41 protein-coding genes and 8 pseudogenes (2 of these 49 cut by a window edge) are annotated in these 57,671 nt (G+C 42.2%); 22 read left to right on the plus strand and 27 right to left on the minus strand.

Going from position 1 to position 57,671, the window contains the following annotated elements; all coding sequences use genetic code 11:
- Together ADJ77_RS09860 and ADJ77_RS14505 are read right to left on the minus strand one after the other, a co-directional pair.
- A protein-coding gene (locus ADJ77_RS09860) for an ISL3 family transposase (RefSeq protein WP_167336715.1) crosses the window boundary here: on the minus strand, positions 1 to 328 show its 5' end (the start). Its footprint begins 602 nt before the window's first position; the window shows 328 of its 930 coding nt (coding positions 1–328); the start codon lies at positions 326 to 328; its stop codon lies beyond the left edge, outside the window.
- Positions 277 to 408 carry a hypothetical protein gene (locus ADJ77_RS14505; protein WP_081784473.1) on the minus strand — a complete coding sequence of 44 codons (132 nt, stop codon included), beginning with the start codon at positions 406 to 408 and terminating at the stop codon, positions 277 to 279. The genes ADJ77_RS09860 and ADJ77_RS14505 overlap by 52 nt, the downstream gene beginning before the upstream one ends.
- 24 nt (positions 409 to 432) lie before the next feature.
- On the opposite strand from ADJ77_RS14505, the gene ADJ77_RS13495 reads away from it, so the two are divergent.
- On the plus strand, positions 433 to 663 hold the full coding sequence (locus tag ADJ77_RS13495) for a hypothetical protein (protein WP_082224165.1): 231 nt from the start codon (positions 433 to 435) through the stop codon (positions 661 to 663).
- 413 nt (positions 664 to 1,076) lie between these two features.
- On the opposite strand, the pseudogene ADJ77_RS09870 reads toward ADJ77_RS13495, so the two are convergent.
- Positions 1,077 to 1,496 (minus strand): annotated as a pseudogene (locus tag ADJ77_RS09870) (IS1380 family transposase); the annotation flags it as partial.
- Between the two features lie 125 nt (positions 1,497 to 1,621).
- On the opposite strand from ADJ77_RS09870, the pseudogene ADJ77_RS09875 reads away from it, so the two are divergent.
- A pseudogene (locus ADJ77_RS09875) lies at positions 1,622 to 2,326 on the plus strand (IS66 family transposase); the annotation flags it as partial.
- Between the two features lie 167 nt (positions 2,327 to 2,493).
- On the opposite strand, the gene imm40 reads toward ADJ77_RS09875, so the two are convergent.
- Complete coding sequence (gene imm40 / locus ADJ77_RS09880) at positions 2,494 to 2,847, minus strand: Imm40 family immunity protein (RefSeq protein WP_025079250.1); 354 nt, start codon at positions 2,845 to 2,847, stop codon at positions 2,494 to 2,496.
- A 211-nt stretch (positions 2,848 to 3,058) separates the two neighbouring features.
- Entirely contained in the window at positions 3,059 to 4,804 is a 1,746-nt protein-coding gene (locus tag ADJ77_RS09885) for a phospho-sugar mutase (RefSeq protein WP_025079249.1), read from the minus strand.
- 188 nt (positions 4,805 to 4,992) lie between these two features.
- Between ADJ77_RS09885 and ADJ77_RS09890 the strand changes: the two genes are divergently transcribed.
- The 3 genes and pseudogenes from ADJ77_RS09890 (at position 4,993) to htpG (ending at position 9,508) form a co-directional block, all read left to right on the plus strand.
- Positions 4,993 to 5,343, plus strand: coding sequence for a DUF4491 family protein (locus tag ADJ77_RS09890; RefSeq protein ID WP_025079248.1), 351 nt, complete (start codon positions 4,993 to 4,995; stop codon positions 5,341 to 5,343).
- Between the two features lie 253 nt (positions 5,344 to 5,596).
- A pseudogene (locus tag ADJ77_RS09895) lies at positions 5,597 to 7,260 on the plus strand (IS1182 family transposase).
- Between the two features lie 193 nt (positions 7,261 to 7,453).
- Entirely contained in the window at positions 7,454 to 9,508 is a 2,055-nt protein-coding gene (gene htpG / locus ADJ77_RS09900) for a molecular chaperone HtpG (RefSeq protein WP_025079076.1), read from the plus strand.
- Positions 9,509 to 9,806: 298 nt separating this feature from the next.
- Here htpG and rho read toward each other — a convergent pair whose 3' ends face one another.
- Both rho and ADJ77_RS09910 read right to left on the minus strand, forming a co-directional pair.
- A complete protein-coding gene (rho, locus tag ADJ77_RS09905) occupies positions 9,807 to 11,765 on the minus strand; it encodes a transcription termination factor Rho (RefSeq protein ID WP_025079075.1) in 1,959 nt (652 codons plus the stop codon).
- A 411-nt stretch (positions 11,766 to 12,176) separates the two neighbouring features.
- A complete protein-coding gene (locus ADJ77_RS09910; protein ID WP_025079074.1) occupies positions 12,177 to 13,694 on the minus strand; it encodes a DUF4301 family protein in 1,518 nt (505 codons plus the stop codon).
- A 142-nt stretch (positions 13,695 to 13,836) separates the two neighbouring features.
- On the opposite strand from ADJ77_RS09910, the gene ADJ77_RS09915 reads away from it, so the two are divergent.
- On the plus strand, positions 13,837 to 16,047 hold the full coding sequence (locus ADJ77_RS09915; RefSeq protein ID WP_050696363.1) for a RelA/SpoT family protein: 2,211 nt from the start codon (positions 13,837 to 13,839) through the stop codon (positions 16,045 to 16,047).
- Positions 16,048 to 16,433: 386 nt separating this feature from the next.
- On the opposite strand, the gene ADJ77_RS09920 is transcribed toward ADJ77_RS09915, so the two are convergent.
- Positions 16,434 to 17,597 (minus strand): penicillin-binding transpeptidase domain-containing protein, encoded by a 1,164-nt coding sequence (locus ADJ77_RS09920; RefSeq protein ID WP_025079073.1) that lies wholly within the window; start codon positions 17,595 to 17,597, stop codon positions 16,434 to 16,436.
- A gap of 250 nt (positions 17,598 to 17,847) precedes the next feature.
- Positions 17,848 to 18,558, minus strand: coding sequence for a glycoside hydrolase family 25 protein (locus ADJ77_RS09925; protein ID WP_025079072.1), 711 nt, complete (start codon positions 18,556 to 18,558; stop codon positions 17,848 to 17,850).
- A gap of 167 nt (positions 18,559 to 18,725) precedes the next feature.
- Here ADJ77_RS09925 and ADJ77_RS09930 point away from each other — a divergent pair, with 167 nt between their 5' ends.
- The 6 genes from ADJ77_RS09930 (at position 18,726) to ADJ77_RS09955 (ending at position 26,411) form a co-directional block, all read left to right on the plus strand.
- Positions 18,726 to 19,670 carry a serine O-acetyltransferase gene (locus tag ADJ77_RS09930; protein ID WP_025079071.1) on the plus strand — a complete coding sequence of 315 codons (945 nt, stop codon included), beginning with the start codon at positions 18,726 to 18,728 and terminating at the stop codon, positions 19,668 to 19,670.
- 139 nt (positions 19,671 to 19,809) lie between these two features.
- A complete protein-coding gene (locus ADJ77_RS09935) occupies positions 19,810 to 21,357 on the plus strand; it encodes a THUMP domain-containing class I SAM-dependent RNA methyltransferase (RefSeq protein ID WP_025079070.1) in 1,548 nt (515 codons plus the stop codon).
- Complete coding sequence (locus ADJ77_RS09940) at positions 21,347 to 23,575, plus strand: S9 family peptidase (RefSeq protein ID WP_025079069.1); 2,229 nt, start codon at positions 21,347 to 21,349, stop codon at positions 23,573 to 23,575. The genes ADJ77_RS09935 and ADJ77_RS09940 overlap by 11 nt, the downstream gene beginning before the upstream one ends.
- Before the next feature lie 109 nt (positions 23,576 to 23,684).
- Positions 23,685 to 24,953 carry a phosphoribosylamine--glycine ligase gene (gene purD / locus ADJ77_RS09945; protein ID WP_050696364.1) on the plus strand — a complete coding sequence of 423 codons (1,269 nt, stop codon included), beginning with the start codon at positions 23,685 to 23,687 and terminating at the stop codon, positions 24,951 to 24,953.
- 88 nt (positions 24,954 to 25,041) lie between these two features.
- Positions 25,042 to 25,986 (plus strand): hypothetical protein, encoded by a 945-nt coding sequence (locus ADJ77_RS09950; protein WP_025079068.1) that lies wholly within the window; start codon positions 25,042 to 25,044, stop codon positions 25,984 to 25,986.
- Positions 25,959 to 26,411, plus strand: a complete 453-nt coding sequence (locus ADJ77_RS09955; protein WP_025079067.1) for a YqaA family protein — start codon at positions 25,959 to 25,961, stop codon at positions 26,409 to 26,411. The genes ADJ77_RS09950 and ADJ77_RS09955 overlap by 28 nt, the downstream gene beginning before the upstream one ends.
- Before the next feature lie 24 nt (positions 26,412 to 26,435).
- On the opposite strand, the gene ADJ77_RS14235 is transcribed toward ADJ77_RS09955, so the two are convergent.
- From ADJ77_RS14235 to ADJ77_RS09980, 5 genes are all read right to left on the minus strand, one after another.
- Positions 26,436 to 27,131: a transposase gene (locus tag ADJ77_RS14235; protein WP_244148589.1), complete on the minus strand. Its 696-nt coding sequence runs from the start codon at positions 27,129 to 27,131 to the stop codon at positions 26,436 to 26,438.
- On the minus strand, positions 27,125 to 27,412 hold the full coding sequence (locus ADJ77_RS14240; RefSeq protein WP_025079065.1) for a hypothetical protein: 288 nt from the start codon (positions 27,410 to 27,412) through the stop codon (positions 27,125 to 27,127). The genes ADJ77_RS14235 and ADJ77_RS14240 overlap by 7 nt, the downstream gene beginning before the upstream one ends.
- Positions 27,387 to 27,626 carry a hypothetical protein gene (locus ADJ77_RS14245; RefSeq protein ID WP_234398172.1) on the minus strand — a complete coding sequence of 80 codons (240 nt, stop codon included), beginning with the start codon at positions 27,624 to 27,626 and terminating at the stop codon, positions 27,387 to 27,389. Before ADJ77_RS14245 ends, ADJ77_RS14240 begins: the two co-directional genes overlap by 26 nt.
- A gap of 491 nt (positions 27,627 to 28,117) precedes the next feature.
- Positions 28,118 to 28,666 (minus strand): hypothetical protein, encoded by a 549-nt coding sequence (locus tag ADJ77_RS09975; RefSeq protein ID WP_025079063.1) that lies wholly within the window; start codon positions 28,664 to 28,666, stop codon positions 28,118 to 28,120.
- A 58-nt stretch (positions 28,667 to 28,724) separates the two neighbouring features.
- Positions 28,725 to 29,192, minus strand: coding sequence for a DUF3997 domain-containing protein (locus ADJ77_RS09980; RefSeq protein ID WP_042741078.1), 468 nt, complete (start codon positions 29,190 to 29,192; stop codon positions 28,725 to 28,727).
- A 169-nt stretch (positions 29,193 to 29,361) separates the two neighbouring features.
- Here ADJ77_RS09980 and ADJ77_RS09985 point away from each other — a divergent pair.
- A pseudogene (locus ADJ77_RS09985) lies at positions 29,362 to 29,782 on the plus strand (IS1380 family transposase); the annotation flags it as partial.
- A gap of 1,322 nt (positions 29,783 to 31,104) precedes the next feature.
- Here the strand turns inward: ADJ77_RS09985 and ADJ77_RS09990 are convergent.
- The 3 genes and pseudogenes from ADJ77_RS09990 to ADJ77_RS10000 all read right to left on the minus strand — a co-directional run bounded on the left by ADJ77_RS09990 (position 31,105) and on the right by ADJ77_RS10000 (position 34,867).
- Complete coding sequence (locus ADJ77_RS09990) at positions 31,105 to 32,652, minus strand: MBOAT family O-acyltransferase (RefSeq protein WP_025079222.1); 1,548 nt, start codon at positions 32,650 to 32,652, stop codon at positions 31,105 to 31,107.
- 45 nt (positions 32,653 to 32,697) lie between these two features.
- The gene (locus ADJ77_RS09995; protein ID WP_050696365.1) at positions 32,698 to 34,101 is read right to left on the minus strand and encodes a GDSL-type esterase/lipase family protein; all 1,404 of its coding nucleotides are present in this window, start codon (positions 34,099 to 34,101) and stop codon (positions 32,698 to 32,700) included.
- 119 nt (positions 34,102 to 34,220) lie between these two features.
- Positions 34,221 to 34,867, minus strand: a pseudogene (locus ADJ77_RS10000) (TetR/AcrR family transcriptional regulator).
- A 187-nt stretch (positions 34,868 to 35,054) separates the two neighbouring features.
- Between ADJ77_RS10000 and ADJ77_RS10005 the strand changes: the two are divergent.
- A complete protein-coding gene (locus ADJ77_RS10005) occupies positions 35,055 to 37,340 on the plus strand; it encodes an NADP-dependent malic enzyme (protein ID WP_050696366.1) in 2,286 nt (761 codons plus the stop codon).
- 1,399 nt (positions 37,341 to 38,739) lie between these two features.
- Here ADJ77_RS10005 and ADJ77_RS10015 read toward each other — a convergent pair.
- Genes ADJ77_RS10015 through ADJ77_RS10025 form a run of 3 tightly spaced genes read right to left on the minus strand, consistent with a single transcriptional unit; the run spans position 38,740 to position 40,894 of the window.
- On the minus strand, positions 38,740 to 39,450 hold the full coding sequence (locus tag ADJ77_RS10015) for a DUF2461 domain-containing protein (protein ID WP_025079182.1): 711 nt from the start codon (positions 39,448 to 39,450) through the stop codon (positions 38,740 to 38,742).
- A gap of 21 nt (positions 39,451 to 39,471) precedes the next feature.
- Positions 39,472 to 40,119, minus strand: coding sequence for an endonuclease III (nth, locus tag ADJ77_RS10020; RefSeq protein ID WP_025079181.1), 648 nt, complete (start codon positions 40,117 to 40,119; stop codon positions 39,472 to 39,474).
- A gap of 49 nt (positions 40,120 to 40,168) precedes the next feature.
- Positions 40,169 to 40,894 carry a Type 1 glutamine amidotransferase-like domain-containing protein gene (locus ADJ77_RS10025; RefSeq protein WP_025079180.1) on the minus strand — a complete coding sequence of 242 codons (726 nt, stop codon included), beginning with the start codon at positions 40,892 to 40,894 and terminating at the stop codon, positions 40,169 to 40,171.
- Between the two features lie 104 nt (positions 40,895 to 40,998).
- Between ADJ77_RS10025 and ADJ77_RS10030 the strand changes: the two genes are divergently transcribed.
- Together ADJ77_RS10030 and ADJ77_RS10035 are read left to right on the plus strand one after the other, a co-directional pair.
- The gene (locus tag ADJ77_RS10030) at positions 40,999 to 41,220 is read left to right on the plus strand and encodes a hypothetical protein (protein WP_025079179.1); all 222 of its coding nucleotides are present in this window, start codon (positions 40,999 to 41,001) and stop codon (positions 41,218 to 41,220) included.
- Between the two features lie 310 nt (positions 41,221 to 41,530).
- Positions 41,531 to 42,199, plus strand: coding sequence for a DUF1919 domain-containing protein (locus ADJ77_RS10035; protein ID WP_025079178.1), 669 nt, complete (start codon positions 41,531 to 41,533; stop codon positions 42,197 to 42,199).
- Positions 42,200 to 42,492: 293 nt separating this feature from the next.
- On the opposite strand, the gene ADJ77_RS10040 is transcribed toward ADJ77_RS10035, so the two are convergent.
- From ADJ77_RS10040 to ADJ77_RS10050, 3 genes and pseudogenes are all read right to left on the minus strand, one after another.
- Positions 42,493 to 44,157: an AMP-binding protein gene (locus ADJ77_RS10040; RefSeq protein WP_050696367.1), complete on the minus strand. Its 1,665-nt coding sequence runs from the start codon at positions 44,155 to 44,157 to the stop codon at positions 42,493 to 42,495.
- Positions 44,158 to 45,227: 1,070 nt separating this feature from the next.
- A pseudogene (locus ADJ77_RS14445) lies at positions 45,228 to 45,922 on the minus strand (IS1380 family transposase); the annotation flags it as partial.
- A 583-nt stretch (positions 45,923 to 46,505) separates the two neighbouring features.
- Positions 46,506 to 46,723, minus strand: a pseudogene (locus ADJ77_RS10050) (IS1380 family transposase); the annotation flags it as partial.
- Positions 46,724 to 46,887: 164 nt separating this feature from the next.
- Between ADJ77_RS10050 and ADJ77_RS13840 the strand changes: the two are divergent.
- The 3 genes from ADJ77_RS13840 to ADJ77_RS10065 all read left to right on the plus strand — a co-directional run bounded on the left by ADJ77_RS13840 (position 46,888) and on the right by ADJ77_RS10065 (position 49,183).
- Positions 46,888 to 47,595 carry a DUF6630 family protein gene (locus ADJ77_RS13840; protein WP_050696368.1) on the plus strand — a complete coding sequence of 236 codons (708 nt, stop codon included), beginning with the start codon at positions 46,888 to 46,890 and terminating at the stop codon, positions 47,593 to 47,595.
- Positions 47,596 to 47,634: 39 nt separating this feature from the next.
- A complete protein-coding gene (locus tag ADJ77_RS10060; RefSeq protein WP_025079189.1) occupies positions 47,635 to 48,429 on the plus strand; it encodes a Cof-type HAD-IIB family hydrolase in 795 nt (264 codons plus the stop codon).
- Positions 48,430 to 48,550: 121 nt separating this feature from the next.
- Positions 48,551 to 49,183 carry a cation diffusion facilitator family transporter gene (locus tag ADJ77_RS10065; protein WP_025079190.1) on the plus strand — a complete coding sequence of 211 codons (633 nt, stop codon included), beginning with the start codon at positions 48,551 to 48,553 and terminating at the stop codon, positions 49,181 to 49,183.
- A 372-nt stretch (positions 49,184 to 49,555) separates the two neighbouring features.
- Here ADJ77_RS10065 and ADJ77_RS10070 read toward each other — a convergent pair whose 3' ends face one another.
- Positions 49,556 to 51,547 carry a dipeptidyl-peptidase 3 family protein gene (locus tag ADJ77_RS10070; RefSeq protein ID WP_025079191.1) on the minus strand — a complete coding sequence of 664 codons (1,992 nt, stop codon included), beginning with the start codon at positions 51,545 to 51,547 and terminating at the stop codon, positions 49,556 to 49,558.
- Between the two features lie 19 nt (positions 51,548 to 51,566).
- On the minus strand, positions 51,567 to 52,025 hold the full coding sequence (locus ADJ77_RS10075; protein ID WP_025079192.1) for a helix-turn-helix domain-containing protein: 459 nt from the start codon (positions 52,023 to 52,025) through the stop codon (positions 51,567 to 51,569).
- A 222-nt stretch (positions 52,026 to 52,247) separates the two neighbouring features.
- On the opposite strand from ADJ77_RS10075, the pseudogene ADJ77_RS14605 reads away from it, so the two are divergent.
- Positions 52,248 to 53,101, plus strand: a pseudogene (locus ADJ77_RS14605) (IS1595 family transposase); the annotation flags it as partial.
- A gap of 208 nt (positions 53,102 to 53,309) precedes the next feature.
- Positions 53,310 to 54,503: a transposase gene (locus ADJ77_RS10090; RefSeq protein WP_234398189.1), complete on the plus strand. Its 1,194-nt coding sequence runs from the start codon at positions 53,310 to 53,312 to the stop codon at positions 54,501 to 54,503.
- Between the two features lie 200 nt (positions 54,504 to 54,703).
- Here ADJ77_RS10090 and ADJ77_RS10095 read toward each other — a convergent pair whose 3' ends face one another.
- Positions 54,704 to 55,078 (minus strand): hypothetical protein, encoded by a 375-nt coding sequence (locus ADJ77_RS10095; RefSeq protein WP_050696371.1) that lies wholly within the window; start codon positions 55,076 to 55,078, stop codon positions 54,704 to 54,706.
- A 338-nt stretch (positions 55,079 to 55,416) separates the two neighbouring features.
- The gene (locus ADJ77_RS10100; RefSeq protein WP_050696372.1) at positions 55,417 to 56,718 is read right to left on the minus strand and encodes an IS1380 family transposase; all 1,302 of its coding nucleotides are present in this window, start codon (positions 56,716 to 56,718) and stop codon (positions 55,417 to 55,419) included.
- A gap of 706 nt (positions 56,719 to 57,424) precedes the next feature.
- Between ADJ77_RS10100 and ADJ77_RS10105 the strand changes: the two genes are divergently transcribed.
- A protein-coding gene (locus ADJ77_RS10105) for a hypothetical protein (protein ID WP_234398093.1) crosses the window boundary here: on the plus strand, positions 57,425 to 57,671 show its 5' portion. It continues 242 nt past the right edge of the window; only the first 247 of its 489 coding nucleotides appear in the window; the start codon lies at positions 57,425 to 57,427; its stop codon lies off the right edge, out of view.

Genomic DNA, 57,671 nt, shown 5'->3' on the forward strand with positions numbered 1-57,671 from the left:
TGAAAGCCTTGGTGCACAGATTCTCAACACTTTTCCTGGTGCGCCCGCCCTCTACTTCGATGACATTTCCTGTATCTCCGTCATAGAGCATACTCACATACTCATGCCCCCGTCGGATTGACTTCTCATCCATACAGACATGCTCATGGATGTGCCTGTCGTCACGCCGATTCAATCCCCGTTCAACAGCTCGTTGCATCACTCCATGTACTTGGTCAAAGGACAGGCGAAGAAGACGTGCAGTCTTTGTCTGATTCTTGGTGGACAGTAATGTTTCTACCGTTTTTTTTCCATCAACCAAGACAGCCGGGAGTTCGGCATTGCCCACGGAACGGGGACGCTCTTGATTCCGTCTCCATCCCGGTATCGGGGGACTCGGGCTTCAAGAATCGTCTTGTACTGCCACATGTCCAAGTGCCTCCAACTCCGTTCGTGACGGAAGTCAAATATAGGGAATTCCTTCCCATCAACATGGATGGTGTCATGGCGATATTTGAAATGCGTAGATTGGAAACAGAACCAAAGGCTTATACACCTGTATGGTATGACTATCCAAAATCAGACGGTCTCACAAAAAAGGATAAAGTGCAAGATAAGAATGCAGAAAAGGCAAATACTTACTATGCCCTTCCGTCTTCTACAAACAACTTATTCCCATACTAACCGCTATTTGTAAACTATTTTCATGCAACCCAAAACCAATACATGGTCTCTTGGCTTTGAAAAGACGCCCAATTGACTTGCAATAGACACCCTTTTGAGGTCTAACTAACGCCCTTTTGAAGTCCAATTAAGCACCTTTTCTTACATGACCCTATAACTAACGGATTTTCTGCAGGTTGCAAACTTGCTTTTTATGCGTGTTATTGCCTTTATCTGTAGGTATTTTATCCGAAATTATGTCATGATTTTTCAATCTGCTGCCTGCTGTTTCAAAGTATTGGTATGAAAAGGTTTTCTGCATCGGAGGATGATAATAAAGTAGGTAGCCAAGACAGTCTCTTGACTATGTTTTATTTAATGAACAACTCCAGTTCTTCCGTTAAAGCTATACGAAAAGTGTCCACACATTTAACGGAAGAACCCTTTATAAGCCCCATTCTCCGTATCATCCGTAAAAGTAAGGTATTCAGCTTCTCTGCAGTGTTGAACCTGTAAGACCTGCCAGAGGTTTCGCTCTTATAGACAATATTCTCTTCGGCAAGCTCCTTCAGTCCGCGCCCCACGGTGTCGGCACAGGGTAACAGCGTAGCAGGTCTCTGCCTGAACTGTCCTGTAAGCGCATTGATGTCCTCAAGACAATCCCCACCGCAAAGGCAGCTGAAGAAGAGAGAGCCCAGAATGCTTCCATGGCTGAATGCCTTGCCGCTGCATCCGCATCTGCCCAACACGGATTCGGTAAGTTTTTCAAAGCCCAACTTTGAAAAAACGTCCATGATGTGATAAATTCCTCCGAAGGAAGTGATATTCTCGTTTTTAATTGCTACCTTTGTCATGTCAGATTTTTGCTTGCTTGTTATGTTTGTTGCACTAAGATAGGTGAAAATTCTGACATATCCAAGTGTTTTGAGGACTTTGTTTCTCTGGCACTTGGATTTCTCACAAGAAATAATGCTGCGGAATTAAGGAGATTAAAGAATATATCAAGTCATCAGCAGTAGTTGGTTTCGATGAGAGTGGCTTGTACTGTAACAAAAGACTCGATTGGGCATGGATTGCACAGACTATTTATTACACATTGCTTTTCCGTGCTAATGGAAGAGGGTCGAAGGTATTAGCAGACAAATTTGGCGATAGCCTGGAACGAATGACTGCCGTTACCGACCGCCATAGCGCATACTTTGCACTCCGTTTCCTCAATCATCAGGTATGTCTTGCCCACTTGCTTCGCGAATTGCAATATCTTTCAGAGTTGAACACCGAGCAGGAGTGGTCCGGGAAAGTAACCAGTCTGTTCCGTGAAGCCATTCACGAGCGGAACGCCAATCCGAACGACGTCATAGACAAGGTGTCATGGATTGAACGTTTAGACAATCTGCTCAAACAGAATATAGAGGGGCTTGGTAAAAAGTTCATTACGTTCAAAAAAGGCCTGGTCAAATGCAGGGACTACATTTTCAGTTTCCTTGAAAATCCGATGATACCCTCTGACAATAATGGAAGCGAACGGGGAATACGCAAGCTGAAAATCAAACTGAAGAACTCCTGTACATTTCGTTCCGACTTCGGAGCAGACGCTTTTCTTGAACTTCATTCGATTGTAGAAACAGCTAAGAAACACGACAAAACTCCATATAATGCGATTCAAGCCTTATTTAAGGTTTGATAAATTGATATGCACTGTATATATTTGGTTATCGCTGAATAGTTACCACCACACAGAATGATATTTCTCAACTCTGCGTTCAGATTCTACTTTAACTTTCATTCCGCAACTGTGCCTGAACCAACTTATCAACCAAAAACTGCATTGCCTTTTCGAAATGTATTCGATTATTCTAATTGGTCTTCTATGACAAAGGAAAATAAGGTCCTATCACAAGAATGATTTTTGTAAGTCTTTATGTAAGATTCAGATTTATTACAACTGTTTTGCACATAATTGTAATATGACTCACTTGGAGTTCTATCATAATACCAAGTGTCATCTAAGCCCTTTATTGTAGAATCATTCCAACTATATACATCACCACCTAAGATTGGAATCGATAAAAGTTTGCATAGTTGCACTATTTTAAGTGCTTCATGGTCTGGAAAAGCATAACCTTCAATACCTAAATGCTTCAAGGAATAATATTCGGAAATATCATTATCTTGAATAATTGAAATTATATCATTCTTTTTCATTTAAAGGAACTAAATAATCTATGCCTTGAAAGGCTAAAATATCAAATAGCGTAGCCCACTAAAAGAGACTAAAAGCTATCCAAAGATTTATATATAAAAAGGCGTAGAACACAAAAAACAGGAATTCCACAAAAAAAACATTATAGAAACTCCTGTTTTAATTTATAATATCAAGCCCTCTCAAATATTATCAAAGGCTAAGAACAGACAATTACAAACCCAGGCTCTTCTTGATAGCCTCAATCTTTGCACCTACACGCTGCTCGCAAGCAGGGAAATCAGAAGCTGAGTTCATTGTATCCTTAATCTCAAGATAGAACTTAATCTTTGGCTCAGTACCTGATGGGCGTACACTCACCTTAGTTCCATCTGTGCAGAACCACTGGAGAACATTGCTTGTATCAGGCATATCCATCTTCTCCTTAGAGCCGTCAGCCTTTGTAATCTCGAGGCTCTGGAAGTCCTTACAAAAGTCGATGACACTACCGCCAAGCTCCTTCGGAGGATTAGAACGGAAGTTCTTCATCATCTGCTGAATCTCGTCAGCACCACTCTTACCCGGACGTTCAACGTTGATGGTGAATTCATGGCTATAGCCATACTCCATATAGATATCCATAAGAATATCATACAATGTCTTGCCATGATCCTTTGCGTATGCACAAATCTCAGCCAATAAAGAACAAGCACTAACAGCATCCTTATCACGAACAAAGTCTTCCGCAAGGAAACCATAGCTTTCCTCACCACCACCAATATACTGCTGTTTGCCCTCTGAGATTGCAATCTCACGTGCAATCCACTTGAAACCAGTGTAGCAATCTCGCATCTCTACGTTCTGCTTCTCAGCAATCTTACGGATAACCTCTGTTGTTACGATGGTCTTCACGATGAAGTCTGTTGGCTTCATCGTGCCTACAGCCTGACGATTGGTGATGATATACCACAGGAAAAGCAGACAAGTCTGGTTACCGTTAATCAGTACCCACTCGCCATCGCTGTTCTTGCAAGCCATACCTACACGGTCAGCATCAGGATCGGAAGCCATCAGAATATCAGCGTCAAGTGCCTTTGCGTCACGTAGACCGAGTGTCAAAGCCTCTGCTATCTCCGGATTCGGACGGTCAACGGTCGGGAAGTTACCATCCTTTACCATCTGCTCCTTCACGCAATGAACATTGTCAAAGCCCCACAACTCTAATGAGCGTGGAATCATTACGCGACCTGCACCGTGCAAAGGAGTATAGACAATCTTCAAATCGTGCTGGTTCTTAATTACCTGCGGGTCTATACTGATGGTCTTTACCTGCTCAAGGTAAGCCTTGTCTATATCCTCACCGATAATCTCAATCAGTTCCTTGTTTCCCTCAAACTTGACATCCTCAACCTTAACCTTGTTTACTTCGTCGATAATGCCCTTGTCATGTGGTGCAAGTACCTGTGCACCATCATCCCAGTAAGCCTTATAACCGTTATACTCACGTGGGTTATGACTTGCTGTGATGTTCACACCAGCCTGTGCCTTCAAGTAGCGTACTGCAAATGAACACTCTGGAGTAGGACGGAGGTCCTCGAAGAGGTACACCTTAATGCCATTAGCAGAGAAGATGTTTGCAACAGTCTCAGCAAAGAGACGTGAATTGTTACGGCAGTCGTGGCAAACAACAACGCTGATTTGCTCCTTATCCTTGAAGTTAATCTTCAGATAATTGGCAAACCCCTGAGTAGCCATACCAACGGTATAGATATTCATGCGGTTAGAGCCTGCACCCATAATACCACGGAGTCCACCTGTTCCGAACTCTAAATCTTTATAGAAACTTTCAATAAGGTCTGCTTTATCCTCATTGTTAATCATAGCCTCAACGGCTGAACGGGTCTCTTCATCGAAAGCAGGAGACAACCACTGTCTTGCTTTTCCTTCGCATTGTGCGATAAGTGTCTGATTATTGTCCATAATTTAAGTTTTTCTTATTTAATACTTGTATCTGCAAATGTAATCAATTATTCTGAGAAACTCACTTCCAAGTAGAGATTTTTTTGTATTTTTGCACCTACTTAAACCAGAAATTTTGCAGAAAGCAATATGCTCTGGAGTTTTTCCCTCAATATTGAATTAGATTTAATCTTAAAACTTAGACAGAAATGGAACTGAATTTTGAAGGCATCCTTCTCGCTGTAGGTACGTTCTTGATTATCGGACTTTGTCATCCGTTAGTAATAAAAACAGAGTATTATTTCGGTACAAGACCTTGGTGGGTATGGCTTGTTTCCGGCATTGCATGCTGTGTTGCAGCCTTGTTTGTACAGAGTATTTTCTGGTCGGCTCTTCTCGGTGTCCTCGGTGCTTCATTACTTTGGGGGATTGGAGAGCTCTTCTCACAAGAGAAACGGGTGCTCAAAGGTTGGTTCCCTATGAATCCTAAACGCAAGGAGTATTACAAGAAACTTGGCAAAAATGAGCATTCGTGCCCTACCTGCAAGGATAAGAATTAGTAACATTCAAGTTATAGAGTGACCTATCGGTTGGTAAAATACAAGTTTACCAACTATCCAGTCAACCCTAATAGGACTGTAACAAGACACTTGGATTCCATCCATAATCAACATAAGAAATACACTTACTCAAAGAGGGTGTGTCAAAATGTACACATCCTCTTTTTTATGTACAAAGCCCCGACTTTCTCAAGCCAGGGCTTTGCTATTTCCTAAAGTTTTTGTACCTTTAGGCATACAAAAAAATCTCATTATGGCAAAGGTACACTTTCGTTCTTACATACACAATAAAATGATTCTTTTTCCTCAAAGAATTGATAAGGATATTGCAGAAGATGTCCCTGTTCGTCTTCTGAATGCCTTGGTGGATAACCTTATGTTGGATAATGTTTACAAGCTCTACAAGCCCAGTGGACGTAATCCATATCATCCGCAAATGATGCTTAAGGTAGTTCTTTATGCCTATATGAACAACATCTATTCCTGCCGTCGCATGGAGTCGCTTCTCAAGCGAGATGTCCATTTCATCTATCTGGCAGGATATGAACAGCCCGACTTCGCTACCATCAACCGTTTTCGCAATCGTGTGAAAAAGGAAATCAACAATATCTTCACACAGGTCGTATTGATACTTGCAGCCAAAGGTCTGATAAGTCTTGACGTTGAATATATTGATGGCACAAAGATAGAATCGAAAGCCAACAAGTATACTTTCGTTTGGAGAAAAACCGTAGAGAGAAGAACCGTGCCAGGTTGCAGGAACAAATACGCACACTCCTGCTTCAGGTTGACGATGTCATAGCGCAGGACAATGCAGCAAAGAAAGAAGGTGTCGGGTTCACCGCAGACCTGCTCAGTGAGATATCCGAGGAGTTGAACAAGTCTTTGGAATCAGTCCCTGAGCCTGAGACAAAAGAAGAAAAGCAGGCTATAAGAGCCAAGAAGAAACAGCTTAAGGAGCTTGAGAAGAAACGTAACAAACTCCAGGAGTACGACCAGCACCTTGAGATTATGGGCGAGAGGAGTTCTTACAGCAAGACTGACTCTGATGCCACGTTTATGCATATGAAGGAGGATGCTGTGCGGAACGGACAAACCAAGCCGGGATATAATCTGCAGATAGCAACGGAGAACCAGTTCATCACCGACTTTGCACTCTATGCCAATCGTACCGATACACTCACACTACCTTCATTCCTGGAGTCTTTCAACTCATGTTACAATCATTATGCCAAGACAGTCGTAGCCGATTCGGGGTATGGTTCCGAGGAGAACTATCTGTTCATGGACACACATAATATTGAAGCTTACGTAAAATACAACTACTTCCACAAAGAGCAGCGTCCACGTTATACACCTAATCCCTTCAGTCCTGCAGGTCTTTATTATGACAAGGAACAGGATTTCCACGTCTGTCCGATGGGACAGCACATGAGGCGTATTGGTATGAAGCGTTCCATCAACTCCAATGGATTCGTTACTTACAGCGTACGTTATCAGGCAGAACGCTGAGAGGGCTGTCCGCTGAGAGGCTTATGCTTCAAGGCAAGAGGAAACAGGACCATAGAAGTAAACCACCAGCTACAGCAATATGAACAAAAGGCACGGGAACTACTGACCTCCAAGGAAGGCATCAGGCATCGAGGACAAAGGTGCATGGAACCAGAAGCTGTTTTTGGACAAACAGAATATAACAAAGCCTACAAGCGGTTTGGACATTTTGGGAAAGACAAGGTCAATATGGACTTTGCCTTCTTTGCCATTGCGTTTAACATAGGAAAAATGTGCAGGAAAACCAATCTCAGGGAACTAAAAGCCCCTATGGAGGTACTTTTAGTCAACTTTAGATGCCATATAGGAGTTCGCATAGGCTATTTGAAGCCCAACAAACAAATTTATTTGAAATTAGCAGCATAGCTGCAGTAAATAACGAATTATGCGACAGACGAAGTAAAGGGGGATAAAAAAGAAGGTGTATCAATTTTGACACACCCTCGTGTTTTTTATCACTTTGAGTGAATAATTCAGTGGAGTAGTAGCAGCTTTTTATCATGGCACGGAGTTTGTTACATACAACGAAGAAAATAGAAAACAATTAAATTATATTGCTATGCAAAAAGGAAATATCGGGGTTACAACAGAGAATATCTTCCCCGTAATCAAAAAGTTCTTGTATTCAGATCATGAGATTTTCTTGCGCGAGATGGTTTCAAATGCTGTCGATGCTACGCAGAAACTAAAGACACTCGCAGCAACTGGTGACTTCAAGGGAGAACAAGGTGATTTGAGTGTTCGCATCAGTCTGGATGAGGCAGCAGGAACATTAACTATCAGCGACCGTGGTATCGGTATGACTGCTGAAGAGATTGAAAAGTATATCAATCAGATTGCTTTCTCTGGTGTCAATGACTTCCTTGAGAAGTATCAGGATAAAGCAGAGGCTATCATCGGTCATTTCGGACTTGGTTTCTATTCTTCCTTCATGGTTGCAAAGAAGGTTGAAATCATCACAAAGAGCTATAAAGAAGGCAGCAAGGCTGTAAAATGGAGCTGTGACGGTAGCCCAGAGTACACACTTGAAGATGTTGAAAAGGAAAATCGTGGTAGTGACATTGTACTATACATTGACGATGATTGCAAGGAATTCCTGCAGAAATCAAAGATTGAAGAACTGCTGAGCAAGTATTGTAAGTTCATGGCAGTTCCTGTTGTCTTTGGTAAGAAGACAGAGTGGAAAGATGGAAAGACCGTTGATACAGAGGAAGATAATGTTATCAATAGCGTTGAGCCATTGTGGGTAAAGGCTCCATCTGGACTGAAAGATGAAGACTACAAGAGCTTCTATCGCACACTCTTCCCTATGAATGACGAGCCATTGTTCTGGATTCACTTGAACGTTGACTACCCATTCAATCTCACGGGTATTCTCTATTTCCCACGTGTTAAGAACAACATTGAACTTCAACGTAACAAGATTCAACTCTATTGCAATCAGGTTTTCGTAACTGATCAGGTTGAGGGGATTGTACCAGAGTTTCTCACACTGCTTCATGGTGTAATCGACTCACCAGACATTCCTCTGAACGTGAGCCGCAGTTATCTGCAGAGTGATGCCAATGTAAAGAAGATTGCAACTTATATAACCAAGAAGGTTGCTGACCGTCTGCAAAGTATTTTCAAGGAGAACCGCAAAGAATATGAGGAAAAATGGGATGACCTGAAGCTCTTTATCAACTATGGAATGCTCTCCGAGTCTGATTTCTACGACCGTGCCAAGGACTTTGCTCTTGTCAAGGATACGGAGGGAAAGTTCTTTACCTTCGAGGAATATAAGACACTTGTAAAGGACAACCAGACTGACAAGGAGAATTTCCTCGTAAATCTTTACACAACCAATAAAGAAGAACAATACAGCTATATTGAAGCTGCAAAACAGAAAGGTTACAGTGTTATTGATGCGAGTGGACAGCTGGATGTGCCATTACTTTCAATGCTTGAGCAGAAGCTGGAAAAGACACGTTACGTTCGTGTTGACTCAGACATAGTTGACCGTATCATTCAAAAGGAGGATGCGCCGAAGAATAATCTGTCAGCAGAAGAGACTGACAATTTGTCAGAGACATTCCGTTCACAGATTGCTACTATCGAGAAGGCTGACTTTACGGTTGATGTGCAGTCGCTCGGTGAGGCTTTCCAGCCAGTTCTTGTAACGCAGAACGAGTATATGCGTCGTATGAAGGAGATGAGCCAGTTCCAACAGGGCATGGGCTTCTACGCTCAGCTGCCTGATTCTTATAATCTTGTCTTGAATGCTGACCACCCATTGTTGAAGAAGGTGCTCGGAGACATTACTGCAAATACAGCTGAAGACCTGAAACCTGTAGTAAGTGAACTGAAGGGGCTGGAAGCTCGTCTGGCTGCTTTGCATCAGTCACAGGACAAGAAAAAGACCGAGGAATTGACACAGGAGGAAAAGGATGATATGCAGAATACACAGAAGGCTGTATCCGAACTACAAGATAAGAAGAAAGCCATTGTTACTGCATACGCTAAGAGTAATGATATAGTTCATCAGCTCATTGACCTTGCACTGCTGCAGAATGGTATGCTTCAGGGTGCTGCACTTGATAAGTTCCTAAAGCGTTCAGTCAACCTGATTAAGTAGAAGAGGATGACTGCTGGGTAAGTTTACCAGTTAATTGAATAATATGTAGAGAGCCGTTGGTTTGTTGAGGAGCTACAGACTTGCGGCTCTTTCCTTTTATGTTTATCTGTAACAGATAATGTTGGATGCTTTCAGTAAAAAAAGGGATCAGTCCTAAAAAAGTCCATTAAGAAGCATGAGCAAATAAAAAGTGTACCATAAGTAGAAACGATGTTGTTCCATACTTATGGTACACTTTATACTTATCTATTCTTGAACATTATGACTTCCAGTATCAGAAAATCATCTTCAAATATCATTAGTCATTCATTGATAACAGGAACTCATCGTTGTTCTCAGTCCGTCTCATGCGGTCATGAATCGAATTCATTGCCTCAATAGAATTCATGTCAGCAATATACTTGCGGAGAATCCACATGCGGTCAAGTGTTGTACGATCCTGCAACAGGTCATCACGACGCGTACTTGAAGCAACCAGATTGACAGCTGGGAAGATACGCTTATTGCTTAAGCTGCGGTCAAGCTGCAATTCCATATTACCCGTACCCTTGAACTCCTCAAAGATAACCTCATCCATCTTGGAACCTGTATCAATCAATGCAGTAGCAATGATAGTCAGAGAGCCACCACCCTCAATATTACGGGCTGCACCGAAGAAACGTTTTGGCTTCTGCAACGCATTGGCATCAACACCACCTGTCAGCACTTTGCTGGAAGCTGGTGCAACCGTGTTGTAAGCACGTGCCAGACGTGTTATGGAATCAAGGAAAATAACAACATCGTGACCACACTCAACCATACGCTTTGCCTTCTCTAATACGATACCGGCAATCTTCACGTGACGTTCTGCAGGTTCATCAAATGTTGACGCAATAACTTCCGCATTTACTGTACGTGCCATATCCGTAACCTCCTCCGGACGTTCATCAATCAGAAGCATCATCAGATAAGCCTCCGGATGATTGGCTGCAATAGCATTAGCAATGTCCTTCATCAAGATAGTCTTACCCGTCTTTGGCTGTGCAACTATCAACGCACGCTGTCCCTTGCCGATTGGGGAGAAGAGGTCTACTATACGTGTTGAAAGATTGGTTGTGCGAGAATCACCACAAAGTGTAAACTTTTCTTCCGGGAAGAGCGGCGTAAGATGTTCAAATGGAATACGGTCACGCACCTCCGAAGGCATACGACCATTGATTTTATCAATACTTGTAAGTGGGAAATACTTCTCTCCTTCATGTGGAGGACGCACATGACATTCTACGACATCACCCGTCTTCAAGCCATACTGCTTGATCTGATTGTTTGCAATATATACATCATCAGGTGACGACAAATAATTATAATCGCTTGAGCGGAGGAAACCATAACCGTCAGGCATCACCTCAAGAACTCCGTTTGCCTTGATAAAATCAGAGAAATCATAGCCTACATTATTAGCTACAGGTATATTCTCATACATCGGGGTTGCTGGCATCTGAGCAGGAGTCGTCGGCTGGTCAAACATATCATAATTGGGAACAACTCCCTGATCCTCTATCGGAAGGTCAACTATTGGAATGAAATCAGTACCGTCCCCAGGGTCGCCAGCCCATATACCATCTGGCACAACAGGAGAACCAGCAGTCTCCATGTTCATATTATGTGCATTCACCTTTTCCTGCAAACGAGCCAACAGTTCTTCCTTGTCTTCTGTTTCATCCTGTGACTGTTCACCAGAGAACTGGTCTTCGGGGATAAAATCTTCGGAAACAGAAGGAGTTGTGACCTCCGTCGTTTCTTCTTTCTTAGCTTCTTCTTCCATCTTTGCCTGCTCAGCTTTTGCCTTTATTGCAGCTTCAGCAGCTGCAATAGCTTCAAGTTCAGCCTTAGACTTACGACCGCGATGCTTGGGAATAGATGCCAAGATTTCTTCTGGAGATATTTCTTCTACCTTTTCTTCCTTGGTTTCTGGCAAATCCTTGAACAGTGTTGGCTGGGTGATATTCCCCGCACCTTTATTCTTCTGTACATCAAAGTTCTCGCCTTCCTCACCGTGTACTGAGTAAACCCTGTCTGTATCCTTTCGTGCTATCCTGGTACGCTTACGCTTTGATTCTAAGGGATGAGCGGTGCCAACCTCTTCTGCCTGACGGTCAAGGATAGCATAGACGAGCTTGTCCTTGTCATCCCCAGGTGTATAAACGGCACCAGTGCTCTGAGCGATTTCTTCAAGCTCAGAAACTTCTTTCTCTAATAATTCTTCTTTGCTTAACATATATAATATGTATAGGAAATTACATTTGATAGTGTTGATGTTTCATAAAGCTGAAACATCCTTAATGTGTCTTTTGTGGCGCAAAGGTATAATATTTATTTGAATCGTACAAGAATTCTCTTGTCTTTTTTTGATATTATCCTATTGAAAAAGAGGATTTGTAGAGGTTTTCTTAGGTACAGCTGATTTAACTACTATCAGCACACCTTTCCTAAAATATTATCAGTGATTGATAAAAATGTTACCAATCATTGGTAATGATGTTCCCACCCGCTGGTATCGGATTACCAACGATTGGGAACATTGTTGTCTGACAAAACTTAAATTGCATACTCTACCATGCAGAATCTCTTTTAAATACAAACAGCTATAATAACTTATGAACTTGATTAGATTCTGTTCATATTACGATTATTGGTGCTGCTCACGCAAGAGATCGTTGACAGTCTTTACAGGATTGAAAGTTCCGAGTGGAACTTCAACAAAGACAGTATTCCAATCACTCATAGCACCATTCCAAAGTCCGGGAAGCTCCAAAGCCTTAAGGTCGCGACCATTCTTTGACTTAGAACTGATAAAGCCCGTAGACTTATCTACATATTCAGTCAAGTCAAAAGCATTACCCTTATAATCCTTGATGGCACAGACAAGGTCAACAGGATTGAAATGTGTTCCTTCGGTAAACATCTTCATTGAAGCCGCATCATTCTTGTCAATCTGCGAACTCTCAAGAATCTGTAGGCTTACAGTGCCGTCTTGATTGTAAGCCAGGAACGGACCGCCACCGGGTTCACCTACATTCTTCACCATACCACACACACGCATCGGACGGTTCAGCTTCTTATAAAGGTAATCCGCCAGTGCAGCATCATCAAGAGAAGATACATTATGACTCTCGCAGGAAAGTTCATTTTGAAGGAATCCAACCATCTCTTCCATTTCTGCACGCATGCAAGCACCGTGTTCCAATTGGCGAAGATAAGCAAAAGCACGCTCCTGCAATTCAACGAGCTTGCCTGCAATAATCATCTTCCAAATGACGGTTTCATCCTTCAAGCGGTCTGGCACAACATTATCAATGTTCTTGATAAACACTACATCTGCATCCAAGTCATTCAAATTCTCAATCAATGCACCGTGACCACCAGGACGGAACAGCAATGATTCATCTTCATTGCGGAAAGGAGTATTGTCAAGATTTACGGCAATTGTGTCCGTACTCGGCTTCTGTTCAGAGAATGATATGTCAAAGCCAACGCCAAACTTCGCCTCGTATCCAGCCTGCTTGTCTGCCACTTTCTGCTTGAAGAATTCCAAATGTTCATGTGATACCGTAAAATGTACATGTGCCTGCTTATTGCTTTCTGCATAGCGTGCAGCTTCAACAAGATGCTCCTCCATTGGTGTACGCATTCCGTCAGCATAAGAATGGAACAGAAGCAGCCCCTTAGGAAGCTGTCCGTAATTCAGTCCTTCTTTATTCAATAAGGTCGCAACAACAGCCTTGTATCGTCCATCAGCAATCAATTCATCCGCAGTCTTACCCTCCAACTGCTGGCATTTCCCTGACAGTTCCTCAAAAAATGCAAACCGATGAATATTTGAGAAGAACTCCTTTTCAAAATCGCTTACGGGTACTTCACTGCTTCCATTGAGGAAAGCAAAAAGGTCCTTGAACATACGACTGGCAGCACCTGATGCCGGAACAAACTTGACAACCTTATGCCCATCAGCTTGATAACCCTGCCATGTGCGACAAGCTGCCTCACAAGCATTCTTGTCAAGTACCGTCACACCTTTGCTGGATGTTGCTGCACCTTCAAGTTTTAAGTACGGGAAACCTCTCTTGAAGTCTTCAAGCTGCTTGCCAATTTGTTCCTTACTTATTCCTTTCTCATGAATCTGTTTTAGGTCTTCTTTATTCAACATAATGGTAAGGTGTTAAAAGATTGTTTTGTAAATGCAAAAATAACGAATTAAACCGAAAGAAAGAAACTATTTGTTACTTTTATTTCCAGTAATATCGATTTTCTTTGTACCTTTGCCTTTGAACAATAAACGTAAAGTGCTTATGGAGGAGAAATTCATATATACGGATAATGAGAAAGAATTATCCGAACAGATACTCGGAGACCTGAGAGAAACTCTCGGACAGCCGTTTCTTGAGAACGATCTTCCCAAACTGCGCGAGCATCTGGGCAAGTCAATAGCAGACAATGCTATCCAGCGCAATGTCTTCGGCTTGAATCCCATTCTATGCTCCCTGCAGACAGCTGCCATCGCTGTTAAGGATATTGGCTTGAACCGCGACTCTGTCATAGCCATCCTCCTGCACCAGAGCGTCCAGGAAGGAAATCTCTCACTCGAAGAGATTGAGAAACGTTTTGGCGAAGGTGTCGCAAAGATTATCCACGGACTGATTCGTGTCCAGACACTTTACAAGAAAACTCCCGTCATCGAAAGCGAGAACTTCCGAAACCTCCTGCTGTCCTTTGCCGAGGATATGCGTGTCATTCTGATAATGATAGCCGACCGTGTCAACCTCATGCGTCAGATTCGTGATGTTGAGAACAAGGAAGCGCAGCGCAAGGTGTCTGAAGAAGCAAGCTACCTCTATGCTCCTTTGGCACATAAATTAGGCTTGTACCAGCTGAAGAGTGAGCTCGAGGATCTCTCCTTGAAGTATCTTGAACATGATGCATACTATCTCATCAAAGACAAACTGAATGCCACCAAGGCAACACGTGATGCCTATATTAGCAGTTTCATCACTCCTGTCAGCGAACACCTGAAAGCAGCAGGACTGAAATTCCATATCAAGGGCAGAACAAAGTCAATCCATTCCATCTGGCAGAAGATGAAGAAACAGAAGTGCGGCTTTGAAGGTATCTACGACCTCTTTGCCATTCGTGTTATTCTTGATTCGCCGGAAGACAAGGAAAAAATGCAGTGCTGGCAGGCCTACTCTATCGTAACTGATATGTATCAGCCTAATCCGAAACGACTGCGCGACTGGCTTTCAGTACCTAAGTCCAACGGGTATGAATGTCTGCACATTACTGTCCTTGGACCTGATAAGAAGTGGGTGGAGGTACAGATACGTACAGAACGTATGGACGAGATTGCCGAACATGGTCTTGCTGCCCACTGGCGTTATAAAGGCGTAAAGGCTGAGGGCGGAATGGACAGCTGGCTGGCTTCCATCCGTTCGGCACTTGAGGCTGGCAACAACCTTGAAGTGATGGACCAGTTCAAATCCGACCTTTATGAGAAGGAGATATATGTCTTCACACCAAAGGGCGACCTGCTGAAGTTCCCAAAGGGTGTGACGGTGCTGGATTTTGCCTATCACATTCACTCCAAGATTGGAAATCAATGTGTAGGTGGAAAAATCAATGGCAAGAATGTTTCCTTCCGCACAGAACTGCACAGTGGCGACTCTGTAGAGATTCTTACTTCAACGACCCAGAAGCCAAAGCGTGACTGGCTTAACATCTGCAAGTCGTCCCGTGCAAAGGCTAAGATACGTCTTGCACTGAAGGAAACCCAGATTAAGGACGGACTCTATGCTAAGGAACTTCTCGAAAGACGGTTTAAGAACAAGAAGATTGAGATTGAAGACTCAACTATGGGACATCTCATCCGCAAACTGGGCTTTAAAGAAGTATCAGAGTTCTACAAGCAGATAGCAGACGAGAAACTCGACCCAAACTACGTCATTGAGGAATATCAGAAGGTCTACAACCACGACCATAACCTCAACCAGCCCAAGGAAGCTGAGAGTGCAGAGAACTTCGAGTTTGAGAATCCGACGAGCGAGTACCTGAAGAAGAATGATGATGTACTTGTCATAGACCAGAACCTCAAAGGACTGGACTTCTCACTTGCCAAGTGCTGCCATCCTATCTATGGTGACCCTGTCTTCGGCTTCGTGACTGTCAGCGGTGGTATCAAGATTCATCGCAACGACTGTCCCAATGCTCCTGAGATGCGCAAGCGTTTCGGCTATCGTGTCGTAAAGGCACGCTGGAGTGGCAAGGGCTCTTCCCAGTATGCCATTACCCTGCGTGTCATCGGCAATGACGACATCGGTATTGTAAGCAACATTTCCAACATCATCTCCAAAGATGAGAAGATTGTCATGCGTTCCATCAACATTGATTCGCACGATGGTCTTTTCTCTGGCAATCTTGTCGTTCTCCTTGATGACAATTCCAAGTTGAACATGCTCATCAAGAAGCTACGAACGGTAAAGGGGGTGAAGGAAGTAGTAAGAATATAAAATAATCTAATAAATCCAGCCCCCATTCTCTACCCTACTGATGCGGAGAGAATGGGGGCTTTTTAAAATTGTAATCCTATTTTTGCGTAGTTTGATGGCTTGAGAGTCCGTATAATCACCGTATGTTATTGTAAATTTTTATTACAAAACCAAGGTGATAAAATCCGAATTTAGGACTAAAAACAGCACTTTTTAGATGTGTTGTAACTTTCAGATTATCAACATGTTGTGAAAGTGTATTTCAAAAGGTGCTTAATTGGACTTCAAAAGGGCGTTAGTTAGACCTCAAAAGGGCATCTTTTAGAAGCCAATAGATGCTTAATTAAAGTGCTGTTAAGCATCTATTGAATTTCATGGGTATGAATTTTTATTACAATCTTTAGGTTTTACCTTCCCACTGTGTTTATCCGCTCTAAACGCTTTGCCATAGCCTGCGATTTAGGACTCAGCTTTCCTTTAAGGTACTTCTCCATTATCAGCCCCGCTATCGGAGCAGCTGCGTCGGCACCAAATCCACCGTGTTCAACATATACAGCTATGGCAATCTTCGGCTCGTTCATTGGCGCAAAGCCCATGAAAGCAGAGTGATCCCTACCAGCATTCTCAATTGTCCCGGTTTTTCCGCAAACTGGATAAGACGTACCTTTGAGTACGGTTGCCGTTCCCTTTGTGACAGCCAGGTGCATACCATCAATCACAGCTGCATAAACCCACGAAGGAACTTTCGTCTGACGGGGTGTAAGGAAACGTGAAGGCAATGGTGCCCAGTCCACGTTCTTATGGATATGTGGTGTAAAGAAGAAGCCACGGTTAGCTATTGATGCAGCTAAATTACAGAGTTGCAGAGGTGTAACGGTAATATCCCCTTGTCCCATACCTGCCCACATGATGGTCTTCGCATTCCATCCCGACTTGTAACGGCGTGCAAGATAGTTCACATTAGCTACCAATCCTCCTTTCTCGCCAGCCATATCAACACCCAATGGTCCGCCAAGTCCCATGCTGACAAGGTAATCACGCCACACGGTAACGGCATTTTCCTTTGAACCATACTTGTGTGTATTGCTTATCATTGACAGGTATGACTTCAGAAACCAAGTGTTACACGATACTGCCAGAGCCCCTGTCAGTGTTTCTGGAGAATAATGTGGATGACATTTCACCATAATGTTTCCATCACGGAAGCCCCTGTAACAGGCAATCTTTGTGTCAGCCTTGACAAGTCCTTCTGAAAGGAACGTCAGTGCCTGTGCAGGCTTGATCGTCGATCCGGGAGCATAGGCAGTTGAAATAGCGAGGGCATCATTGGGACCTTCGGGTGAATTGGTCACCATGCAGAGAACATCACCAGTGGCAGGATCAATCGCTACGATGCTTCCCTTCTTTCCCTGCATCAGTTCTGTTCCAAGCTGTTGTAACAGCGGGCGAAACGTGAGTGGAGGTTCTTGGTAAAATTCCTGTGCATAAATATTTCCTACAGTAAGTAACATGAGAGCCATCATGACTGTACGAAAAGACATAACTATCTTATTATTACTTGAATTATACATATCTGTTAAATTATAGTTTAAAGTTATCATCATTTTTTCTCATTATCCGGAAAGTATGAATATACAGCTCGTTCATTCGGCATTCTCTGCTTTACGAATGCACAAATTGAATGTCCCTGTACGCAGAGGATTCAATACGCTTTCCTCTTCTATTTTCAGTGGATACAAAAATACAAATAAATTATGCGTCTGACCGCATCCTTTCATTTGTTTATATTTAATTTACATCAACCCAAATAATTGTAAATAACTATAGAAGAATATCTGCAAGCGACGTCCCAGACATGAAGCGACTGAGGTCAACATATCCACGAATACCGCGCACTTTTCCACGGTCAGAGAATTGCCAGATGTTATGTCGCCCTACTCCTTTGATAGAAGGACGTACAGAACTATATCTTCCAAGGAAAAGAAAATATTTGTTGAATTGAGGATTAAGATGCGAATTATAGAAACTTACATGTGAATAAATAAGTGGTTTCCTCCCATACTTCTTCTGTATCAGCTTAGCAAACAGTGCAACGCTGTCTTGTACCTGTTTTCGTGTCCAGCCTCTTACACCTTCACGTTCCACGTCAATCATCGGAATCAGGTCCTGTCTATGTCCCCGCATCACTTTCTGGAAATGACGGAACTGTGCCCTTATGGATGTGTAAGAAGAAAGGTAGTGATAGGAACCACAACGCAGTCCATGCCGACGTGCCCCTTTGATGTTCTGCTCGTAACATCTGTCTTTTATCGAAGTACCTTGTGTTGCCTTTATATACACAAATCGTATGTTCTTGTCTTTTGCCACTTCCTTCCAGTCAATCTGTCCCTGATGATGCGAAACATCAATGCCTTCATAATGGCGTTTGTGTTTTTTCGAAGGCATGCTGGAAGCTGTATATGCACTTGAAAGTACACAGACTGAAAACAATAGGATAAAGGTAAGGAGGCGGGGGAGTATATTTAACTTCATTATTTATAATTGAAACTTGTACTATCAGATTCTTGGCGAACCAGAATTATCCTGTCAACGACTCTTGAGAGTCGCTGCAAAATTACCACATTTTTCCTGAACAAACACATAAAAATCCGAGAATAATCATTATCTTTGCAACGTAATTACATCTCAATACAGTGTCAATGAGTAGACAGGACATTATTCATCAGCTTATCCAGACAGTTGATGAGCTTTCCGAACCAGAAGCGTTGCAAGGAATCTTCCATGAACACCGTGATGGAGACCCATTGCCATCAGCTAAGGAGCTGGAGGAGATTATTGAGCTTTCACGTTCTATACTCTTTCCCGGCTTTTACGGAAAATCGTCTGTCAATATCGAAACCATCAAATACCAAATAGGGGTAAACATGGAGCGGCTACATAAGCTGCTCAGCAGGCAGATTATGGCAGGACTATGTTTTGATGAGGACTGCCACTGTCCGAATGCTGATGATATGCGTCGATGTATGCAGGAGGAAGCAGATATGATTGCAGGACGTGTCATTACAAAGTTCCCAACTATACGCAAGACACTTTCAACTGACATACAGGCAGCCTTTGACGGTGACCCTGCAGCGGTCAACCAGGGAGAGGTTATATCATGCTATCCTGCAGTAAAGGCAATCATCAACTATCGCCTGGCGCATGAACTGGTCCTGGAGAATGTACCACTCATCCCACGCATGATTACAGAAATGGCACATTCAGAGACTGGAATCGACATCCATCCTGCAGCAACAATCGGTACACATTTCACCATTGACCATGGTACGGGTGTCGTAATTGGTGCAACATGTATCATAGGCAATCATGTAAAACTTTATCAAGGTGTGACATTAGGAGCCAAGAGTTTCCCGCTTGACAAGGACGAAAAGCCTATCAAGGGCATTCCACGCCATCCTATATTGAAGGACAATGTCATTGTTTATGCCAACGCCACCGTTCTCGGACGCGTGACAATCGGAAAAGGCTGCGTCATTGGAGCCAACGTATGGGTCACACGGGACATGCGTCCTTGCTCGAAGAAGTACAAACAGAATAAAACGGATATTCTTGATATTGACTTTGAGGACGGTAGTGGAATATAAATCCCTGCCCTATCCTTACCCGAAGAAAGGTAAGCGAACGGTATAGCCAGCTGTCCCGGTCACATCTCATCAAAGATTATCATGCTCTGTCACAGCATATTATCATTTATCATCGCATATAAAATTATCTATCACATAAATGCAAGAATTTGAACTCATCGCCAAAACCTTCATGGGTTTGGAGCAAGTATTAGCAAAAGAACTGACACAGTTAGGTGCCAACAACGTACAGATAGGACGCCGCATGGTATCATTCACCGGCGACAAGGAAATGATGTATCGTGCTAATTTCCAGTTACACACAGCTATTCGTATCCTTAAACCTATTGCACACTTCAAGGCGAAGAGTGCTGAGGATATGTATAATGAGGTGATGAAGATTGACTGGAGTAAGTATATCCTTGCAGGAAAGACCTTCTCTGTTGATTCAGTTGTATATTCCGAAGAGTTCACAAACTCACGTTTCGTTACTTATAAGGTGAAGGATGCTATTGTTGACCAGTTCCGTGAACGTACTGGTACTCGTCCGAACATCTCTGTCAGCAACCCAGATATCCGTCTGAATATCCATGTAGCAGAGGACAATGCAACGCTTTCGCTGGATTCAAGTGGTGAGTCTCTGCATCGCCGTGGCTATCGCCAGGAAAGCGTTGAGGCTCCACTGAATGAAGTTCTGGCTGCAGGAATGATTCTCATGACTGGCTGGAAAGGGGAGACTGACTTCATTGACCCAATGTGTGGTTCCGGCACATTGCCTGTTGAGGCTGCACTCATTGCACGCAATATATCTCCTGGAGTATTCCGCAAGGAGTTCGCCTTCGAGAAATGGCCTGACTTTGACCAGGAACTCTTTGATATGATATACAATGACGATTCACAGGAACGTGAGTTCACACATCATATCTATGGATATGATACTGACATGAAAGCGGTGAATACAGCTCGTATGAATGTGGCTGCAGCCGGCTTGTCAAGGGATGTAACCATTGAACAGCAGGATTTCAAAGACTTCACGCAGCCAAAGGAGAAGAGCATTATTGTAATGAATCCTCCATACGGAGAGCGTATCTCTACGCCTAACCTGCTTGGAACTTATAAGATGATTGGTGAACGACTGAAGCATCAATTCATGGGTAACGAGGCATGGATATTGTCTTATCGTGAGGAATGTTTCCGTCAGATTGGACTGAAACCAAGCATCAAAATTCCTGTTTATAATGGTTCGTTGGAATGTGAGTTCCGCCGCTATCAGATGTTTGACGGCAAGATGAGTAACTTCCGTCATGATGGTGGTGTCGTAAAGACCGAGGAAGAGAAGCGTGAAATGGCACAAAAGCACCGTTTCAAGAAAGAACGTGAGTTCAAGAAACGTCTTGATGAGAATGAAGAAAATGCTGAAGCAGACATCCGTTCGTTCACTTTCCACAGCTTGGAACGAAACAAGTTCAGCGGTGGAAAGTTCCGTGATGACTACGAGCGTCGACCTCGTTTCGACCGTAATGTAGAAGACCGTAAACGTTCTTTCAGAAGAGGAGACGATGACCGCAAGCGTTCATTCAAGCGTGACGACGATCGTAAACGCTCGTTCAGCCGTGATGATGAGCGTAAGTTTGGTGGTAAACGATTTGATAAATCTAACAAGCGCGGAGGATTCCGTGGTAAAAACACGTATAAACATGAAGATTAAATCATTTATTGGTCTCGTGGGGCTTTGTGCTCTCACGGGACTTTTCAGTCCTACTGAAAGTATGGCACAAAAGCAGTTTACACTGGAGGATTTGAACTTTGGTGGTACTAATTTCTACAACATGCGCCCTGAAACACGTTATCTTACGTGGTGGGGAGGCAAGTTGGTACGTCAGGATCTGAACAGCTGTTCACTGGTTGACCCTGTAAACGGCAAGGAGACTCAGCTGTTTTCATTGGATGAACTCAACAACTGGGCTGGACTGACGAAACCCGAGGAAGTTGTCCGTCACCTCTATGCTGCTGAGTTTCCCTATGCAGACCGCCCTGTTGTGATAGTACAGAATGGCAATGAGGACTTATACATTGACTTCAAGGCACATAAGCTGGAGCAGCGTTTGAGCCGCCCATCTGGTTTACAGGCACGTGAGTGGAACAAGCAGTCTGGTGCTACAGCGTTTGTGACCGATAATCAACTATATGTTACAGATGCAAAGGGAGAGAAACACCAGCTGACAACAGACGGCTCAAGCGATATTGTTTACGGTAAGAGTGTCCACCGTGACGAGTTCGGCATTGATGGTGGACTCTACTGGAGTCCAAAGGGAAACCGTTTGGCATTCTATCGAATGGACCAAAGCATGGTCGCCGACTATCCTCTTATAAGTGTTCCTGAATTGGATTGGACACCGAAGAAAGGTGAATCACGTGCTGCCAAGGCTGCACCTACCAAGTATCCTATGGCAGGTGAAACATCTCACAAGGTAACAGTTGGCGTATATGACCTTACAACTGGCAAGACTATCTACCTTCAGGCAGGTGACCCAACCGACCGTTATTTCACTAACATCGCATGGAGCCCTGATGAGAAGGCCATCTACATGTTTGAAGTTAACCGTGACCAGAACGATTGCCGATTGGTATCTTATGATGCGGCAACAGGTGCTAAGCTGAAAGAACTCTATCGTGAGACGGATGCAAAGTATGTTGAACCATGCCATCCGATTCAGTTCTTACCATGGAACGACAAAGAGTTTATCCTACAAAGTCAGAAAGACGGTTATAACCATCTTTACCTCTTCAATACAGATGGTCGCCAGCTCAAGCAGATTACAAGTGGCAAATGGGTCATTATGGATGTTCTTGGCTTCAACAGCAAGCAGAAGAGTATTGTCTACGTATCCAACGAGTGTAATCCTATTCAGCGCAATGCTTGGCTTGTCAATGTGGCATCAGGAAAGAGAACATTGCTTGACAATGGTCGTGGCTATCACCATCCAAGGCTGAGCAAGGATGGTAATGCTGTTATGGATAGTTATAGCGAACCGTCAGTGCCTCGCAAATATGAAGTCATAACACTGAATGGCAAGCCAAAACGCCATGAATACTTCACATCAGCCAATCCTTGGAAAGACTATAAGGTTCCTGAATATACAAATGGAACTATAAAGGCTGCAGATGGAAAGACCGACCTGTACTGGCGTATGGTGAAACCTGTTGACTTCGACCCGAGCAAGAAGTATCCTACCGTTATCTATGTATATGGAGGTCCACATGCCCACAATGTAGAAGCATCATGGAACTGGGGCTCACGTGGCTGGGAAACCTATATGGCACAGAAAGGCTATCTGCTCTTTATCCTCGATAACCGAGGTAGCGAACATCGTGGCAAAGAGTTTGAGCAGGTGAGTTTCCGACGCCTCGGACAAGAGGAGATGAAAGACCAGATGGAAGGCGTTAAATACCTGAAGTCTCTCCCATACGTTGACCAGAACCGCATAGGTGTACACGGCTGGTCTTTCGGTGGATTCATGACCACCTCTCTGATTACCAACTATCCTGATGTGTTCAAGGTTGGTGTTGCAGGTGGTCCTGTGATTGATTGGAAATGGTATGAGGTAATGTATGGTGAGCGTTATATGGACACACCACAGACCAATCCAGAAGGATATGCACAGACTTCACTCCTCACGAAGGCAAAGGAACTCAAGGGTAAACTTCAGATTATCACTGGACTGAATGATCCAGTTGTTGTTCCTCAGCACTCTTACTCCTTCTTGAAGGCTTGTATTGCTGCTGGTACACAACCCGACTTCTTTGTTTATCCAGGTGAGCCTCACAACATGCGCGGACATCAGAGTGTACACCTGCATGAGCGCATCACGCAGTACTTTGAAGACTATCTGAAACCCATCACTTCTGCAAAAGAAGAACGTTAAGAAAGTTCTCCAAAGGTATTCTGTCATCGTATATAACAATTAATAAATACCCCACGTGCAGCAAGTCTGCACTCCCCTCCTTATCCGGGAGGGGGCTGGGGGACGCTTTATGAGAATATTACTTTTAGGTAGCGGCGGCCGAGAACACGCCTTGGCATGGAAGATTGCACAGAGTGCAAAGTGTAACAAGCTCTTCATCGCACCGGGTAACGCTGGTACGGGAGCAGTTGGTGAGAACGTTGCAATCGGAGTAAATGACTTTGACAAACTGAAGGAATTTGTTGTCGAAGAGAATATTGACATGGTTGTCGTTGGTCCGGAAGACCCATTGGTAAACGGCATATATGATGCCTTCAAGGAGGATACACGCACTGTGAGCATCCCCGTTATCGGTCCTTCAAAAGCCGGCGCAGTACTGGAAGGCTCCAAGGACTTTGCCAAGGCTTTCATGAAACGTCATAATATTCCGACTGCTGCCTACGAGACATTCGACGGTACAACCATTGAAGAAGGTATGCGCTTCCTCGAAACACTCAAGGCTCCTTATGTGCTGAAAGCCGATGGTCTGGCTGCTGGCAAAGGTGTTCTCATCCTTCCGACACTTGAGGAAGCAAAGAAGGAACTACGTGAAATGCTTGGCGGTATGTTCGGTAATGCTTCAGCCAAAGTTGTCATTGAGGAATTCCTTTCAGGCATCGAATGTTCAGTATTCGTACTTACAGACGGCACCCATTATCAGATACTACCCGAAGCAAAGGACTACAAGCGCATAGGCGAACATGATACTGGCTTGAATACAGGCGGCATGGGTAGCGTTACCCCTGTCCCGTTTGCCACAAAGGACTGGATGGCAAGGGTAGAAGAGCGCATCATCCGCCCTACTGTCGAGGGATTGAAAGCAGAGGGTATTGATTATAAAGGCTTTATCTTCTTTGGTCTGATCAATGTTAATGGCGAACCGATGGTTATAGAATACAACTGTCGTATGGGCGACCCAGAGACAGAGAGTGTCATGTTACGTTTGAAGAGCGACATCGTTGACCTTTTTGAAGGCGTTGCCGAGGAAAATCTTGACCAGCGACAAGTTGAATTTGATTCCCGTTCAGCAGTTTGTGTAATGCTTGTCAGTGGTGGATACCCAGAGGAATATGTAAAGGGTTATCCTATCACTGGGCTTGAGGATATTGAAGGTTCAATTGTATTCCATAGTGGAACTACACAGAAGGACGGACAGATTGTTACCGCTGGCGGGCGTGTCATCGCTGTGTCTTCTTATGGCAAGAACAAAGAAGAAGCACTCAAGAAGAGCTTTGCAGAAGCACAGAAGATTGAATTTAAGGATAAATATTTTAGAAGAGATATAGGACAGGACTTATAGTCTTTGCTCCACGAAGAAAAAGAGATAACTCTGACTTGCCTGTTACCCGGCAACGTCTATTATCCCCTAACTTCGCTTATCATCCATTATGCAACAGAAACGCATCCAAAATCGAATAGCAGAAAGCCGCTGGACACAAGCATACGTTGTTTCAGCGGCTGCTCTTGTATGGGTTACAGCCGGGTTGCACAACCTTGCCGTAATAGCACCAGGCATCTGTCTCTTGCTATCCACCTATCTTATGATGGAGCTGAATAATGCCAATGCTCTCATCCGTATCTACAGCCGAATGGTATCATGCTCGTTCCTGACTTTGACGACCATGGCAGTATTCATGTTCCCTTCCATCCAATCAGCCATCATCATGCTGGGTATTGTAGGTTTTTATACCTTCTCTTTCCGCTGTTATCAGGATACTCGTGCACCGGGCTGGACTTTCTATGCTTACTTCTGTATTGGCATGGCAAGTATCGTATGGGTACAAGTCCTGTTCTTTCTGCCCATCTTGTGGATAGTCATGCGTACCAATATTCTTACAATGAGTCTTCGGAACTTTGTAGCTTCTCTTCTCGGCATCATGCTTCCTTATTGGTTCTATGCGGGGTATCTGGCTGCAAAAGGAGATATAACCCTACTTGCTGACCACTTCATACAGCTTGCAGTGTTTACTGAACCTTTTCGATTTATATCACTGAATATAAGTCAGATAACAACCCTGTCATACGTATTGATTTGTGCTGTAATCGGTATAATCCACTTCTTGAATCAAAAGCGTAATGACAATATCCGCACACGATTATTCTATCAGATTTTCATCACCATAGATCTTGCAGCCATCGTCTTCCTCTTCCTTCAACCACAGCATTATGATGCTTTGTTGAGCATATTGATTGCCACGACTGCACCACTGATTGCACATTTCTTTGCACTGACACGTACACGGATAACCAACTGGATGTTCCTTATCCTGTTTTATGCAGCTATCATCATCACTCTTTTCAACTTATGGACGTTTTTACACACTTCCTTTTAGACTATGGCTATTGGGGGATGCTTCTATCAGCATTCCTTGCTGGCAGTGTCTTACCTTTCAGTAGCGAAGCAGTCATGATCGGTCTTCTTGCAGCAGGTCTCGACCCAGTTTTATTGCTCATCTACGGTAGTACAGGTAATGTTTTGGGCGGAATGTTGAACTACGGTCTTGGACGCCTTGGCAAGCTGGAATGGCTGGAACGGTACTTCCATGTGAAGCCAGAGTCTATTGACAAAGCATATCGTTTTATGGGCGGACGTGGAGCATGGATGGGTTTCTTTGCTTTTCTTCCTATTCTCGGCAGTGCCGTAACCATCGTTTTAGGACTTACACGTGCCAATATTCCTGTATCAGTTTTAAGTATAACAATAGGTAAGGTTCTGCGCTATGCTGTGCTGATATGGGGAGCTAATTTCTTCATGTAGTATTTTACAATACTCCGTTAATTTTTATGCTGCGTCAGCATCGAAACTAAACATCTCATTAATACTTTCTTTATTTAAAGGCGTGTTCGGGTTCTTCTCGAACACGTCAATAATTCGTTGCGCATAGTAGGCATTGACCATCTGCGCTTTAAGTCGACCGATGGACGTGCCAAGTTCCTTGCATATGATTTTGGCCACATTGAGTGCCGTGAATGAAGAGTTGAAGGCAAAGTCAAGTTTTCTCTTGTCGCGTGCCTGACAATCTGTAAGACCGAGGAACTGCTTTGCGTCGCGAAAGCAAAACTCCTCTTGGAAACGTGTGGTGTAGTACTCCACCACATCGCGTCCGCTCATGTTCTCATCCGTAGAGAAGTACAGACGGCGGACACCGTTGGGCAGCTCGTGGATGACAAGCGAAACGACCCTGCACAAGGACTTGCACCATGCCTTGAGCGCATAGGCCTTGCCGGAGGTCTCCTCCAGCCCAAGCATTTCGACTTTAGACATATCAATGTTCCTCACGTCAATCTTGTCACCTTTGACACGGGGACGGCCGGGCCTTCCCGTGGGCTCCCCGTCCCATGTGTAGAACAAGGCTGCGTCATGACGCAGGCGGCTCACAACATGGAATCCCATCTTCATCACCCTGTCGATGAAAGGTCTCTTGGAGAAGGCTGAGTCGGCGACAAGAACCTTGCAGATACGCTGCTGCCTTACCATGTCGTCCTGCAACACCTTGGCATACCAGTCTCATACAGGCTCATCTCTTTTTTCTCCTCACCTTTTTCCAATGTGGTCTGCACAGCCTTCAGCATCATACACTCATGCAGGTCCACGTCTATCACACCGATGCCGAGGATCTCAAGTCCGTGCTTTACCGCACCTGCACAGCCCGACCAGAACGTACCAACGTATGGGGTATGCTTCCCAGCCTTCTTGATGAAGCTCGGGGCTATGACGATGGCATTGCGACCCTTACCCCTCCTTGAAGGCGAAAGCACTCAGCCACATGTTCATTTCGAGCCAGTTCACGCTACGCTCTGCCGTCTGCCGATAGCATTGCTCGTCACGCTTTCCATAGCGTCCCATCTGCGTGAAATTGCATCTCCTTGGGATGACCATCAAAAGAAAAAGCATTTCCATGACGTTTGTCTGGATACTTTTGCTTAACTTTGCTCCATCTTCAGCACTAAATGCTGCTTTGCAGAGCCTCATATATCGGCTAATCAAGTTGGTTATCAGCATAAACTTTATTGTCTTTTTTATATCTATAAAGTTACTGAAATTCAATGAGATAGCCGATTTTATTATGTTATATTTTGTTATATTCTGTTGCCTAATTATCTCTTTTCAGAGACTTATCATGTTTTCTTTCTGCCACAATTCCTGTTGACTTAGGGACGAAAGATTCGTAAACCACAAAATTTTAACGGACTATTGTATAAAATATAGCACTAATAATCTTGTAAAAATCTATAGTATATTCCTATTTATTTTTTGATGTTCTTGCAGCACTGTGCCTAAATCGCTTCCAATCCTTCTTGCTAGCCCAAGCCCACCTTTTCTTTTTTATCGGGAACAAAGATGGAGAAGGAAGTGTCTTGGCTGGGATAAATTCAAATATCCTATTCCGAACACAAGTATCGTTTTCATTTCCAAAAATATAAGTTTCATCTAAAAGTAACAAATGATTACGGTCGATGATTTTATACCTCAATAAAAACATTTGTGTGCGTAGCATATAATATATACGTCGTTACACAGATGGTATCTTCATTTACTTTATAACATCCACTCCTCATAAGATAGATATTATTCAAAGGCTTACACTCCTTGTCTAATTCCATATCGACTTTTTTATAATATTCATTTGCCGAAAAATCTTTCCCCACAGCATTGAAAAGAATATTTCCGTAAGTCCCATCCTCATAGAGAATAAAGGGATTATAGCCTGCAAGTGTCAATATTCTACCATTATAAGTTACCAAATATTTTCCCTCGGATGCCGATATATTACTGTCAACAAGAGAATAATAACCTTTTATGTTTACTTTTGTACCAATCATAGTATTCGTGTTGGCCCGGAAACCATTATATACGAGAGATTTCTCATAACGATCAGGAAAGAAACTCAAACAACTTGTTAAAGTCACAGATACCATAATTGCAGTAAAAACAAATTTCCTCATAACATGAAAGTTATCTATCCAAGAATTGGGTAAGACCAATTCTTGGATAGAATTATTAGTTGCCATGGCTTTTACGAAAAGCTCTTCTACATATTCTTTTTAATACCATCAAAAAGTATTACCCTTATAGCCCCTTGTTTTTCCAAAGTTTCTTTTCATGGAAATGGCGCATTTTTGCCTTTACATGAAGTTCCTCACATTTCCTGTCAAATTCCGGCTTCCTCATAGGACCTATGACCTGATTTGTCTCTTTATTTATAATCCAATAGCAATGTTTCATTTCTTTCAGCTTTGCGAACTGGATAAACAAACTGTCTTTTTCTTCTGCTATTTGGTTAGAATTATACCATTCACTGCCATCGTAAATCTGATAGGCTATGATGAATTTATTGTCATAGCCATAATTCAAGACCTGTGGGCGGATAAGAAGATCATAGGAAAGGCTGTTTGCCGTTTCTTCTTTTATCTTAACTATTATTCTGTCCTCCAACCATGCATAATGATTGCCTAAGTCTATATAGAACACACCAAGACACGAAGTTAGGAGGCTACAGAAGAGCAGGACAACGATATTTAATATTCTTCTACACATTATTTGTTATGGTATAACCCGTTAAAAATTATTTTAACCTTAATTCCGCAGCATAATTTCTTGTGAGAAATCCAAGTGCCTGAGAAACAAAGTCCTCAAAACACTTGGATATGTCAGAATTATCACCTATCTTGGTGCAACAAACATAACAAGTAAGCAAAAATCTGACATGACAAAGGTAGCAATTAAAAACGAGAATATCACTCCTTTCGGAGGAATTTATCACATCATGGACGTTTTTTCAAAGTTGGGCTTTGAAAAACTTACCGAATCCGTGTTGGGTAGATACCGGATGCAGCGGCAAGGCATTCAGCCATGGAAGCTTCCTGGGCTCTCTCTTCTTCAGCTACCTTTGCGGTGGGGATTGCCTTGAGGACATCAATGCGCTTACAGGACAGTTCAGGCAGAGATCTGGTACGCTGTTACCCGGTGCCGACACCGTAGGACGCAGACTGAAGGAGCTTGCCGAAGAGAACATTGTCTATAAGAGCGAGACATCAGGAAAGTCCTACAGTTTCAACATTGCAGAGAAGCTGAACACCTTACTTTTACGGATGATACGGAGGATGGGGCTTATAAAGGGTTCTTCCATTAAATGCGTGGATGTTTTTCGTATAGCTTTAAAGGAAGAAGCGATGTTGTGCGTTAAACAAAAAGATAGCCAAGACAGTCTTGGCTACCTTTTTTATTATCATGCTCCGACATAGAAAACCTTTTCATATTAATTCTTTGATAATTCGCAGGGAACAGTTTGAAAAATCATGACATAATTTCGGGTAAAACACCTACAGATAAAGGCAAAAACACGCATAAAAAGCAAGTTTGCAACCAACAGTAAATCAGTTGGTTATAATATCGTGCAAGAAAAGGTGCTTAATTGGACTTCAAAAGGGCGTCAGTTAGACCTCAAAAGGGCATCTATTGCAAGCCAATTGGGCGTCTTTTAGAAGCCAAGAGACCATGTATTGGTTTTGAGTTGCATAAAAATAGTTTACAAACATTGGTTGATATGGGAATAAGTTGTTTGTAGAAGACGGGAAGACATGGTATCTGTTTGCCTTTTCTGCATTTTTATTTTGTGCTCTATCCCTTTTTGTGAGACCGTCCGATCTTGGATAAGTCATACCATACAAGCGTATAAGCCTTTGTTCTGTTTCCAATCTACGCATTTAACGGGAGAACCTTATAAAGGCAGGCAGCCATGTTGACCTGGACTTTGACCACCAGTTTGTTCCTGCCTACAAGTTCGATGCAAAGTATTCCTACAGGCAGGGGGATTTCATGCCTAAACAAGCCTCAAGCCCCCCAAAAGAGCCTCATATCAACATATAGAGCCAAAAAAGACATCTCAACATATAAAATCGCCTCACAAGGAAAAACGCTGCAGAAAAGAGGTTTATGATGAATTGTATCCTAACTAAGCACAAATTGAAGTCTAATAGATGATTAATTGAAGTCCAACTAAGGCTTAATTGAAGTCCAATTAAGCATCTATAATTTGCACAGCAACATAACTCACAGTTTATTAGGTTCTTACAAACATGCAAAAGAATAAATCACATTCATGTTTTTTTTATCAGGAATGTTCACTTTTATGTAAAGATATTTCAGACTTCTACTTATCCCAAATATCCTCAAGATACAATATAAAATTTCAGTTAAGGCAGCTTAACATTAAGTTCTAATATTAATGTTCCATGATAATGACTGCCCGCAAGTAGTATAAATTACAAAGAACGCATAGTTCGTGTGTCTGCCATTCAGGCATTATGTTCACACGCACTATGCGTTCTTGCATTAATATATAGTTTCCATTTATTCCTTTCTATACTTTGCGCCCTGCCTTGACATCTGCAAAGAGAAGTTTGGAATTCCATTTCCCCCTTTCCTTAAAGAGAAAATATTGGGAAAATCAGAACTGGAAGTAAATAAACGGCTGGATATCCGAACTTTTCACCTGCATGATGATAAAGATTACAATGGTAATGGCAATAGCAGAAACCACTACCCCACCTTTTTCCAGAACACGTACACAACGGTTCTGCCAAGAGTCTGGAATCCAGTGTGTGAGGAGAGCAAATGCCATAAACAGGAATACATACTTATAGCCCACTAAGACATTGGGAAGTACAGTAGGATTGAACTTTGTGAACATCTGCTTGAGCATAACCCATACACCATCGAAGTCCTTACAGCGGAAGAAAAGCCATGTGAAGCAGAGGACGTGGAAAGTAATGAACACAGAAAAGAAGCGGCGTATACCGGAAGGATGGTAACGGCGGTCGTGCTTCATAACAGTCTGTGACCAGAACTTATGCAGGCAGACCAATGCACCATGCAACACTCCCCATACGACAAAGTTCAGCGAAGCACCGTGCCAGAGTCCGCAAGCAGTCATAGCCACCATCTGGTTGAAGTACATGTGGAGCGTTCCCTTTCTGTTTCCACCAAGCGATATATACACGTAATCACGAATCCAGGTTGAAAGAGAAATGTGCCAACGACGCCAGAAGTCGGTCATTGAGTCGGCAGTAAGCGGTGCATTGAAGTTCATCGGAATCTTGAAGCCGAGAAGCAATGCAATACCGATTGCCATGTCCGAATAACCCGAGAAGTCACAGTAAATCTGTATGCAGTATCCATAAAGCCCGAGGAGCACTTCTCCACCTGAGAAAAGTGTGGGATTGTCGAAGATACGGTCAACAAAGTTCTGTGATATATAATCGGAGATAACAGCTTTCTTGAAAAGACCGATGATGATGAAGAACACTCCCTGTGCAAACATCTCCCTGCTGATGTGAAGCGGTTTACGAATCTGCGGTCCGAAGTCGGTCGTCCGAGTGATAGGACCGGCGAGGAGTGTCGGGAAGAAACTGACGTAGAAAGCATAGTCGAGAAGTGACTCCATCGGCTGTTCTTTCTTACGATATACATCTACAACGTATGAAATGGTCTTGAAAGTATAGAAGCTGATGCCAACAGGCAGGAAGATGTCCCACGGCTGGAAGTTTCCACCAATCATCTGTGTCACCATACCTGCAAAGAAGTTGGTGTACTTGAAGTAAGCCAGCAAGCCGAGATCGATAAACAGTGTCAATGCTAACCACAGCTTAGGATGCTTCCCTTTGGCTACCCGTCGTGCGATATAGAAGTCGCTGACGGTAACAATAATCAGCAACAGGAAGTAGAAGCTACTGCTCTTATAGAAGAAGTAATAAGAGAAGAGCGTTACGAAAAGTAACCTTGCATCCAACTTGTTCCGCAGACAGTAATAGCCTACCATGAAGACAAGGAAAATGAAAAGAAAGGCTCCCGATGAGAAGAGGAGTGGCTCACGTGGATTATAGAGCAGAATGTCTGTCACTTTCGTAAAGTCGAGACTTGAGAAATAAGACTCTATACTTTGTAGGAATATCTTTAATGTAGCCATAATCTGGCTGAGAATATTATTTATTTCCATCTTGGTTCTTTATTGGACTTATTGACCTAATAGGCTGGTAACTGTTTATTCTTCCATTAGCTTTGCACGTCGTGCATAATTCTTCTGCCCTGCTACGATAGACTTGAAAATACGTTGACCAACATATTTACCGCCTTTGTAATTGATGTGTACATAATCTTTTGTTCCCATATCCTGCTCGTCAACAATACGCATCATTGTGCCAGGACCACCCATTGCACGGAACAGATTATAGAAACCTACGTGACAATCGGCAGCGAGCTGTTCCTGATAGCCTACCAACATCTCAACACCCTTCATCGTACCGTCAGGTGAAGTCTTAGAGCCACGGTCGGGACTTCCGACAATAAGGATGCTTGTCTCCGGAAAACACTTGTGGAAGAGGTCTACTACAAGTTTCATGTCGCTCATATACACCTTCAAACGTTCAGGAGTAGTCTGTGCATCAACAGCATTGACACCGAACTGAAAGACAATGAGGTCGTATGGACGTACACGGGCAAACTCCTTCAACATCTGTTCGGGAAGACTTGCCAAGGTGGTACCAGAAGAACCACGCATGCTGAAATTGTCGAGCACAATACCTTCCCTACCCTCCTGTGATGTACCAAAGAGAACTGTATTAGCACCATTCACCTTGATTGTTGCATGAGAGGTTATACCGTCCATCTTCACAGCCTGTACTTCCGCCGACGGACTTACACGCTGCGTTGTTGTCTTTCCTCCATCTATCTCAAAGCTGACCTCAGCTCCTCCTTTTGAGCGCAGGTAAAGCCATGTACTTGTCCATTTCTCCGTAAGCGGGTACTCGTGTGACAGGGAGAATGGAGCATAAGACATTATAGCTTGCCCTCCCATCGTGTAATAACGCTCAGCTATACCAGCCTGATTGACATCATAGCTTGCCGGCTTCTTCACCATGTGCTCAGCAAGTCCTGTGAAATTCTTATCCACGGTGTGCTTATATTGGTCAAGATCATTACCTGCATCAATCCAACCGACGCCACATCCACCATACTTATGCTGGAGTTCTTCACGTAAATCAGCCAAAAGAATATCACCTTCAATGAACGAGTCACCAAAGTAAGCAATGCGTACAGGACGACCGACAGACTGCTTCTGAACCAAAAGATTAAGCTGACTGTAGAAATGGTCAAGCCCACCTGGCTTTCCTGCAGAATAGTCAACGATGCGTTCAGTTCCCTTAGGCCACTCTTCTTTGAAGTTGATTATCTTTCCATCCTTGTCATATGCCACTTCAGATGACGGTTTCTTTGGCGACGGGATTACATCCTTAAGCTCTTTCTTCTTTTGGGCAAGGTCGCTCAGAATGTCAATCTCACGCAGTTCCGTCCCATCAATCTTAAATGTAGGAAGGAAATGAAGCAGAAAAAGAAACAATGCCACCAACAGCGTCAGTAGCAAGGTCTTGTAAGTATTGTCTTTCATTTACTATATAATCTTTTTACCCGAAGGAACTTTAAAGGAACTTCAATAGAATTATGTATGCACATACATTTTCTTACTTATATGTCCTTATCGATTCTTACTTGTATGTCTTTACTATTTTAATTGTTTGATTCTACCAATGCAAGAGATTTGAGTTCCTCATCCAACAGCTTAATACCTTTTATCGTACAGAATGCACGAATATATAGCAGAATACCGATGTATGCCAGCTCCTTCACGTCATATGTCTTGTAAAGGTACTGGTTCAGATTGCCTGTTGCGAGGCAATGGTAAGTGTACGGACTATCTCATAATTTATGTCGGAAAGGAAAAGCCCCTCATCAATACCACGTTGCATAAAGGAAAGAACATCACTTTCCCTTTCCTTATGCTGGCTGCGCACATAAGCAAGCAGCTCTGGATATTTATGAATATCCTCGAAGAACTGCGGATTAATCCTGCTAAACTCCTCGATACGATGTCTGCAGACCTCTATGACGATATTAATTACATTCATTCCAGGCTTATCAAATGCCTGCATCTGACGCCTCTCCTCCTGTTTGTGGCGACGCACCACTTCCAGAAGCAGCTCTTCCTTATTGCTGTATATTTCGTAGAGCGTACGCTTTGATATCTTTAAATCGTTGGCAATATCATCCATCTTGACTCTTCTGATTCCATGCTTATGGAAAAGAGTTGTGGCAACACACAGGATTTTCTCCTTTAGTTCTTGCCGGTAAGTGGTTTCTGTTGAAGTATTATACATTAATATTTACATTTGTAGCAAAAATAATACCAGTGAGTGCAGAGGAAGTTGGTTCCCAGTTCACCGGCACTGTTTTATTTTCTGCAAAATTACAAAAAACTTTGATAATGACGTTTGTTTTAGAGTGGATTTTACTAACTTTGTAGAACGAATATATATTTTTGTAATATAAAGTAAAAGATTAATTATGGTCAAGGTAACAAAAGAGGCCGCTCTGGAATATCATCACAACGGCCGTCCAGGCAAGATAGAGGTCAAGCCTACCAAACCTTACAGCACACAGACGGATCTGAGCCTGGCGTATTCGCCTGGTGTGGCTTATCCCTGTCTGGAAATCCAACAGAATCCCGATGACGTATATAAATATACCGATAAAGGCAATCTGGTCGCTGTTATCAGTAATGGTACTGCCGTATTAGGACTGGGAAATATAGGTGCTATGAGTGGCAAGCCTGTCATGGAGGGCAAGGGATTGCTGTTCAAAATCTATGGCGGTATTGACGTATTTGATATTGAGGTGGACGAACAGGACCCTGACAAGTTCTGTGAAGCTGTTGAGAAAATTGCATCAACCTTTGGCGGTATCAACCTTGAGGACATCAAGGCACCGGAGTGTTTTGCCATCGAGGAGCGTTTGAAGAAGACCCTCGACATTCCTGTCATGCACGACGACCAGCACGGAACAGCTATTATCTCAGCTGCGGGATTGAAGAACGCCCTGGAAGTAGCTGGCAAAGACATTGCTGATGTCAAGTTAGTTGTCAACGGCGCAGGTGCTGCTGCTATTTCATGCACGAAGCTGTACATGGCTTTGGGCTTGAAGAAAGAGAACATCGTAATGCTCGATTCCAAGGGAGTTATCAGCTCCGACCGTGAGAAGCTGACACCACAGAAGGCACTCTTTGCCACTGACCGAAGAGACATCCACACGCTGGAAGAAGCCATTAAGGGAGCTGATATATTTGTCGGACTGTCAAAGGGTAACATCCTGACACAGGATATGATTCGCTCGATGAACGAGAATCCTATTGTATTTGCATTGGCTAACCCTGTTCCTGAAATATCATACGAAGATGCAGTTGCCGCACGTCCTGACGTTATCATGTCGACCGGTCGTTCTGACTACCCTAACCAGATAAACAATGTAATCGGTTTCCCATACATTTTCCGTGGTGCACTGGATGTACATGCCAAGGCTATCAATGAGGAAATGAAGATGGCTGCCGTACTTGCTATTGCAGATTTAGCTAAGCAGACGGTACCTGACGTTGTAAATGAGGTATATCATGTGAACGACCTTGCTTTCGGGCCGAAGTACTTTATTCCAAAGCCTGTCGACCCACGCCTTATCACCGAGGTCAGTGCTGCTGTTGCCAAGGCGGCAATGGACAGTGGTGTTGCCCGTACGCCAATCAAGGACTTTGAGGCATACAAGCAGAACCTGCGTCAGATGCTGGGACAGGAAACCAAGCTGACACGTACACTTCATGCTACGGCAGCTCAGCACCCACAGCGTATTGTCTTTGCAGAGGGCGGTCATCAGACGATGATGAAGGCTGCTGTACAGGCAAAGCAGGAGGGTATATGCGTACCTATTCTCTTGGGAAATCCCGACCGTCTGAGCCGTGTTGCCAACCGTTTGAAACTTGACATTTCAGACATCGAGATTGTAGACATGCGTGCTGACAAGGAACAGGGACGTCGTGCCACCTATGCCAAGCACTTAGCTGAGAAGCGTGCACGTGAAGGGTATACCTTTGAGGAGGCTTACGACAAGATGTATGAACGCAACTATTTCGGTATGTCAATGGTTGAAAATGGTGATGCCGATGCGTTTATCACGGGGCTTTACACAAAATACAGCAATACCATCAAGGTTGCAAAGGATGTAATCGGCATCCGACCAGAGTACAAGCACTTTGGAACCATGCACATTCTGAACACCAAGAAAGGTGTATTCTATATTGCCGACACACTCATCAACCGTCATCCGGACAGTGACGTGTTGGCTGATGTAGCCCGACTGGCATCGCATTCGGTAAGTTTCTTCAATGACGAGCCTGTTATTGCTATGCTCTCCTACTCTAACTTCGGTTCGGACAAAGAGGGTTCTCCACAGAAAGTACACACAGCCGTTGAGATATTACAGCAAGAATGTCCAGAACTGGCTATTGATGGCGAGATGCAGGTAAACTTCGCATTGAATAAAGAACTGCGCGATGAGAAGTTCCCATTTACCCGCTTGAAAGGTAAGGATGTGAATACGCTCATCTTCCCTGACCTATCTTCAGCCAACAGCGGTTACAAACTCTTGCAGGCACTGAGTCCTGAAACGGAAGTAATCGGTCCTATACAAATGGGGCTGAACAAGCCTATTCACTTCACAGACTTTGAGTCTTCTGTACGTGATATTGTCAATATCACAGCTGTTGCTGCCATTGATGCATACGTGGAGAAAGTGAAGCAGAAGTAAAAAGGTTCTTACTAAATAGATTTAAAGCAGGATACCACACATTGGTGTCCTGCTTTTATTATATCCCAGAACAATTTAACGATATGAAAATGGTTCTTGAATGACCATTTTTAAATAACGAAATATATTTACACAATTAACTGGAAAAACTTATTTTAATCATAAACAGACACAATAAAAAAACGAACATGCAACAACCAGACTACCAGTTGATTACAAAACCGCAAAATAACTAATGCTTAATTGCGTTCTTACTAACGCCCTTTAAGCGTTCAATTAAGCCTTAGTTAGACTTCAATTAAGGCTTAGAAGCAACGCAATTAAGCATCTGTAATTTTCAGTGATTGATTTAATTATTACCTTATTTCCGCAGCATTATTTCTTGTGAGAAGTCCAAGTGCCTGAGAAACAAAGTCCTCAAAACACTTGGATATGTCAGAATTTTCACCTATCTTAGTGCTATCAAATAATAAACAAGCAAAAATCTGACATGACAAAGGTAGCAATTAAAAACGAGAACATCACTTCCTTCGGAGGAATTTATCACATCATGGACGTTTTTCAAAGTTGGGCTTTGAAAAATGCGTGGATGTTTTTTCGTATAGCTTTAATGAAAGAACTGAAGTTATGCATTAAATAAAAACATAGCAAAGACGGTCTTGGCTACCTACTTTATTATCATCCTCCGACACAGAAAACCTTTTCATGTAAATATTTTGAAACAGCAGGCAACGGATTGAAAAATCATGACATAATTACGGGTAAAATACTTGCAGATAAAGATAAAAATACGTGTAAAAAGCAAGTTTGCAACCAGCAGTAAATCAATTGGTTATAAAGCTGTGCAAGAAAAGGTGCTTAATTGGACTTCAAAAGGGCGTTAGTTAGACCTCAAAAGGGCGTCTATTGCAAGTCAATTGGGCGTCTTTTCAAAGCCAAAAGACCATGTATTGGTTTTGGGTTGTATGAAAATAGTTTACAAATAGCGGTCGGTATGGGAATAAGTTGCTTGTAGAAGACGGAAAGACATAGCCTCTGTTTGCCTTTTCTGCATTTTTATGTTGTGCTTTACCCTCCTTTGTGAGACCGTCTGATTTTATACATAGACAAGCCTCAAGCCCCCCGAAGAGCCTCATGTCAACATATAGAGCCCCAAAAAGACATCTCAACATATAAAATCGACTCACAAGGAAAAACGCTGCGGAAATGAGGTATTACAAAAAGGAAGGTTTGTATTCAAGTTGACCAGTAGGATTTCGCAGCATTCTGGAGTTGTGAGAAACTCCAATGACCAATTTGAGTTAAATAAGTACCCATCGTTTGCAACATCATTACCAATGCGTTGGTAATATTATACACCAACGCCGGATAATAATGAAGGATGTATAAAAGTCATCTTTTACTCGTAATCATCAATCACATTATTAATAAAGTCCATCATTGGTTTACCCGTTTTGCAAATAATCTCTAACTTTCCAAGCCATCCATCACCCTCGAAGAAATCATCAGGGACAGACACCCAGCAGCAGTAGTCTTTCATGCGGAGATACTGAACAAACTCATAATCCTTTGGAAATCCTTTGGGAACAGTCTTCAAGGCTGTAAGTCCAAAGCCTTTCCCACTAACCTTGTCATCAGCCCATTCGCCTTCATTCGGGCGCCCGAACAGGTCTACGAAGTCGTTACTCTCTACATCTTTACGCCACTCATCTATATTCGCCATGATCTCATTGCGACACGATGTGAGGATATTTGTCGGCAACCAATAACAACCTACAGCTATCAGGCAGTTACCCGGCTGAAGATGAACATAATATCCTCCACGCAAAGACTTCCTGCCATGTGCACAGATATAAGCTCCGAAATGTCGTTTATACGGACTCTTGTCGGGTGAGAAGCGTACATCACGGTAGAAACGGTAAGTACAATCCTTTGCCGTCAGATGAGATACCTCATCATCAAAGGTTGACAATTGTGATATTATCAAATCAACTCCTTGCTCGAAATCAGCTTTTACCTCGTCATATTCAGCCTTATTTTCCAGAAACCATTGCCGGTTATTATTTGCAGCAATGCCTTTTAGGAAGTGCATTATCTTCTTTGTATTCATAATCTTTACTTCTTTACCTTTTTACAGTTTGCTATTCTCCAATCGCTTTGGACATATTTCATCAAAAGGACAATGCTCACAATCAGGCTTTGCACTCTTACAGACATAACGACCATGCAGCAGTATCCAATGATGTGCATCCGAAACCTCCTCTGTTGGAATATTCTTCATCAGATAATCCTCCACCTTACGAGGAGTATTTGCTGTTGACGGAACAAGTCCCAAACGATGACTGACACGATAGACATGCGTATCAACAGCGAGTGTCGGCTTACCAAACCACACTGCCTGTATGACATTTGCCGTCTTGCGACCTACACCCGGCAGTGTAACGAGTGCACTGGCTTCAGAAGGAACCACACCGTTAAATTCCTCAACCAACATCTTCGACATCTCAACCAGATGCTTCGCCTTTGAATTAGGATAAGAAACACTCTTCACATATTCAAAGATTTCCTCGGCCGTTGCCTCCGACATGGCTTTCGCATCCGGGTAATGACGGAACAAATCTGGTGTAATCGCATTGATACGCTTGTCCGTACATTGGGCAGAAAGCAGTGTTGCACAAAGAAGTTGGAAGGCAGAACCAAAATTAAGCTCAGTTGTTACATGTCCTACATGCTTGCGGAAGTAATCCAAAACATAAGTATATCGTTCTTTTCTTGTCATCTTTTTATAGTATAGTGCAGCATAAAATATACATCTTAGCCAATTAAACTTATTTTCTTTCTTTTATTACGATATTATTTCCCACAACGGCAATAGCTTGCTGGTTTGTAATAATCTTCAAGGGCAGATGACTGTTTTTATTGACAACTTCCCGTGCAGCCTCTTCAAAAGGAAAGCAATCGAAATGTACAACAGGATAGAATCCAACAATGCCAAGACCGATAAAGTCCTCGAACTCTGGCGTCAGCGAATAACAATCATCCATATCCTTTGCATATTCAACGTTGGGAGCAAGAATCATAGCTCCAGCAGATTCTCCAATATATAGTTTCCCTTTCTCCACCTGTTCTATGATATACTTGTCGGCACCTGTTCTCCTCAATTCCTGCAAGAGAAAAAACGTATTGCCACCCGATACATAGATACAGTCGCAGTTTGTCAGGACCTCTTCCATTTCATTCTTACTGCATTGAGTAATTTCCAATTCCTTGACGATAAGTCCAAGAGAGTCAAGTGCCACCCTGGCATCTTCCACATATTGCGTATACTCTTCATGAATGCTTGCTGTAGGGATAAATGCTACTGTCTTGCCTCTCAACGGAACTGAAACGGATTCGGATAAAATTGAAGCAACATCAGAAAAAGATGAACATAAAAAGATTTTCTTCATTGATATATTATGTTTTAGGACTTCCCTATCATTAGTACTGTAAACAGCTTGAACAGGAATAAAAATAAGTATTATAATTAAGAATATTATAAATCTATACCTCATACATTTCACGTTTAATACTGCAAAGTTACTAAAAACTAACAGATTATTTGGTGCTTTCCGAAACTTAATGTAATTTTGCATTAGAAATAAAAAACAAATTAATTATGACAACTCCAATGATAGGTTTGATTGCACTGCTTGTTATTGCATTGATCGGCTGGGTAATCGCAGAACTTAAAGACAAATGTGTTACATTCGTTCACTCAGAAGAAGAAGCTGAGGGAGAGGAAGAGATGAGAGAAGCGTATGAAGGTCATGGAGGCAAGGAACTAAATCTCAAGGATCTGCTTGCACATAACAGCACAAATGGCTATGAGTCAATTTAAAATCAGATAACTATAGAATATATAGGAGCGGGATTTGTATAGTTCAGGTTTCTGATTCTATAGAATCGGTGCATAATATTTCCAAACAATTTTATACAGAATATTCGGAAAAAGAATTCCTAAGTATTTGAACACATCTAAAACTGCTTACACATGATCAACATTTAATTACATCTTATCTTGCTCCACTACTTTACAAGTAATGTATAATCAATGTTCCTAATATTGTATTTTGTTATATTATATTTTTCAATATAAGCGTAATAGATTATCCTACAAATACTTTAATAAAATAAATCTTGCATTATTTATGGTAAACGTAAAGAAAAGAGTTCTGGGTCATTTAAATGGAATAACATCAAGATTAATGTATATTCCCAGAAGAATGTATCATAAACAAAAAGCAAAGAGATGTAATACAGAGAAATGTTGCATCATCTGTAATAATTGCACAGGTGGTATGATTTTACATGACTTAGGACTTAGATTTGATAGTCCTACGATAAACACCTTGTTTTATTCAGCCGATGATTTTCTTTTTTTTGCTAATAATATCAAGTCGATCTTTGAATGTGAAATCGTCAAAATTTGTGATTCGGGATATCCATATCCTGTAGGAGGCATTAAACTTGGTAATCGAGAGATAAAAATCGGTTTTGTCCATTATTCAACATTTGAAGAAGCTAAGAAGAAATGGATTGATAGATTTAAAAGAGTTGATTTCGATAAAATATTAGTATTGTGGGAAGGAAATGGACTCAACGATAATGATTTAGAATTATTAGATAAAATGAGTTTTCATAAACTTGTTTTTTCAATTCCAAACAAAAAATATTCTGATAAATATCCATTTTATTTAGGGAGCAATATTTATAACAATTGGTATCCTGGAAAGATTCTTGACTATAAACATCCATATTCCCTTAAACGATATCTTGATGATTTTGATTATATCAGATTCATTAACAATGGAACATAAACAAGAGGAGTCTTTTCCCATACAAGACAAAGGCAAACGTATGGGTCTAATTGTTACTCTTTGAATATTATATTGAGCACCTTATTCTATTTTTTTATCTTTGACAACTGATTCTTCTACCCTATAGTGATCGAAATATCACACAAAGTATCGGATGAATTAATTCTTTTACTCAGGAAGATTTAGAAACAAAACAGGGACATACACCCTTCGTCTATCTGTTCCATGATAGATTAATCGGATAAACGAAGACGTATGCCCATACCATCTTGTTTGTCAATAACGCTATAAGGTTATTCTGTATAAAGGAATCGCTTAATGGATTTCTTTGGTGTCTTCTCGAACTCTTCCTCTTGAATACGTATCTCAGCAACCTTACAGTAAGCTGGCACAATGGTATTCAGCTGAGTGCGATTCTCCTCCATGATGTTCTTTATATCCTCTGCATTGAGTCCTAAGTTCTGTGCCTCATCATAGTCCGGATGCACCAATCCAATAAGTTTCTCACCGCTTTGAATAACCAGACTCTCACTAACCAAGGTCAGTGAATTCAACTTATCCTCAATCTCTTCGGGATAGATATTCTGTCCATTACTTCCCAAAAGCATATTCTTGGAACGACCTTTAATAAACACATTACCATCATCGTCCATAAGACCAAGGTCACCTGTATGAAACCAGCCATCCTTGTCAATCGTCTGCTTTGTATCCTCTTCATTCTTATAGTAACCTAAAAGAACATTAGGTCCCTTTGTCAGAATCTCTCCCGGCACATTGGCTGGGTCTGAACTGTCAATGCGGACTTCCTGATGAAGAGCAGCCTGCCCACAAGAGCCTTGTTTAAAGGTGTGCCAGTCACGATAACAGATAATCGGACCACACTCAGTAGCCCCATAACCGACAGTATATGGGAAGTCTATACGACGCAGGAAACTCTCAATTTCACCGTTGAGTGCAGCTCCGCCGATAATAATCTGATAAAGATTACCGCCAAATGCCTGGTAAACCTGCTCACGAATCTTCGCACATACCTTTTTATTGATAACCGGCATATTAAGCAGCAGACGCATACGGTTGTTCTGAATCTTAGGGAATACTTTCTTGCGAATAATCTTCTCTATCACCAGTGGCACAGCAATCATTATGACAGGCTTTACTTCCTGAAGTGCCTGGGAGATAATAGCAGGTGACGGAATACGCGTCAGGTAGAAGATATGAACACCTGAGAGGAATTCATAAATAAACTCAAATGACATTCCATACATGTGAGCCATTGGCAAGATACTGATTACATTACTGCCCGGCTTCACCACATTACCTAAGACATTCTTGGCAAAATCAGCATTACTCCATAAAGAACGATAAGGAATCATAACACCTTTGGAGCGTCCAGTCGTTCCACTGGTATAGTTTATCAAAGCCAGTTCATCAGGGCTCTGTTCACGATAATAATGAACATGCTCTGCCCGGAAGTATTTTGGATAGCGACGTCCGAACTCTTCGTTCAGATGCTCACGGGCATAAGTCAGCTTCTCTGTGCGGCTTACAACCAACGAATAATCCGGAATATATATAATACCTTCCAGCCCCGGCATCTTCATTGCATCAATCTGCGTTACAACAACATCACCGACAAAGAGAAGTTTTGCATCAGAGTGATTGACGATGTTATGAATCTGTTCCGGCATAAACTCATGCAGGATGGGCACAGCCACAGCACCGTATGTGAGTACAGCTAGGAATGCTGCAGCCCATGCGGAAGAATTGCGACCACAAAGCGCAATCTTGTCACCACGCTGTACGCCACTCGCCTCAAACATAATGTGCAGTTTCTCTATTTTCCTGGCAACATCATGATACTGGAGGGTTTTACCCTTATAATCTGTTAGAGCATCAAGATCCCAATGGGTAATGATACTCTTCTCTATTAATTCATTAAAACTCGGAATCTTTTCCATTGCACAATTTTTCAATCTCTGTGCAAAGATACATATTTATAAGCACATTTCAAAATAAAATGTGCAGAAATATATAAAGATTAACTCAAAGTTCAAGATTGCATAAGCAGTAATCATGATTTAAAACATAATGACTTATCTGTTGAGTATAAAAAAAATACTTGTTAACTTACTTGACACGAATTATCTTTTCACCTAACTAACTGAAAGTCTTAACAAGTTTAGTAACCAAGACCTAACGGGTATGATGCAAACTATTCCACAATGTCATTCTCATGATAACAGTAGCAGAAACACTTATCTTGAATCAATGCAAAGGAATGAAATCATAAATGAGAAGGTTAAAATCTTCATGAAGGAAGTAGGAAGCAATACGAGCTGTCATAGAATTCATAAAGAATATCTGAAAAAGACAAAGAGCGAGTAGGATTCCTACTGCGCTCTTAAATTATCTTTTCGTATAAAACTCTGTCTTATGCTTGATTTTTGGTTCACGCCTCACGGCGTTCCCCAATCATCTTGCATCGTTGTTATCCTTTAATCAATCTTCTTTGTTACCTTAACTAAAAACCTATTTTTTGTTATCTGAACAATACTCTTTTGTTCTACCTTAAAATTAAATAACTAAAAACCTAAATCTATTACTACTAACCTAAACAATCTATTATTTGTCTTTTGATGATGCAAAGGTACATATTGTTTGCGCACACACCAAATGTTTTCAGCGTAAATTGTAATCATTCTAATATTTCTTGATTTGCATCAATGCTTACTAATCAAAAAAAATAGAAAGAGAAAGAAGGGTAACAGCTTTTCACTCTCATGATTCTCACATTAACTCCCACTCAGACATTAAGCCACAACGTCTATCTTCCCTCGTCATAAATTCTTTTATAATTCCTTAATTCCGCAGCGTTTTTCCTTGTGAGGCGATTTTATATGTTGAGATGTCTTTTTGGGGCTCTATATGTTGACATGAGGCTCTTCGGGGCTTCTTGAGGCTTGTCTAGGCATAAAATCCCCCACCCAAACCAATGGGGAATATGAGAACCACAAAGAAATGCTGCTTGTTCAAGGAATACTTCAGAGTAGTATGTTTTATTTGTATACAGGTTCAGAACGTTCCGCCTTCATGTTCGCACCCATTTTGCCGGTACGCTGACAAAATGCAGGATAAAGGCTTTCAGTCTGCTTGTCTTTTTCAAAAACTTGACCTTTTCGCTGATGTGTATATCACTCCGAACATATCCGTCTGTTCCCTGCCGTGCTTGTCCTTCAAGGGAGTACGCTGTACGACAAGCCTGTATGACTTTCCTTCGATGAGGTTGTCCATGCTGACGGATGTGACATCGCACTTCTCATGATTAACTTCAACGCTCTTCCATTCTTCCAGCTGGCGGAACTCCCCGCACCGGTTGCCGCAGTTGGCAGCACGTATATAGAACGTGTTGCAGCACTGCTCTACGGTTCGGATGATTTCCTTCGAGAACGACCCGCAGTCGGCACGGAAACGCTCTATTACAACACCAAGTTCGGAGGTCACACGGTCCATAATTCGGCGAAGCGTGTCCTCCTGATGGAATTTCACATTGGTGTTTCCGTCACGGTTCTCACCTCCGACTATGGTGCCCCCGATGGAAGCCCAGCCCGGGAAATAGCCATGGTCCTGCCTGTAGGAATACTTTGCATCGAACTTGTGGGCAGGAACAAACTGGTGGTCAAAGTCCGGGTCAACATGGCTGCCCGCCTTTATAAGGCTCTCCCGTTAAATGCGTAGATTGGAAACAGAACAAAGGCTTATACGATTGTATGGTATGACTATCAAATATCAGACGGTCTCACAAAAAAGGATAAAGCGCAAGATAAGAATGCAGAAAAGGCAAATACTTACCATGTCCTTCCGTCTTCTACAAACAATTTATTCCCATGTTGATCGCTTTTTGCAAACTATTTTCATGCAGTTCAAAACCAATACATGATCTTTTGGCTTTGAAAAGACGCCCAATTGGCTTGCAATAGATGCCCTTTTGAGGTCTAACTGACGCCCTTTTGAAGTCCAATTAAGCACCTTTTCTTGCACGTCTCTATAATCAACTGATTTACTGTTGGTTGCAAAATTGCTTTTTACACGTGTTTTTGCCTTTATCTGTAGGTATTTTACCCGAAATTATGTCATGATTTTTCAACCCCTTGTCTGCGATTTTCAAAGTATTAAAATGAAAAGGTTTTCTGTGTCGGAGGATGATAATAAAGTAGGTAGCCAAGACAGTCTTGACTATCTATTTGTTTAAGGCATAACTTCGCTTCTTCCGTTAAAGCTATACGAAAAACATCCATGCATTTAATGGTCCTGTAAGCGCATTGATGTCCTCAAGACAATCCCCTCCACAAAGGTAGCTGAAGAAGAAGAGCCCAGAATGCTTCCATAGCTGAATGCCTTGCCGCTGCGTCTGCCCAATACGGATTCGGTAAGTTTCTCAAAACCCAACTTTGAAAAAACGTCCATGATGTGATAAATTCCTCCGAAGGAAGTGATATTCTCGTTTTTAATTGCTACCTTTGTCATGTCAGATTTTTGCTTGTTTATTATTTGATAGCACTAAGATAGGTGAAAATTCTGACATATCCAAGTGTTTTGAGGACTTTGTTTCTCAGGCACTTGGATTTCTCACAAGAAATTATGCTGCGGAATTAAGGGAGGAATCGCATTATTTTCAGAAACAACAGAGTATGAAAGATAAAATAACTAATGGGTGTATATACCTTTTTATATATAGCTTACCATTTGCATTTGGGTGGTGTGCATACGTCACTTTCCAAGACGGTTTATGGTTCTTATGTTTTATAATGGCTTTAGTAGCGTTATTCTTTTTGTTCCTCATTTTGGTATCCATCTTTTTCAAACCAGCCCCTCAAGAGCCTTCTCCAGAAGAACTGTTGCAGCGTATTATGGTTCCTGAGAGAGAAGAAGAATTACTGGCTTTTGCTCAGAAAGTGGCTGGAGAAGACAAAGAACTTATGCAGATGGTGAAAGAAAGCCTCCAAGATCCGATTGAATTTTATCGTCAGCAGGAGAAAAGAACCAAAAACAGATATATCGCTGATATATATTATGAAATGCTGGAATACTACCAAGAGAATCTGGAAGAACTAAATCATTTCACCTTACCTTACCTGTTATATGAGTACAAAGCACTTGGATGGCTTGCCCGTAAAGAGGACGAAGAGGATATTGTAAGCGAAATACAATCCCTGCAACGTGTCATATGCCACCATCTTCCTATTCCCGAACTTGATATGTCAATAGATTATGATGTTCCTAATGCCCTCCTTTGTGTTAATGAGGCATGGAAAACAAGTGGTTATCAGATAGCACTTATTGATGAAGACAGTTCCGATTACTGGATTGCCATCATCCCTTTAGAATATAATAATTGAAATCTTTTTTGTACCTTTGTAGTCTAAAAGAGATTCAACATGGCAATTAAAGCTGCATTCTTCGATATAGACGGTACGCTGGTATCATTCCAGACTCATCAGATTCCAGCATCTACAATAAAGACGATAGAACAGGTTAAGGAACAAGGGATGAGGATTTTCATTTCTACAGGACGCCCTGTAGCCATCATCAACAATATTGATGTCATCCGTCACCTTGTTGATGGATATATAACCTTTAATGGTGCACGGACATTCATCGGCGCTGAGGATATTACCTTGATGCCTATTCCTGAAGAAGAAGTGCGAGCCATGATAGAGGATGCCAGCCGTCGAAATTATGCTGTTGTAGTGTGTGGTAGGGATGATATTGGCATCCACAATCATACAAGCATCTTTGACGACATCTTTGTACGTGGCTTGGGAGTTGATAATATTGACATCCATCAGCCTATAGACCCTTTACTTCAGCGCCCTGTCTTGCAACTTACTCCTTTCTTCAGTGAGGAAGATGAGAAAGAGATACTTCCTTCAATGCCGCATTGCATATCGGCACGTTGGCATCCAAGTTTTACGGATATAACTGTACATGGTGCTGACAAAGGCAATGGGTTACTGCAGATGGCGGAACATATTGGTATCAGTCCTGAGGAGTGTATTGCCTTCGGTGATGGTGGAAACGACATAAGTATTCTCCGCTCTGCAGGTATCGGGGTGGCAATGGGAAATGCCGATGAGGATGTACAGGCTGTTGCTGATTATGTTACAACAAGCGTAGATGAGGATGGAATACGCAATGCGTTCATACACTTCGGGATAATCAATAAATCATAACTCGGAAATCAAAATAATAAATCCAATTTTTCTTGTATTAGTTATATTCTCATAATATACACGGTAATCATAATTTTGAATTATGAACTTTGAACTATGAATTATGAATTAAAAGAGAGCAATGTCAAGTAAAATAGAACGTTATTCACAGGAAAAGCGCACAGCTTTTGTGGTGGTCTTTGCATTCTGTGTGATGCTTGCTGAAATCATCGTAGGACTTTTCTCCCATTCAATGGCACTCTTTGCAGATGGTGTCCACATGGGATCGCATGTGCTGGTTATTGGACTTAACTGGGCTGCCTATGTCCTGGTACGTCGATTGGAAAGCAAGGGAACAACACGCTATGATACGGAGAAGATATTGAATCTGTCAGCCTTTACAAGTGGTATTCTGCTGATTCTTACAGCTATATTCATCATCGTTGAGGCTGTGGAACGTCTTACGACACATGGAGAAATCCTTAATTATGAGCTTGCCCTCATCACGGCAGGTATCGGACTGATAGCTAATACCATCAGTGCGTCAGTACTTCATGGACATCATGGTACTACGGATTACAACAGCCATGCCGCTTATCTCCATGTTCTTTCCGATGCACTGACAGAGATTGGAGCTATCATCGGGCTGTTCTGTGCCATGCTTTGGGACATCACTTGGATTGATTCTGCTGTTGCTGTAGTCAGTGCTTTGGTTGTTCTCCGCTGGGCAAAACGACTACTTTGGGACACAGGCAGGTCGTTGACAAAATTATGAACTATATGAGTTTCATGGAATCAAGGCTGAAACTGTTTATTCCCACTCTTGGGTTGTTTTAACCCAAATCATTTGATAGTACAGAGAACTGTTTACAATTTTTCTGTGTGGAGGTAACTATTCAGCGATAACAGATATATACAGGGCATATCAATTTATCAAACCTTAAATAAGGCTTGAATAGCATTATATGGCCTTTTGTCGTGCTTCCTAGCAGTTTTGTAAGCATCTCGTGTATTTAGATAATAGCAGAAACTTTTGATATTTTGCTTCCAAAAATAACAATGAACAAACTTGGGCTAAAGTATAAAGACCCAGAACAATTTACGAGACTAACCATGATGTGGAACCTACAGAACGAGCGTTTACCTTTTAAAGAGTTTGATATTCATTGGAATAACGAAGCATCTGATCTGTGTACGATTCTGAATAATCAACCGTAACATCAATGACCTCACCCGACTCGTTATATACGGGAGTGAGAACAGGATTTATAAAGCCTTTATAAGGTGCAATATTCAGGTGTTCATACCGTCTAAGAACTTCTGCATGGAGATTTGTATCAAGATTGATGGCGTATGTTTCAACCAATTGTCGTGCAGCTTCAAAGTCACCTTCGCTTTTGATACGCTGTATTTCAGCCAACTCATATGCAAATATATGGCGCAATGCTTCATAATCATTGATGCGGACATAAGTCTTCCGTTCGCCAGTTTCTTCAAATTTCCGGTTGATAAACTCGACGACATTTGTTTCTTTTCCTAATTCCATAGCCCATTGCGCAATTAGAGCACGATTCTGCATGTGTGCTTCTTCTATCTGCTTGCCTGGTTTTATCCGTACTTGTTGTGTAAGTAGTCCGTTCATCATGTAGCTATAATACTGTGCCTTATATGCCTCAGAACTATCGAGCAAACCGAGTTCCAACAGCTTCCTGTCAGCAATATAATACAGTCCGAAAAGATCGGCACGGGCTTCTTCAATAGTATTGCCGTAGCTCTTCAATGCATCAGGATCAGTTCCTGGCGACAGCCGCCCACTGCCATGCCCTAAACACTCATGAAGGTCAGTGTGCAGGTTATCCGTTTTGTCAGCATACAGTTCCATTAGCTTACATGTATCAGCATCTACAACGAATTCCTCACGGAACCCATTACCTTTTGCAGCCATGTTGTAAGCATGTGTAAGATTAGAAATTGTAACACTCTTTGATCCATGTTCTGCACGAATCCAGTCAGCATTTGGTAGATTGATGCCAATAGCAGAAGCTGGGTAGTTGTCTCCTCCCAGCATAGCAGCGCAAACGACATTGGCGATGATGCCTTTTACCTTTGGCTTACGGAAAAGCGGATTGATGGGAGAATGATCCTCAAACCATTGTGCATTAGTCGATATAGTCAGTGTGCGGTGTGTTGCTTCAAGATCTTTATATTCAACAATACCCTCCCACGAACCTTTCAATCCCATAGGATCACCATAAACTTCAATGAAACCATTGATAAAGTCTATGCGACCTTCTTGTTCATGTAGCCACTCTATGGAATAAGTATCAAAATCATGGAGATCACCAGTTTCATAATAGCGTACCAGCAGGTTTATCACATGTCTTTGCTGATCGTTTTCTGCAAAATCTTTTGCACGATTCAGCCAATACACAATTTTCTGGATGGCCGCACCGTATTTCCCGTCAACTTTCCAAACATCTTCACAGATTAAGTCACCTTTCTTAATGAGTGTGGAATTCAACCCGTAAGATGGAGTTGCTGTAGTCGGACCATCCTGCTTCAATTTCGTATAAAAGTCTTCAACCTCTTTCTGACACACCCCTTCATAATAATTACATGCAGAAGAGCTTACTATATCTTTGCCATTACCTTTTTCGACTCTTTTGGGGAGGACAGTAGGATTGAAGATAACAGGACAGAGTTCTTCAAGCAGCATGTTAACAGTTTCTCCTTCTTTGAGGGGGAGCAACTTAGAGTTAATATCCATTACGATATTACGGAAAAAGGCTTCAGAGAACAGGGGAACAAACTTATCACATCCATAATGATGGTAAATACCACTGGCAAACCAAATCTGCTTTAAATAATGTTCTAAAGCAAGGAAATCATCCTCTAACCGATTACCTTGATAGTTTATGAAAACAGCCTCCAGCGTCTTTCGGATGCGGAGGTTGTATTTACCAAACTGATCAAATGTAATATCACGTCCAAACAAGGTTGCCTTTGAAAGGCAGTAGATTAGTTGTTTCTGCCGGATAGTCAGTGCGTTGAAACCCGGAAGCCGATAACGAAGCATTTGTATATCGGCAAATCTCTCATCCTGAAAATTGAAAGTTACCTCTTCTGCAGATTCTATCATCTTTATATTATAACTCACTTCATTTCTTGAGTGGTTTCTTCAAACGCACTTCTTCTGAAGGATGTTGCGTCATATGATTCATTCTGTAGTCACGTGGTGTGACTCCAGTTATCCGGTAGAAAGAAGCATAGAAAGACTGTCTGTTGGAGAAACCGACCATATCACTGATGTCTTCCATGTTCAAGTCTTGATACCGCTTGTCTACCAGAAGAGCCATCGCCTCCTCTATACGGAATTTGTTTACAAACGAGGTGTAGTTCATGTGGAATCGAACATTAACTACTGCCGAAATGTAGCGCGTATTAGTCCCCAAGTCCTCGGCAAGCTGTTTGGCAGAATAATTCTTGTCTTTGTAGCGTTGCTGAATAAGGATGATGTTGAGAATTTTCTCCTTCAATTCATCCATTAATTGCGGACTGACCAAACTACGGTAGGCGGCTACCTTTTCCCTTTTTTCTGTTAAATTGTACTTAGCCATAATCCGTGAATTTTTAGTTACCAGTTCTGTTATTACACTGCAAATATAGCATAATTAATTGATACTGTCAAGTTTATAGCATTTTTTTAATATCTATTAGTTATTAATTTTCGGCAATATTTTTTCTGTGTGGTGATGTTAGGACTAAAGAATGTTAATTTAGACAGTCTTCCTTTATAAACATCTGTAATTCAATTTCTTTTGCAAGAAACGATGAACTTAATGTTGCTTAAAGATTTCTTTCAAATATTTCCTGACGAAGGAAGCTGTATAGACTATTTTCGTCAGATTCGAGAAGATGTAGGAATTACCTGTCCTAAATGTGGCTATACTGACCATAAATGGTCAGATGGTAGAAAAGCATTTCAATGTAAGACTTGTGGTTATCGTACTCCCCTAACAAAGGGTACTGTAATGGAAAGAAGTCACATACCCTTATATGATTGGTTCTTTACAGCTCACATGATGTCTTCATTCAAGCAGGTCCTCTCTGCAAAAGATATTCAATATCAATTAGAACGAAAAGATTACCCTGCAGTATGCTGCTGATGATGAAGTACCGTGATATCATGGATAAAAGAGAATCGCAATATACCTTATCGGCACAGGTAGAACTGGATGTATCTTACTTTCAAACCTCTGTTATAACAGATCCTGAATCCGAAGATATTGAGAAAGAAACCAAAATGGTACAAACGCCTGTATTGGTAATCGCAGAAAGTAAGCCTGTTGATGAAATGTTGAGCGAGTATCTTACAAATATAACTGAAAACAAGTACGTTAACAAGGCGTCAAAACTTCTCAGGAGGTCTTCTACACAGAAAGTCAAGAAGGTTGTACGTTATGTCAAGATGTTCGCTATGCCCGATAGTAAATATGTCTCCATAAAACCATATGCAGAAAAGGCTGTGAGTCCCACTGCTAAAGTTGTGACTGACGGAGGAACAAATCTTATCAGCTTGAGAGAGCTGTTCTGTCATGAATCCTACAGGGAAACGGAAGGGGAGGTGCATGAGGTGGTGACTAAGGTTTTGCCGTGGGTACATATAGTAACAGGAGAATGTCGTACAATAGTCCGTTAAATTTTCGCAGTTTATGAAGTTTTCACCCAAAAGCCAACATAAATTGTGGCAGAAAACAAATATGATAAGTATCTGAAAAAGAGTAGATTAAACAACAATATATAACATAATAAAATCGGCTATCTCATTGAATTTCAGCAACTTTATAGATGTAAAAAAAACAATAAAGTTTATGCTGACAACCAACTTGATTAGCCGATATATGAAGCTCTGCAAAGCAGCATTTAGTGCCGAAGATGGAGCAAAGTTAAGCAAAAGTATCCAGACAAACGTCATGGAAATGCTTTTTCTTTTGATGGTCATCCCAAGGAGATGCAATTTCACGCAGATGGGACGCTATGGCAATCGTGGCGAGCAATGCTATCGGCAGACGGCAGAGCGTAGCGTGAACTGGCTCGAGATGAATATGTGGCTGAGTGCTTTCGCCTTCAAGGAGGGTAAGGGTCGCAATGCCATCGTCATCGATCCAAGTTTCATAAAGAAGTCCGGGAAGCAGACCCCATACGTGGGTACGTTTTGGTCCGGCTGTGCAGGTACTGTAAAGCATGGACTTGAGATACTCGGTATCGGGGTGATAGATGTAGACCTACATGAGTGTATGATGCTCAAGGCGATGCAGACCACATTGGAAAAAGGCGAGGAGAAAAAAGAGATGAGCCTGTACGACTGGTATGCCAAGGCATTGGAGGACGACAAGGTAAGGCTGCAGCGTATCTGCAAGGTGCTTGTCGCCGACTCAGCCTTCTCCAAAAGACCTTTCATCGACAAGGTAATGAAGACGGGATTCCATGTTGTGAGCCGCCTGCGTCATGACGCAGCCTTGTTCTACACATGGGGCGGGGAACCCACGGGAAAGTCCGGCCGTCTCCGTGTCAAAGGTGACAAGATTGACGTGAGGAACATCGACATGTCTAAAGTCGAAATGCTTGGGCTGGAGGAGACCTCCGGCAAGGTCTATGCGCTCAAGGCATGGTGCAAGTCCTTGCGCAGGGTCGTTTCGCTTGTCATCCACGAGTTGCCCAACGGTGTCCGCCGTCTGTACTTCGCTACGGATGAGAACATGAGTGGACGCGATGTGGTGGAATATTACACCACACGTTTCCAGGAGGAGTTCTGCTTTCGCAACGCAAGGCAGTTCCTCGGCCTTACAGATTGTCAGGCACGCGACAAGAGAAAACTTGACTCTGCCTTCAACTCTTCATTCACGGCACTCAATGTGACCAAAATCATTTGCAAGGAACCTGGCACGTCCATCGGTCGACTTAAAGCGCAGATGGTCAATGCCTACTATGCGCAACGAATTATTGACGTGTTCGAGAAAAACCCGAACACGACATTAAAAAAGAAAGTATTAATGAGATATTTAGTTTCGATGCTGAAGCAGCATAAAAATTAACGGAGTATTGTAGAAAGACCAAAGGAGTTATATCGAGTCAAGACAAGACAACAGCTTGTTGGGAGTTAGAGGAGTCAAAGGGAATTAAAAGACTTTAGTCGTTACCATCTACTTATGAAAAAGACTCAGAAACAAAGTATTGCCCCAACTTCTTTAACTCCTTTACTCCATCAACTTCTCTCACTCACAGTTACACTCCTTTAATAATTCTTCTCAGTGTAAGTTTCATCCAGCAACACCTTCGACGGAGCTTTGCCAGAATGATAAGTATATCTGAAATTGAAGCCGGCATCCTTGTAAGCCTTTGTACCAGGGTCAGCCTTCAAAGCATCGCCTAAGGCTTTCCTTAACTCTGACCTTTTCGCAACAATGACCTGTTCATTGTCAGCCTTGTCCAAAAGTGTATGATAGTAATGAATCGTACGGGAAGAGGCTTCAAACACCATACTGTCCATTCGGGTATCATTAACCACTGGTGTTGGGCATTTCTTCTCCGTGTATTCCTTACATTCCTGTGCCGCCCTTTCCTCCAAGCTACCATGACAGGCAGTGAGAGAGCAGCAGTGCACCTGCATAAAATAACTGTTTCATTCTCATTCAACTAATATTAAAAGTGGTTCAGAATACTCATACAAAGAAAACACTCTTTATATATCCCTCACCGAATATCTGTTGCAAAGATAAGAAAATAGATTCTTCCGTTAAATGCGTAGACACTTTTCGTATAGCTTTAATAAAAGACCTCATTTCCGCAGCGTTTTTCCTTGTGAGGCGATTTTTTATATGTTGAGATGTCTTTTTGGGGCTCTATATGCTGATATGAGGCTCTTCGGTGGTTCTTGAGTCTTGTCTAAGCATGAAATCCCCCACCCAAACCAATGGGGAAGTATGAAAAACCACAAAGAAATGCTGTTTATTCAAGGAAGACCTCAGAGTAGTAGGTTTTATTTGTATATAGGTTCAGGACGTTCCGCCTTCCTGTTCTCACCCATTTTGCCGGTACGCTGACAAAATGCAGGATAAAGGCTTTCAGCCTGCTTGTCTTTTTCAACGGCTTGACCTTTTCGCTGATATAACGGACGAGGTGGAGATAAAAGTTCTTCAGCATGGCAGTAACCATCATGAAAACCATGTTCTCATCCATGAAGGAAAATGGCAGATGCGACCAGCCGAAGTCATTGTTCTGTATGTCGAAGTTCTTTTCGCTCGCTCCACGTTCATTGTAGAATGTAATGATGTCCTTCTCTGTGGATGTCCGGTTGTTGGTAAGGATACAGCGGTATGTGTATATCACTCCGAACATATCCGTCTGTTCCCTGCCGTGCCTGTCTTTCAAGGGAGTACGCTGTACGACAAGCCTGTATGACTTTCCTTCGATGAGGTTGTCCATGCTGACGGAGGTGACATCGCACCTCTCATAACCAACCTCAACGCTCTTCCATTCTTCCAGCTGGCGGAACTCCTCGCACCGGCTGCCGCAGTTGGCAGCACGTATATAGAACGTGTTGCAGCGCTGCTCTACGGTTTGGATGATTTCCTTTGAGAACGACCCGCAGTCAGCACGGAAACGCTCTATCACCACACCAAGCTCGGAGGTCACACGGTCCATAATGCGGCGGAGCGTGTCCTCCTGATGGAATCTCACATTGGTGTTTCCGTCACGGTTCTCACCTCCGACTATGATTCCCCCGATGGAAGCCCAGCCCGGGAAATAGCCATGGTCCTGCCTGTAGGAATACTTTGCATCGAACTTGCGGGCAGGAACAAACTGGTGGTCAAAGTCCAGGTCAACATGGCTGCCCACCTTTATAAGTTCCATTCTCCGTATCATCCGTAAAAGTAAGGTGTTCAGCTTCTCTGCAGTGTTGAAACTATAAGACTTTCCTGATGTCTCGCTCTTGTAGATAATGTTCTCTTCGGCAAGCTCCTTCAGTCCGCGCCCCACGGTGTCGGCACCGGGTAACAGCGTACCAGGTCTCTGCCTGAACTGTCCTGTAAGCGCATTGATGTCCTCAAGACAATCCCCACCGCAAAGGTAGCTGAAGAAGAGGGAGCCCAGGATGCTTCCATGGCTGAATGCCTTGCCGCTGCATCCGCGTCTGCCCAACACGGAATCAGTAAGTTTTTCAAAGCCCTGCTTTGAAAAAACGTCCATGATGTGATAAATTCCTCCGAAGGAAGTGATATTCTCGTTTTTAATTGCTACCTTTGTCATGTCAGATTTTTGCTTGCTTGTTATGTTTGTTGCACTAAGATAGGTGAAAATTCTGACATATCCAAGTGTTTTGAGGACTTTGTTTCTCTGGCACTTGGATTTCTCACAAGAAATTATGCTGCGGAATTAAGGAAGTAATCTCATACTATAATACTTTTGATTGTTTACCGGTCACTGGTAATCATATTACCTATGCCTGATAATGACGAGGGGGGGATAGAATTCTGTAATTATCACGATGACAGTGATAGCATTTTTGTTTTTTAAGGGATTTAAAACGCTAACTAAGGGGGAGATATAACGTTATCGCAGGAAAAAGAAAGGCAACATCCTTCTATTTCTTTGTTTTCCAAAAAAATATATATATTTGCAGAAGACAAAAAATACAACCGCATTACTGACACCTAATAGTCATAACTTATGATCTCATACTGCTCAATAAAGATTGGGGGATGACCGCCAAACATAATGGTCTCCCAAAGCAATCTTTATCTGATAACAGAGACAACTACACATGCGATTGAATACCTTCTGGATAAATCCAAGTGGAGAGAAGAATTTAAATAACCATAAAGAAATTATGATGAGAAAGATTTTCATTTGTTTTACATTATGTATACTCTTGTGTTCTTGTACATTTCTTATTGGAAATAACAAGAAGACAAAATTTGACCCATATCCAATTCCCAAAGATTTGGACAAAGCAATGAATAAGACTCATATGCATATATCTACCAGTGGAGACAGGTATTTCAGGTCTCTTTTCAGAAACTATAAGAAAAAAGCAAAGATGTGGTCTAACGAAGAGTACAAGGATAGCTTTTTTCTTGTTGATTCTGCATACTTCTCCAAGACACTGTATCAAACAGAGTACTATACATTACAAATATATAAAAGTGGTTCAAAATACAGAGATAAAATTGGTGATGAAATGGCAGCACCAGTGAACTACC

It is taken from the genome of Prevotella fusca JCM 17724 (genome assembly GCF_001262015.1).
In the GTDB taxonomy this organism is placed as follows: Bacteria; Bacteroidota; Bacteroidia; order Bacteroidales; family Bacteroidaceae; genus Prevotella; species Prevotella fusca.

What these genes read in the sequence shown, in the direction of transcription:
- ADJ77_RS09925 (WP_025079072.1), bottom strand. Translation starts at nt 18,558, where the DNA reads ATGAAGTTAAATATACTCCCCCGCCTCCTTACCTTTATCCTATTGTTT.
- ADJ77_RS10005 (WP_050696366.1), top strand. Translation starts at nt 35,055, where the DNA reads ATGGTCAAGGTAACAAAAGAGGCCGCTCTGGAATATCATCACAACGGC.
- purD (WP_050696364.1), top strand. Translation starts at nt 23,685, where the DNA reads ATGAGAATATTACTTTTAGGTAGCGGCGGCCGAGAACACGCCTTGGCA.
- ADJ77_RS14505 (WP_081784473.1), bottom strand. Translation starts at nt 408, where the DNA reads ATGTGGCAGTACAAGACGATTCTTGAAGCCCGAGTCCCCCGATACCGG.
- ADJ77_RS13840 (WP_050696368.1), top strand. Translation starts at nt 46,888, where the DNA reads ATGAAAGATAAAATAACTAATGGGTGTATATACCTTTTTATATATAGC.
- htpG (WP_025079076.1), top strand. Translation starts at nt 7,454, where the DNA reads ATGCAAAAAGGAAATATCGGGGTTACAACAGAGAATATCTTCCCCGTA.
- ADJ77_RS10075 (WP_025079192.1), bottom strand. Translation starts at nt 52,025, where the DNA reads ATGGCTAAGTACAATTTAACAGAAAAAAGGGAAAAGGTAGCCGCCTAC.
- nth (WP_025079181.1), bottom strand. Translation starts at nt 40,119, where the DNA reads ATGACAAGAAAAGAACGATATACTTATGTTTTGGATTACTTCCGCAAG.
- ADJ77_RS10070 (WP_025079191.1), bottom strand. Translation starts at nt 51,547, where the DNA reads ATGATAGAATCTGCAGAAGAGGTAACTTTCAATTTTCAGGATGAGAGA.
- ADJ77_RS10060 (WP_025079189.1), top strand. Translation starts at nt 47,635, where the DNA reads ATGGCAATTAAAGCTGCATTCTTCGATATAGACGGTACGCTGGTATCA.
- ADJ77_RS09950 (WP_025079068.1), top strand. Translation starts at nt 25,042, where the DNA reads ATGCAACAGAAACGCATCCAAAATCGAATAGCAGAAAGCCGCTGGACA.
- ADJ77_RS10015 (WP_025079182.1), bottom strand. Translation starts at nt 39,450, where the DNA reads ATGAATACAAAGAAGATAATGCACTTCCTAAAAGGCATTGCTGCAAAT.
- ADJ77_RS10065 (WP_025079190.1), top strand. Translation starts at nt 48,551, where the DNA reads ATGTCAAGTAAAATAGAACGTTATTCACAGGAAAAGCGCACAGCTTTT.
- ADJ77_RS09910 (WP_025079074.1), bottom strand. Translation starts at nt 13,694, where the DNA reads ATGTTGAATAAAGAAGACCTAAAACAGATTCATGAGAAAGGAATAAGT.
- ADJ77_RS10025 (WP_025079180.1), bottom strand. Translation starts at nt 40,894, where the DNA reads ATGAGGTATAGATTTATAATATTCTTAATTATAATACTTATTTTTATT.
- ADJ77_RS10100 (WP_050696372.1), bottom strand. Translation starts at nt 56,718, where the DNA reads ATGACAAAGGTAGCAATTAAAAACGAGAATATCACTTCCTTCGGAGGA.
- ADJ77_RS10030 (WP_025079179.1), top strand. Translation starts at nt 40,999, where the DNA reads ATGACAACTCCAATGATAGGTTTGATTGCACTGCTTGTTATTGCATTG.
- ADJ77_RS09940 (WP_025079069.1), top strand. Translation starts at nt 21,347, where the DNA reads ATGAAGATTAAATCATTTATTGGTCTCGTGGGGCTTTGTGCTCTCACG.
- ADJ77_RS09990 (WP_025079222.1), bottom strand. Translation starts at nt 32,652, where the DNA reads ATGGAAATAAATAATATTCTCAGCCAGATTATGGCTACATTAAAGATA.
- ADJ77_RS09980 (WP_042741078.1), bottom strand. Translation starts at nt 29,192, where the DNA reads ATGTGTAGAAGAATATTAAATATCGTTGTCCTGCTCTTCTGTAGCCTC.
- ADJ77_RS09955 (WP_025079067.1), top strand. Translation starts at nt 25,959, where the DNA reads ATGGACGTTTTTACACACTTCCTTTTAGACTATGGCTATTGGGGGATG.
- ADJ77_RS09930 (WP_025079071.1), top strand. Translation starts at nt 18,726, where the DNA reads ATGAGTAGACAGGACATTATTCATCAGCTTATCCAGACAGTTGATGAG.
- imm40 (WP_025079250.1), bottom strand. Translation starts at nt 2,847, where the DNA reads ATGAAAAAGAATGATATAATTTCAATTATTCAAGATAATGATATTTCC.
- ADJ77_RS09890 (WP_025079248.1), top strand. Translation starts at nt 4,993, where the DNA reads ATGGAACTGAATTTTGAAGGCATCCTTCTCGCTGTAGGTACGTTCTTG.
- ADJ77_RS09915 (WP_050696363.1), top strand. Translation starts at nt 13,837, where the DNA reads ATGGAGGAGAAATTCATATATACGGATAATGAGAAAGAATTATCCGAA.
- ADJ77_RS10090 (WP_234398189.1), top strand. Translation starts at nt 53,310, where the DNA reads ATGAAGCTCTGCAAAGCAGCATTTAGTGCCGAAGATGGAGCAAAGTTA.
- ADJ77_RS10095 (WP_050696371.1), bottom strand. Translation starts at nt 55,078, where the DNA reads ATGCAGGTGCACTGCTGCTCTCTCACTGCCTGTCATGGTAGCTTGGAG.
- ADJ77_RS14235 (WP_244148589.1), bottom strand. Translation starts at nt 27,131, where the DNA reads ATGGTAAGGCAGCAGCGTATCTGCAAGGTTCTTGTCGCCGACTCAGCC.
- ADJ77_RS09935 (WP_025079070.1), top strand. Translation starts at nt 19,810, where the DNA reads ATGCAAGAATTTGAACTCATCGCCAAAACCTTCATGGGTTTGGAGCAA.
- ADJ77_RS09885 (WP_025079249.1), bottom strand. Translation starts at nt 4,804, where the DNA reads ATGGACAATAATCAGACACTTATCGCACAATGCGAAGGAAAAGCAAGA.
- rho (WP_025079075.1), bottom strand. Translation starts at nt 11,765, where the DNA reads ATGTTAAGCAAAGAAGAATTATTAGAGAAAGAAGTTTCTGAGCTTGAA.
- ADJ77_RS09995 (WP_050696365.1), bottom strand. Translation starts at nt 34,101, where the DNA reads ATGAAAGACAATACTTACAAGACCTTGCTACTGACGCTGTTGGTGGCA.
- ADJ77_RS10035 (WP_025079178.1), top strand. Translation starts at nt 41,531, where the DNA reads ATGGTAAACGTAAAGAAAAGAGTTCTGGGTCATTTAAATGGAATAACA.
- ADJ77_RS10040 (WP_050696367.1), bottom strand. Translation starts at nt 44,157, where the DNA reads ATGGAAAAGATTCCGAGTTTTAATGAATTAATAGAGAAGAGTATCATT.
- ADJ77_RS09920 (WP_025079073.1), bottom strand. Translation starts at nt 17,597, where the DNA reads ATGTATAATTCAAGTAATAATAAGATAGTTATGTCTTTTCGTACAGTC.
- ADJ77_RS14245 (WP_234398172.1), bottom strand. Translation starts at nt 27,626, where the DNA reads ATGAGGCTCTGCAAAGCAGCATTTAGTGCTGAAGATGGAGCAAAGTTA.
- ADJ77_RS09975 (WP_025079063.1), bottom strand. Translation starts at nt 28,666, where the DNA reads ATGGCAACTAATAATTCTATCCAAGAATTGGTCTTACCCAATTCTTGG.